This window comes from Pseudomonas sp. B329, from assembly GCF_023127835.1.
In the GTDB taxonomy this organism is placed as follows: Bacteria; Pseudomonadota; Gammaproteobacteria; order Pseudomonadales; family Pseudomonadaceae; genus Aquipseudomonas; species Aquipseudomonas synxantha_A.
Genome location: NZ_SPKP01000059.1, coordinates 63,007 through 118,922, shown reverse-complemented (window position 1 = coordinate 118,922; position 55,916 = coordinate 63,007). Strand labels below are relative to the sequence as shown.

General features: G+C 59.8%; 56 protein-coding genes (2 of these 56 only partly in view). 20 read left to right on the top strand and 36 right to left on the bottom strand.

The genetic code is table 11. The features are described 5' to 3' along the window. The 11 genes from E4P00_RS26590 to sdhC all read right to left on the bottom strand — a co-directional run. On the bottom strand, positions 1–692 hold the 5' portion of the coding sequence (locus tag E4P00_RS26590) for a DUF599 family protein (protein WP_005786585.1). 49 nt of this gene lie to the left of the window's left edge; 692 of the gene's 741 nt are visible here — the first part of the coding sequence; it begins with the start codon at positions 690–692; the stop codon falls past the left edge of the window. Positions 693–948: 256 nt separating this feature from the next. After that, positions 949–2,262 carry a branched-chain amino acid transport system II carrier protein gene (brnQ, locus tag E4P00_RS26585; RefSeq protein WP_005786584.1) on the bottom strand — a complete coding sequence of 438 codons (1,314 nt, stop codon included), beginning with the start codon at positions 2,260–2,262 and terminating at the stop codon, positions 949–951. Between the two features lie 422 nt (positions 2,263–2,684). Beyond that, positions 2,685–3,566: a succinate--CoA ligase subunit alpha gene (gene sucD / locus E4P00_RS26580; protein WP_003172813.1), complete on the bottom strand. Its 882-nt coding sequence runs from the start codon at positions 3,564–3,566 to the stop codon at positions 2,685–2,687. After that, positions 3,566–4,732, bottom strand: coding sequence for an ADP-forming succinate--CoA ligase subunit beta (gene sucC / locus E4P00_RS26575; RefSeq protein ID WP_003190011.1), 1,167 nt, complete (start codon positions 4,730–4,732; stop codon positions 3,566–3,568). The genes sucD and sucC overlap by 1 nt, the downstream gene beginning before the upstream one ends. A gap of 204 nt (positions 4,733–4,936) precedes the next feature. Beyond that, positions 4,937–6,373, bottom strand: a complete 1,437-nt coding sequence (gene lpdA, locus E4P00_RS26570; RefSeq protein WP_005786578.1) for a dihydrolipoyl dehydrogenase — start codon at positions 6,371–6,373, stop codon at positions 4,937–4,939. A gap of 99 nt (positions 6,374–6,472) precedes the next feature. Next, complete coding sequence (gene odhB / locus E4P00_RS26565; RefSeq protein WP_032877091.1) at positions 6,473–7,702, bottom strand: 2-oxoglutarate dehydrogenase complex dihydrolipoyllysine-residue succinyltransferase; 1,230 nt, start codon at positions 7,700–7,702, stop codon at positions 6,473–6,475. Positions 7,703–7,746: 44 nt separating this feature from the next. Continuing rightward, complete coding sequence (locus tag E4P00_RS26560; RefSeq protein WP_005786575.1) at positions 7,747–10,578, bottom strand: 2-oxoglutarate dehydrogenase E1 component; 2,832 nt, start codon at positions 10,576–10,578, stop codon at positions 7,747–7,749. A gap of 261 nt (positions 10,579–10,839) precedes the next feature. Further along, entirely contained in the window at positions 10,840–11,544 is a 705-nt protein-coding gene (locus tag E4P00_RS26555; protein WP_005786573.1) for a succinate dehydrogenase iron-sulfur subunit, read from the bottom strand. 11 nt (positions 11,545–11,555) lie between these two features. Further along, the gene (sdhA, locus tag E4P00_RS26550; RefSeq protein ID WP_005786572.1) at positions 11,556–13,328 is read right to left on the bottom strand and encodes a succinate dehydrogenase flavoprotein subunit; all 1,773 of its coding nucleotides are present in this window, start codon (positions 13,326–13,328) and stop codon (positions 11,556–11,558) included. Between the two features lie 3 nt (positions 13,329–13,331). Then, positions 13,332–13,700 (bottom strand): succinate dehydrogenase, hydrophobic membrane anchor protein, encoded by a 369-nt coding sequence (sdhD, locus tag E4P00_RS26545; protein WP_003172805.1) that lies wholly within the window; start codon positions 13,698–13,700, stop codon positions 13,332–13,334. Then, positions 13,694–14,068, bottom strand: a complete 375-nt coding sequence (gene sdhC / locus E4P00_RS26540) for a succinate dehydrogenase, cytochrome b556 subunit (RefSeq protein WP_003190005.1) — start codon at positions 14,066–14,068, stop codon at positions 13,694–13,696. The genes sdhD and sdhC overlap by 7 nt, the downstream gene beginning before the upstream one ends. A 365-nt stretch (positions 14,069–14,433) precedes the next feature. Between sdhC and gltA the strand changes: the two genes are divergently transcribed. Next, positions 14,434–15,723 carry a citrate synthase gene (gene gltA / locus E4P00_RS26535; RefSeq protein ID WP_005786568.1) on the top strand — a complete coding sequence of 430 codons (1,290 nt, stop codon included), beginning with the start codon at positions 14,434–14,436 and terminating at the stop codon, positions 15,721–15,723. Positions 15,724–15,960: 237 nt separating this feature from the next. On the opposite strand, the gene E4P00_RS26530 is transcribed toward gltA, so the two are convergent. From E4P00_RS26530 to E4P00_RS26520, 3 genes are all read right to left on the bottom strand, one after another. Continuing rightward, the gene (locus tag E4P00_RS26530; protein ID WP_005786566.1) at positions 15,961–17,619 is read right to left on the bottom strand and encodes a cation acetate symporter; all 1,659 of its coding nucleotides are present in this window, start codon (positions 17,617–17,619) and stop codon (positions 15,961–15,963) included. Beyond that, a complete protein-coding gene (locus tag E4P00_RS26525; RefSeq protein ID WP_005786564.1) occupies positions 17,616–17,927 on the bottom strand; it encodes a DUF485 domain-containing protein in 312 nt (103 codons plus the stop codon). Before E4P00_RS26525 ends, E4P00_RS26530 begins: the two co-directional genes overlap by 4 nt. Before the next feature lie 258 nt (positions 17,928–18,185). After that, the gene (locus tag E4P00_RS26520) at positions 18,186–19,037 is read right to left on the bottom strand and encodes a glycine betaine ABC transporter substrate-binding protein (protein ID WP_032877092.1); all 852 of its coding nucleotides are present in this window, start codon (positions 19,035–19,037) and stop codon (positions 18,186–18,188) included. Between the two features lie 333 nt (positions 19,038–19,370). Between E4P00_RS26520 and E4P00_RS26515 the strand changes: the two genes are divergently transcribed. Continuing rightward, the gene (locus E4P00_RS26515; RefSeq protein WP_248133346.1) at positions 19,371–20,924 is read left to right on the top strand and encodes a glycosyl hydrolase family 17 protein; all 1,554 of its coding nucleotides are present in this window, start codon (positions 19,371–19,373) and stop codon (positions 20,922–20,924) included. Positions 20,925–21,030: 106 nt separating this feature from the next. Here E4P00_RS26515 and E4P00_RS26510 read toward each other — a convergent pair whose 3' ends face one another. Beyond that, positions 21,031–21,399 carry a hypothetical protein gene (locus tag E4P00_RS26510; protein ID WP_148852278.1) on the bottom strand — a complete coding sequence of 123 codons (369 nt, stop codon included), beginning with the start codon at positions 21,397–21,399 and terminating at the stop codon, positions 21,031–21,033. Between the two features lie 234 nt (positions 21,400–21,633). Between E4P00_RS26510 and E4P00_RS26505 the strand changes: the two genes are divergently transcribed. Beyond that, positions 21,634–22,932 carry a serine/threonine protein kinase gene (locus E4P00_RS26505; RefSeq protein WP_122733748.1) on the top strand — a complete coding sequence of 433 codons (1,299 nt, stop codon included), beginning with the start codon at positions 21,634–21,636 and terminating at the stop codon, positions 22,930–22,932. Next, on the top strand, positions 22,925–23,713 hold the full coding sequence (locus E4P00_RS26500) for a VacJ family lipoprotein (RefSeq protein WP_103735077.1): 789 nt from the start codon (positions 22,925–22,927) through the stop codon (positions 23,711–23,713). The genes E4P00_RS26505 and E4P00_RS26500 overlap by 8 nt, the downstream gene beginning before the upstream one ends. A 55-nt stretch (positions 23,714–23,768) precedes the next feature. Here E4P00_RS26500 and E4P00_RS26495 read toward each other — a convergent pair whose 3' ends face one another. Beyond that, entirely contained in the window at positions 23,769–24,683 is a 915-nt protein-coding gene (locus tag E4P00_RS26495; RefSeq protein WP_078820720.1) for a DUF808 domain-containing protein, read from the bottom strand. A gap of 134 nt (positions 24,684–24,817) precedes the next feature. Here E4P00_RS26495 and E4P00_RS26490 point away from each other — a divergent pair, with 134 nt between their 5' ends. Both E4P00_RS26490 and E4P00_RS26485 read left to right on the top strand, forming a co-directional pair. Then, positions 24,818–25,423, top strand: coding sequence for a TetR/AcrR family transcriptional regulator (locus E4P00_RS26490; RefSeq protein ID WP_148852281.1), 606 nt, complete (start codon positions 24,818–24,820; stop codon positions 25,421–25,423). Between the two features lie 203 nt (positions 25,424–25,626). Then, entirely contained in the window at positions 25,627–26,085 is a 459-nt protein-coding gene (locus E4P00_RS26485; protein WP_032877097.1) for a transposase, read from the top strand. 131 nt (positions 26,086–26,216) lie between these two features. On the opposite strand, the gene E4P00_RS26480 is transcribed toward E4P00_RS26485, so the two are convergent. Beyond that, a complete protein-coding gene (locus tag E4P00_RS26480) occupies positions 26,217–26,657 on the bottom strand; it encodes a heme-binding protein (RefSeq protein ID WP_032877098.1) in 441 nt (146 codons plus the stop codon). A 255-nt stretch (positions 26,658–26,912) separates the two neighbouring features. Here E4P00_RS26480 and gcl point away from each other — a divergent pair, with 255 nt between their 5' ends. The 9 genes from gcl (at position 26,913) to E4P00_RS26435 (ending at position 37,750) form a co-directional block, all read left to right on the top strand. Next, a complete protein-coding gene (gene gcl / locus E4P00_RS26475; RefSeq protein ID WP_032877099.1) occupies positions 26,913–28,688 on the top strand; it encodes a glyoxylate carboligase in 1,776 nt (591 codons plus the stop codon). Positions 28,689–28,698: 10 nt separating this feature from the next. Then, on the top strand, positions 28,699–29,481 hold the full coding sequence (hyi, locus tag E4P00_RS26470; protein ID WP_032877100.1) for a hydroxypyruvate isomerase: 783 nt from the start codon (positions 28,699–28,701) through the stop codon (positions 29,479–29,481). A 128-nt stretch (positions 29,482–29,609) separates the two neighbouring features. Then, complete coding sequence (locus tag E4P00_RS26465; protein WP_078820719.1) at positions 29,610–30,500, top strand: 2-hydroxy-3-oxopropionate reductase; 891 nt, start codon at positions 29,610–29,612, stop codon at positions 30,498–30,500. A gap of 179 nt (positions 30,501–30,679) precedes the next feature. Then, positions 30,680–31,960, top strand: coding sequence for a glycerate kinase (locus E4P00_RS26460; protein ID WP_078820718.1), 1,281 nt, complete (start codon positions 30,680–30,682; stop codon positions 31,958–31,960). After that, complete coding sequence (gene pyk, locus E4P00_RS26455) at positions 31,950–33,365, top strand: pyruvate kinase (RefSeq protein ID WP_032877103.1); 1,416 nt, start codon at positions 31,950–31,952, stop codon at positions 33,363–33,365. The genes E4P00_RS26460 and pyk overlap by 11 nt, the downstream gene beginning before the upstream one ends. A gap of 119 nt (positions 33,366–33,484) precedes the next feature. Next, a complete protein-coding gene (locus E4P00_RS26450; protein ID WP_248133345.1) occupies positions 33,485–34,360 on the top strand; it encodes an urea transporter in 876 nt (291 codons plus the stop codon). Between the two features lie 31 nt (positions 34,361–34,391). Continuing rightward, positions 34,392–35,216, top strand: coding sequence for an ion transporter (locus tag E4P00_RS26445; protein WP_005786531.1), 825 nt, complete (start codon positions 34,392–34,394; stop codon positions 35,214–35,216). 94 nt (positions 35,217–35,310) lie between these two features. Next, a complete protein-coding gene (locus E4P00_RS26440) occupies positions 35,311–36,312 on the top strand; it encodes a sulfate ABC transporter substrate-binding protein (RefSeq protein ID WP_248133344.1) in 1,002 nt (333 codons plus the stop codon). Between the two features lie 241 nt (positions 36,313–36,553). After that, positions 36,554–37,750, top strand: a complete 1,197-nt coding sequence (locus E4P00_RS26435) for an MFS transporter (RefSeq protein WP_081883284.1) — start codon at positions 36,554–36,556, stop codon at positions 37,748–37,750. Here the strand turns inward: E4P00_RS26435 and E4P00_RS26430 are convergent. The 14 genes from E4P00_RS26430 to ccmA form a co-directional block, all read right to left on the bottom strand. Continuing rightward, positions 37,747–38,151, bottom strand: a complete 405-nt coding sequence (locus tag E4P00_RS26430; protein WP_032877106.1) for a type II toxin-antitoxin system HicB family antitoxin — start codon at positions 38,149–38,151, stop codon at positions 37,747–37,749. The genes E4P00_RS26435 and E4P00_RS26430 overlap by 4 nt on opposite strands. Before the next feature lie 11 nt (positions 38,152–38,162). Continuing rightward, a complete protein-coding gene (locus E4P00_RS26425; protein WP_248133343.1) occupies positions 38,163–38,351 on the bottom strand; it encodes a type II toxin-antitoxin system HicA family toxin in 189 nt (62 codons plus the stop codon). Between the two features lie 107 nt (positions 38,352–38,458). Next, positions 38,459–39,979 (bottom strand): M10 family metallopeptidase C-terminal domain-containing protein, encoded by a 1,521-nt coding sequence (locus E4P00_RS26420; protein ID WP_078820715.1) that lies wholly within the window; start codon positions 39,977–39,979, stop codon positions 38,459–38,461. 361 nt (positions 39,980–40,340) lie between these two features. After that, positions 40,341–40,928 (bottom strand): phosphonate metabolism protein/1,5-bisphosphokinase (PRPP-forming) PhnN, encoded by a 588-nt coding sequence (gene phnN / locus E4P00_RS26415; RefSeq protein WP_078820714.1) that lies wholly within the window; start codon positions 40,926–40,928, stop codon positions 40,341–40,343. 246 nt (positions 40,929–41,174) lie between these two features. Further along, positions 41,175–41,570, bottom strand: a complete 396-nt coding sequence (locus tag E4P00_RS26410) for a hypothetical protein (protein ID WP_216090956.1) — start codon at positions 41,568–41,570, stop codon at positions 41,175–41,177. A gap of 10 nt (positions 41,571–41,580) precedes the next feature. Beyond that, entirely contained in the window at positions 41,581–42,771 is a 1,191-nt protein-coding gene (ccmI, locus tag E4P00_RS26405; protein ID WP_032877110.1) for a c-type cytochrome biogenesis protein CcmI, read from the bottom strand. Further along, the gene (locus E4P00_RS26400) at positions 42,764–43,237 is read right to left on the bottom strand and encodes a cytochrome c-type biogenesis protein (RefSeq protein ID WP_005786512.1); all 474 of its coding nucleotides are present in this window, start codon (positions 43,235–43,237) and stop codon (positions 42,764–42,766) included. The genes ccmI and E4P00_RS26400 overlap by 8 nt, the downstream gene beginning before the upstream one ends. Next, positions 43,234–43,770 carry a DsbE family thiol:disulfide interchange protein gene (locus E4P00_RS26395; RefSeq protein WP_005786510.1) on the bottom strand — a complete coding sequence of 179 codons (537 nt, stop codon included), beginning with the start codon at positions 43,768–43,770 and terminating at the stop codon, positions 43,234–43,236. The genes E4P00_RS26400 and E4P00_RS26395 overlap by 4 nt, the downstream gene beginning before the upstream one ends. Beyond that, a complete protein-coding gene (locus E4P00_RS26390; protein ID WP_248133342.1) occupies positions 43,767–45,755 on the bottom strand; it encodes a heme lyase CcmF/NrfE family subunit in 1,989 nt (662 codons plus the stop codon). The genes E4P00_RS26395 and E4P00_RS26390 overlap by 4 nt, the downstream gene beginning before the upstream one ends. 3 nt (positions 45,756–45,758) lie before the next feature. Next, positions 45,759–46,217: a cytochrome c maturation protein CcmE gene (gene ccmE, locus E4P00_RS26385; RefSeq protein WP_005786506.1), complete on the bottom strand. Its 459-nt coding sequence runs from the start codon at positions 46,215–46,217 to the stop codon at positions 45,759–45,761. After that, complete coding sequence (ccmD, locus tag E4P00_RS26380) at positions 46,214–46,390, bottom strand: heme exporter protein CcmD (protein WP_005786504.1); 177 nt, start codon at positions 46,388–46,390, stop codon at positions 46,214–46,216. The genes ccmE and ccmD overlap by 4 nt, the downstream gene beginning before the upstream one ends. After that, on the bottom strand, positions 46,387–47,142 hold the full coding sequence (locus E4P00_RS26375; protein WP_248133341.1) for a heme ABC transporter permease: 756 nt from the start codon (positions 47,140–47,142) through the stop codon (positions 46,387–46,389). The genes ccmD and E4P00_RS26375 overlap by 4 nt, the downstream gene beginning before the upstream one ends. 88 nt (positions 47,143–47,230) lie before the next feature. Beyond that, positions 47,231–47,899, bottom strand: coding sequence for a heme exporter protein CcmB (gene ccmB / locus E4P00_RS26370; protein WP_005786500.1), 669 nt, complete (start codon positions 47,897–47,899; stop codon positions 47,231–47,233). Then, positions 47,896–48,531: a cytochrome c biogenesis heme-transporting ATPase CcmA gene (gene ccmA / locus E4P00_RS26365; protein WP_005786498.1), complete on the bottom strand. Its 636-nt coding sequence runs from the start codon at positions 48,529–48,531 to the stop codon at positions 47,896–47,898. Before ccmA ends, ccmB begins: the two co-directional genes overlap by 4 nt. A 200-nt stretch (positions 48,532–48,731) precedes the next feature. On the opposite strand from ccmA, the gene E4P00_RS26360 reads away from it, so the two are divergent. Together E4P00_RS26360 and E4P00_RS26355 are read left to right on the top strand one after the other, a co-directional pair. Then, positions 48,732–50,309 carry a flagellar hook-length control protein FliK gene (locus tag E4P00_RS26360; protein WP_248133340.1) on the top strand — a complete coding sequence of 526 codons (1,578 nt, stop codon included), beginning with the start codon at positions 48,732–48,734 and terminating at the stop codon, positions 50,307–50,309. Beyond that, entirely contained in the window at positions 50,306–50,635 is a 330-nt protein-coding gene (locus E4P00_RS26355) for an EscU/YscU/HrcU family type III secretion system export apparatus switch protein (RefSeq protein ID WP_032877115.1), read from the top strand. The genes E4P00_RS26360 and E4P00_RS26355 overlap by 4 nt, the downstream gene beginning before the upstream one ends. A 130-nt stretch (positions 50,636–50,765) precedes the next feature. Here E4P00_RS26355 and glp read toward each other — a convergent pair whose 3' ends face one another. Then, on the bottom strand, positions 50,766–51,992 hold the full coding sequence (glp, locus tag E4P00_RS26350; RefSeq protein WP_078820710.1) for a gephyrin-like molybdotransferase Glp: 1,227 nt from the start codon (positions 51,990–51,992) through the stop codon (positions 50,766–50,768). Beyond that, on the bottom strand, positions 51,976–52,515 hold the full coding sequence (gene moaB, locus E4P00_RS26345; protein WP_078820709.1) for a molybdenum cofactor biosynthesis protein B: 540 nt from the start codon (positions 52,513–52,515) through the stop codon (positions 51,976–51,978). Before moaB ends, glp begins: the two co-directional genes overlap by 17 nt. Positions 52,516–52,591: 76 nt before the next feature. Between moaB and mobA the strand changes: the two genes are divergently transcribed. Both mobA and E4P00_RS26335 read left to right on the top strand, forming a co-directional pair. Continuing rightward, a complete protein-coding gene (gene mobA, locus E4P00_RS26340; protein WP_248133339.1) occupies positions 52,592–53,194 on the top strand; it encodes a molybdenum cofactor guanylyltransferase MobA in 603 nt (200 codons plus the stop codon). Between the two features lie 79 nt (positions 53,195–53,273). Next, positions 53,274–53,495, top strand: coding sequence for a YgdI/YgdR family lipoprotein (locus tag E4P00_RS26335; protein ID WP_005786486.1), 222 nt, complete (start codon positions 53,274–53,276; stop codon positions 53,493–53,495). A gap of 55 nt (positions 53,496–53,550) precedes the next feature. Here E4P00_RS26335 and E4P00_RS26330 read toward each other — a convergent pair whose 3' ends face one another. The 3 genes from E4P00_RS26330 to E4P00_RS26320 form a co-directional block, all read right to left on the bottom strand. Then, positions 53,551–54,441, bottom strand: coding sequence for a pseudouridine synthase (locus E4P00_RS26330; protein WP_078820732.1), 891 nt, complete (start codon positions 54,439–54,441; stop codon positions 53,551–53,553). Between the two features lie 69 nt (positions 54,442–54,510). Continuing rightward, entirely contained in the window at positions 54,511–54,846 is a 336-nt protein-coding gene (locus E4P00_RS26325; RefSeq protein WP_003189932.1) for a hypothetical protein, read from the bottom strand. Positions 54,847–54,920: 74 nt separating this feature from the next. Continuing rightward, complete coding sequence (locus E4P00_RS26320; RefSeq protein WP_078820707.1) at positions 54,921–55,157, bottom strand: glutaredoxin family protein; 237 nt, start codon at positions 55,155–55,157, stop codon at positions 54,921–54,923. A 153-nt stretch (positions 55,158–55,310) separates the two neighbouring features. Between E4P00_RS26320 and E4P00_RS26315 the strand changes: the two genes are divergently transcribed. Beyond that, on the top strand, positions 55,311–55,916 hold the start of the coding sequence (locus E4P00_RS26315; protein WP_143508419.1) for a monovalent cation:proton antiporter-2 (CPA2) family protein. It continues 1,131 nt past the right edge of the window; only the first 606 of its 1,737 coding nucleotides appear in the window; the start codon lies at positions 55,311–55,313; its stop codon lies beyond the right edge, outside the window.

Genomic DNA, 55,916 nt, shown 5'->3' with positions numbered 1-55,916 from the left:
GTATACACCATCACCTGCAAGACGTCGGAGTGAAACTCGCGGCGATAAAGCACCAATACCACCCCGCTGCTCATCAACATGAACAACCAAGGGCTGACAAACCAGGCCAGCATGGTCATGCCGAAGTAATAAGCGCGCAGCCCAAAGTTGAACTGGTTGGCCGCCATCGAAATCACCCGCGCCGCCCGCAAGGCAAATGCATTGCGCTCCTGCTCCGACACGTGCCGCTCACCAATCATCGGCGCCGAGCCCACTAGCACCGCAGCGAAGTTGTACTGACGCATGCACCAGCTGAAAGTAAAAAACGCATAGACAAATACCAGGGCCAGGCACAGCAACTTGATCTCCGACATGCCTTGGGAGGCCTGCTGCACCATAGGAATGTCTGCCAGCAACGACACCGCCCGCTCGGAAGCACCGAGCACGGTCAGAATACCCGCAAGGATGATCAAGGTGCTGGAGGCAAAGAACGAGGCATTACGCTCCAGGTTGCCGATCACGCTGGCATCGGCGATGCGGTTATCGCGCAACAACATGCGACGCATCCAGTCTTCGCGGTACAGGTGCAATACGCTGGCCAGGCAGGCCGTATCCCGGGCTTTCCAGGTGGCATAACGGGTATAGCCACCCCAGCACAGGATGAACCAGAGGGCGGCAAGCAGATGGACTTGATTGGTTTCGACGAACGACATGCGGGTCCTTGTACACAGGATGATAGGGCCGACACGGTCCAAATGTGGGAGCTGGCTTGCCTGCGATAGCGTCTTTGCAGTCACCACCGCGCCAACCGATGTACCGCCATCGCAGGCAAGCCAGCTCCCACACCGACCGGTGATTTCAACTTGAGATTTTTGACGCCATCCCCAAAAAAAAGACACTGCCATCGACTCAAAAAAAATGCCCCGTATCGTTTGATACGGGGCATTTCAGTGCAGCACAAACCGCGGGTTATGCGACGGCTTCGCTACGCTTGCCCAGCATACGATCGATCACCACGGCCACCACCAGCGTCATCACTGATGGCACCAACCACGCCAAGCCTTGCTCGCTCAGCGGCAAGTTTGCCAATTGTGTAGGCATCCAACCCGCCAGGCCCGCGCCCTTGAGTGCGTCGATACAACCAAAGATGAATGACACCAACATCACCGGGCCGACGATACGGCCCTGTTCCTGCCAGAAGCCTTTGCAGAAACTCAGGGCTACCAGCACGATGCACGGCGGGTAGATCGCTGTAAGCACCGGAATCGAGAACGCGATCAGTTTGGTCAGGCCCAGGTTGGACACGAACAGCGAGAACAACGCCAGAATCACCACCAGTGTCTTGTAGGACAGCGGCAGGATTTTGCTGAAGTACTCGGCGCAGGCGCAGGTCAGGCCGACGGCAGTGACCAGGCACGCCAGGGAGATCAGCACGGCGAGGAAGCCGCTGCCCAGGGAGCCGAATGTGTGTTGCACATAAGCGTGCAGTACGGCTGCGCCGTTGCTGGCACCGGCAGCCACGGCATGGCTGCCCGAACCCAGGCGGAACAGGCTGATGTACACCAGCGCCAGGCCCACGCCGGCAATCAGGCCGGCGATAATGGCGTAACGGGTGATCAGTTGGGGCGACTCGACACCCCGTGAACGGATCGCGTTGACGATCACGATGCCGAACACCAGCGCACCCAGCGTATCCATGGTCAGGTAACCATTGATAAAGCCCTGGGAGAACGGTGCGGCCACGTATTCCGGCGTAGCGACGCCCACTTCACCGGCCGGCAACGCAAACGCGGCAATGCCGAGGATGGCCAGGGCGATGATCTTCAGCGGCGCGAGGAAGCGGCCCACGGTGTCCAGCAGTCGACCTGGGTACAGGGACACAAAGAACACCACCAGGAAATACACCGAGCTGTAGAGGAACAGCGCCAACGGGCTTTCACCGGTCAGTGGCGCCAGGCCCACTTCGAATGACACGGTCGCAGTACGCGGGGTAGCGAACAGCGGCCCCACCGCCAGGTACGCCGCCGCCGCCAGCAGGCCACCGGCGATCTTGCCGATCGGGCTACTCAGCGCATCCATGCCACCACCGACCTTGGCCAGGGCAATCACGGTGACCACCGGCAAACCGACCGCGGTGATCAAAAAGCCAAGCGCGGCCATCCAGACATGTGGCCCGGACTGCAAACCCACGATAGGCGGGAAGATGATGTTGCCAGCGCCCACGAACAGGGCAAAGGTCATAAAGCCCAGCGCCAGGATATCCTGGCTTTTCAACACTTTCATTTGAGGAAATACCACACTACTGAATCGGAATTTAGAGAGGGCTTCCCTATGGATGAGGGAAATGCTGCCGGCCCTTATGGGGACCGACCGGTCTAGCGCGCAGCTTCCTTTTGGGATGCGGACGCATAAAGAGGCGGCTAGAGTACAGAATCAGGCTGACAAACGCACTGTTGCGGGGCGAACTGTCCGATAAGCGACATTTGAATGTCGCGTTTTCATACTTAATTGGGCAATGCTGGCCCCTGTGGGAGCTGGCTTGCCTGCGATGGCATCGACTCGATGTGTCTGATGCACCGAGGTGCCTGCATCGCAGGCAAGCCAGCTCCCACACGGGACCAAGTACATCCTCACTCTATTTCAGAATGCACAAAGGCCACCCGAAGGTGGCCTTTGTGTGGTGAAGCGTCAGCTAAGCGCGAGGCTTACTTGACAGCCCAACCGGTCAGCTCGGCCAGGGCCTTGCCGATGTCTGCCAGCGAACGCACGGTTTTCACACCTGCGTCTTGCAGTGCAGCGAACTTCTCGTCTGCAGTGCCTTTGCCGCCAGAGATGATTGCGCCAGCATGGCCCATGCGCTTGCCCGCAGGGGCAGTCACACCAGCGATGTAGGAAACAACCGGCTTGGTCACGTGTGCCTTGATGTAGGCAGCCGCTTCTTCTTCAGCCGAACCGCCGATCTCACCGATCATCACGATCGCTTCGGTCTTCGGGTCTTCCTGGAACAGCTTCAGGATATCGATGAAGTTCGAGCCTGGGATCGGGTCACCGCCGATGCCGACGCAAGTCGACTGACCGAAACCGGCGTCAGTGGTCTGCTTAACAGCTTCGTAGGTCAGGGTGCCGGAACGGGAAACGATACCGACCTTGCCTGGCAAGTGAATGTGACCTGGCATGATGCCGATCTTGCATTCGCCTGGGGTGATCACACCTGGGCAGTTAGGGCCGATCAGGACTACGCCCAGCTCGTCGCACTTAACTTTGGCGTCCAGCATGTCCAGGGTAGGAATGCCTTCGGTGATGCACACGATCAGCTTGATGCCGCCGAATGCCGCTTCCAGGATCGAGTCCTTGCAGAAAGGAGCTGGAACATAGATCACACTGGCGGTAGCGCCAGTGGCAGCTACAGCGTCTTTCACGGTGTTGAACACTGGCAGGCCCAGGTGCTCGGTACCGCCTTTGCCCGGAGTTACGCCGCCAACCATCTTGGTGCCGTATTCGATGGCTTGCTGGGTGTGGAAACTACCTTGCGAACCGGTAATACCCTGGCAGATAACTTTGGTGTCTTTATTGATCAGGACGCTCATTATTTGCCCTCCGCAGCTTTGACAACTTGTTGAGCAGCGTCGGTCAGGCTGGTAGCCGCGATGATGTTCAAACCGCTTTCTGCCAGTACTTTAGCGCCCAGTTCAGCGTTGTTACCTTCAAGGCGAACAACAACCGGGATTTTAACGCCAACTTCTTTCACTGCACCGATGATGCCTTCGGCAATCATGTCGCAACGAACGATGCCGCCGAAGATGTTGACCAGTACTGCAGCGACGTTGGAGTCGGACAGGATGATCTTGAACGCTTCGGTAACGCGTTCCTTGGTAGCGCCACCACCTACGTCGAGGAAGTTGGCTGGTTTGCCGCCATGCAGGTTGACGATGTCCATGGTACCCATGGCCAGGCCAGCACCGTTGACCATGCAACCGATGTTGCCTTCCAGCGCTACGTAGTTCAGTTCGAACTTGGCAGCGTGCGCTTCGCGCGGATCGTCTTGCGACGGATCGTGGAAAGTCTTCAGCTTAGGCTGACGGTACATGGCGTTGGCGTCGATGTTGATCTTGGCATCAAGGCAATGCAGGTCGCCGTCAGCCTTGATCACCAGCGGGTTCACTTCCAGCAGGGCCAGATCGTGATCCTGGAACAGTTTGGCCAGACCTACGAAGATCTTGGCGAACTGGGCAACTTGCTTGCCTTCCAGACCCAGCTGGAACGCCAGTTCACGACCCTGGAACGGCTGTGCGCCAACCAGTGGATCGATAGTGGCCTTCAGAATTTTTTCTGGGGTTTCGTGAGCGATTTTCTCGATGTCCACGCCACCTTCGGTGGAAGCCATGAACACGATGCGACGGCTCGAACGGTCAACGACAGCGCCCAGGTACAGCTCTTTAGCGATATCAGTGCACGATTCAACCAGGATCTTGGTGACTGGCTGGCCATTGGCATCAGTCTGGTAAGTCACCAGACGCTTGCCCAGCCACTGCTGTGCGAAGGCCTTGGCGTCTTCTTTGCTGCGAACCAGCTTAACGCCGCCCGCTTTACCGCGACCACCGGCGTGGACCTGGGCTTTGACAACCCACTCGCTGCCACCGATTTTGTCGCAAGCTTCTGCTGCTGCTTCCGGGGTGTCTACTGCGTAGCCCTTGGAAACTGGCAGGCCGTATTCAGCGAACAGCTGCTTACCCTGATACTCGTGAAGATTCATGCTTTTTACCGTCTTCGTTAGGTACTGCGCATTCGGCGCTGCGCTCATTATGAGTGCCGCGCCACCTGTGACTGCTGCTTGCGCAACTTGCGGGGCTTATGGCCCGTAAAGCTGCGCAAGGCTGCGTCCAGCGGATATTCCGCGGTGAGTCTTGCGCGCAAGGCTCACGACGGGCAACTCCGCCGTGGTTTCTTATTATCTCGCTTAGCGCTTCTTCTTGTTGGCGATGTGGATGGCACCGCCATTCACTGCCAACGCTGCTTCGTGCAACGCTTCGGACAGGGTCGGATGGGAGAAGACCATCATACCCAGGTCCTCGGCACTGGTGCCGAATTCCATACCGATCGCGCCTTGCTGAACCAGTTCTGCAGCGCTTGGGCCAATCACGTGGACGCCCAATACGCGGTCAGTCTTGGCATCAGCGATGACTTTGACAAAACCACCGGTGTCGTTGGCTGCCATGGCACGGCCGGAAGCGGCAAACGGGAAGGTGCCGACGTTAACTTCAACGCCTTCAGCTTTCAACTGCTGTTCGTTCTTGCCGACCCATGCGATTTCCGGGTGGGTGTAGATAACCGACGGGATCAGGTCGTAGTTCATCTGGGTCTTGTGACCCTTGATGCGCTCGACGACCATGATGCCTTCCTCGGAAGCCTTGTGGGCCAGCATCATGCCACGAACCACGTCGCCGATCGCATATACGCCCGGTACGGTGGTTGCGCAGTGATCGTCAACGTGGATGAAGCCACGCTCGTCGATGTTCACGCCGCTGTCGGAAGCCAGCAGGTCGTTGGTCACTGGACGGCGACCAACGGCAACGATCAGCTTGTCGAAGGTGATGGTCTGCTCGCCGTCTTTATCGGTGTAGGTCACCACGACTTCTTCGCCGTTGACCTTGGAGCCGGTGACACGGGCGCCGAGCTTGATGTCCAGACCTTGTTTGGTCAGGGTTTTCAGCGCCTCTTTGGAGACTGCAGTGTCGGCCGCCAGCAGGAACGTGTCCAGGGCTTCCAGCACGGTGACTTCAGCGCCCAGACGGGACCATACCGAACCCAGTTCCAGACCGATTACGCCAGCGCCGATCACGCCCAGGCGCTTAGGCACAGCCTGGAATTCCAGGGCGCCAGTCGAATCAACGATCACGTTGTTGTCAACTGGAGCAGGCGGAATGTCGATTGGACGCGAGCCAGGTGCCAGGATCACGTTTTCGGCTTCGATGACTTCAACCGAACCGTCTGGCTTGGTGACTTCGACTTTCTTGCCGGCCAGCAGCTTGCCGTGACCCTGAATGGAAGTCACACCGTTGGCCTTGAACAAGGTGGCAACGCCGGAAGTCAGGCCTTTGACGATGTTGGCTTTACGGCCGACCATTGCTGGCACGTCCATGGTCACGCCAGCATGGTTGATGCCGTGGATCGCGAAGCCGTCTTGGGCTTCGTGGAATTTCCAGGAGCTGTCCAGCAGCGCCTTGGAAGGAATGCAACCAACGTTCAGGCAGGTACCGCCCAGCGCCAGCTTGCCTTCCTTGTCGGTGTACTTTTCGATGCAAGCAGTCGAGAGGCCCAGTTGCGCAGCCTTGATGGCGGCAACATAGCCGCCAGGGCCTGCACCAATCACTACAACGTCAAATTTCTGTGTCATGAAAATAGATCCTCTATTTGCGACAAGCTTCTAGCCACAAGCTGCAAGCCAAGCTGCTTTTTCCTACAGCTTGTAGCTCGCAACTTGCAGCTGCTTCTATCAGATGTCCAGGAGCAGGCGAGCCGGGTCTTCCAGCAGGTTCTTGATGGTCACCAGGAACGTCACGGCTTCTTTACCATCGATCAGGCGGTGATCGTAAGACAATGCCAGGTACATCATTGGGCGGATCACGACCTGGCCGTTGATGGCCATCGGACGCTGGATGATGTTGTGCATGCCCAGGATCGCGGCTTGCGGTGGGTTGACGATCGGCGTCGACATCATCGAACCGAAGGTACCACCGTTAGTGATGGTGAAGGTACCGCCGGTCATCTCGTCGATGGTCAGCTTGCCGTCACGGGCTTTCTTGCCGAAGCCGGCGATGCCGCCTTCGATTTCGGCCAGGCTCATCAGCTCGGCGTTACGCAGCACTGGAACCACCAGGCCACGGTCGCTGGACACGGCAACGCCGATATCTGCATAGCCGTGGTAAACGATGTCGCCGCCGTCGATGGAAGCGTTGACTGCCGGGAAGCGCTTGAGTGCTTCGGTGGCCGCTTTCACGAAGAACGACATGAAGCCCAGGCGCACGCCGTTGTGGGACTTCTCGAACAGGTCCTTGTACTTGGAGCGCAGGGCCATGACTTCGGTCATGTCGACTTCGTTGAACGTGGTCAGCATCGCCATGTTCGACTGCGCTTCAACCAGGCGCTTGGCCACGGTGGCACGCACGCGAGTCATCGGTACGCGCTTCTCGGTACGGTCGCCGGCAGCGAACACCGGGGCAGCAGCCGCTGGAGCAGCAGCCTTGGCAGGCGCGGCAGCCGGAGCGTTCTTCTTGGCTTCAACCGCAGCAACCACGTCTTCCTTGGTCACGCGGCCGTCTTTGCCGGTGCCCTTGATGGAAGCCAGGTTGATGCCGTTCTCTTCAGCCAGTTGACGCGCAGCTGGTGCAGCGATTGGATCTTCGCCACCGGCTGCCGGTGCAGCGGCAGGCGCCGAAGCAGCCGGTGCAGCAGCAGCGGCGGCAGGAGCAGGAGCTGCAGCAGCGCTGCCCTCTTCGATCGAACCCAGTACCTGGTTCGACAGAACGGTAGCGCCCTCTTCAGCCACGATCGCGCCCAGCACGCCGTCAGCTTCGGCCAACACTTCCAGTACGACTTTGTCAGTCTCGATGTCGACGATCAGGTCGTCACGCTTGACGGCCTCGCCTGGTTTCTTGTGCCAGGTGGCAACGGTGCCATCGGCAACCGATTCCGGGAATGACGGGGCTTTGATTTCGATAGCCATTATCTGTAGGTCCTTAAAATTCGGTTTCAGTCAGCGCGAAGGCGTTAAACAGTGAAAGCATCTTGCAGCAGTTTTTCCTGCTGCTCGGCGTGCATCGACGCATAGCCACACGCAGGTGCAGCAGAAGCATCACGACCGGCGTACTCAAGGACCAAGGCCTTGTTGTGGTTGCCGATGCTGCGACGCAGATGATGCTGGCTGCTGTACCAGGCGCCCTGGTTCATCGGTTCTTCCTGACACCACACCACGTTCGTGAGGTTGGTGTAAGGCGCGATGATCTCCATGAGGTCATCTTCCGGGAACGGGTAAAGCTGCTCGATACGCACGATGGCGATGTCTTCGCGGCCTTCGGCACGGCGTTTTTCCAACAGATCGTAGTAGACCTTGCCGCTGCACAGGATCAGGCGAGTTACCTTGGCGGCGTCCAGTGTATCGATCTCTGGAATCACGGTCTGGAACGAACCTTGGGCCAGATCTTCCAGGGTCGAAACGGCCAGTTTGTGACGCAACAGCGATTTCGGAGTCAGCACGACCAGCGGCTTGCGCAGCGGGCGGATCACCTGGCGACGCAGCAAGTGGTAGATCTGCGCCGGGGTGGTCGGCACGCACACCTGGATGTTGTGCTCGGCGCACAATTGCAGGTAACGCTCCAGACGGGCCGAAGAGTGCTCCGGACCCTGGCCTTCATAACCGTGTGGCAGCAGCATGGTCAGACCGCACAGACGGCCCCACTTGTGCTCCCCGCTGGTGATGAACTGGTCGATAACCACCTGGGCACCGTTGGCGAAGTCGCCGAACTGGGCTTCCCAGATCACCAGCGCATTAGGCGTGGTGGTGGAGTAGCCGTATTCGAACGCCAGTACGGCTTCTTCAGACAGGAACGAATCGTACAGGTCGAAACGTGGCTGGCCTTCGTACAGGTTCTGCAACGGGATGTAGGTGCCCGCATCTTTCTGGTTGTGCAATACAGCATGGCGGTGCGAGAACGTACCGCGGCCGATGTCCTGGCCGGTCATGCGGATCGGGTGACCTTCGAACGCCAGGGTCGCGTACGCCATGGTTTCGGCGTAACCCCAGTTGATCGGCAGGCCGCCGGCTTGCATCTTCTGACGATCTTCGTAGATCTTCGCCACCTGGCGCTGTACGACGAAGCCTTCGGGAATTTCCAGCAGCTTGGCGGACAGTTCCTGCAACGTCTTCAAATCGAAGGATGTATCGTGACGTGCAGTCCAGGTGTGGCCCAGGTACGGACGCCAGTCAACGAACAACTCTTTGTTCGGCTCCTTGACCAGGCTTTTCACTACATGCAGGCCATTGTCCAGCGCGTTGCGGTATTCATCGACTTTCGCCTGAACACGCGCATCGTCAACCACGCCGGCCTTGGTCAGGCTTTCGGCGTACAGCTCACGGGTGGTGCGCTGCTTGGTGATCTGCTGGTACATCAACGGCTGGGTGCCGCTTGGCTCGTCCGCTTCGTTGTGACCGCGACGGCGGTAGCAAACCAGGTCGATCACCACGTCACGCTTGAACTGCATGCGGTAGTCGACTGCCAGTTGGGTCACGAACAGCACGGCTTCCGGATCATCGCCATTCACATGGAGGATCGGCGCCTGGATCATCTTGGCAACATCGGTGGCGTACTCGGTGGAACGCGCGTCCAACGGGTTGCTGATGGTGAAGCCGACCTGGTTGTTGATGACGATGTGAACGGTACCGCCGGTCTTGAAGCCGCGAGTCTGCGACATCTGGAACGTTTCCAGGACCACGCCTTGACCGGCGAATGCCGCGTCACCGTGGATGGAAATCGGCAGAACCTTCTCACCGGTGGCATCGTTACGACGATCCTGGCGCGCACGTACCGAACCCTCGACCACTGGCGAAACGATTTCCAGGTGGGATGGGTTGAACGCCATGGCCAGGTGAACTTCACCACCGGTGGTCATCACGTTGGACGAGAAGCCCTGGTGGTATTTGACGTCACCGGAACCCAGCTCGACCTTCTTCTTGCCTTCGAACTCGTCGAACAGCTCGCGCGGGTTCTTGCCGAAGGTGTTGACCAACACGTTCAGGCGACCACGGTGAGCCATGCCGATCACGATTTCCTTGGTGCCGTAGGAACCGGAACGCTGGATCAGCTCGTCGAGCATCGGAATCAGGCTTTCGCCGCCTTCCAGGCCGAAACGCTTGGTGCCCGGGTATTTGGTACCCAGGTATTTCTCGAGGCCCTCGGCCGCGGTCACGCGCTCCAGCAAGTGGCTGCGGACATCGGCGGACAAGACCGGACGGCCACGCACGCCTTCCAGGCGGTGCTGGAACCACTGGCGCTGCTCGGAATCGGTGATGTGCGTGAATTCAGCGCCGATGGTGCGGCAATATGTCTGCTGCAACGCTTCGTGAATTTCGCGTAGGCTCGCTTCCTCTTTGCCGATGAACAGGTCGCCGGCACGGAAGGTCGTATCAAGATCGGCATTGGTCAAGCCGTAATGATTGATCGACAGGTCTGCAGGTGCAGGACGCTGCCACAGCCCCAGCGGGTCAAGCTGGGCTGCCTGGTGGCCACGCATACGGTAGGCCTGGATCAGTCGCAGTACTTCAACTTGCTTCTTCTCGTGCTCACTGCTCACGCTGCCGGCGGAAACCGGTTGGGCGCGGCGCTGGTTCTTTGCCAGCAGCACGAACTGATCGCGAATTGTTGCATGCGATACATCGGTGGCAGCGTTGCCGTCTGAAGACAACGTCTGAAATTTGGTGCGCCATTCTTCTGGCACAGCGTTAGGGTCGTGCAGGTAGAGCTCATAAAGCTCTTCCACATAGGCAGCGTTACCACCTGAAAGATAGCCGCTGTTCCACATGCGCTGCATCACGCTTTCTTGCATGCTTGGTCACCCTCGATTTGGGGACACCACCGGCGAAAACACCGAGTTTGCTTGCAAAAGGCCAAGTGCAGCGACCAAAACAAGCCACTTAGGATCACGCTGATAGTTCGGGTACCAACCCGAATGCCCCTGCTTGTCTCATTTCTTCAAAATAAGAGCCGCGGCTTTGTAAGTCGCTGCTCAAGTTAAAACTACGGCGCCGGTTGAAGCCTGCGCCGCAGCATTTACGGGCACAACGGTCCTGCTTTACTACAACGTCAGTTACACGCCGCTGTGCAGCAGCATGTTACGGATGTGACCAATGGCCTTAGTCGGGTTCAGGCCTTTGGGGCATACGTTGACGCAGTTCATGATCCCGCGGCAGCGGAATACGCTGAACGGGTCATCCAGCGAAGCCAGACGCTCGGACGTCTTGGTGTCACGGCTGTCTGCCAGGAAGCGGTACGCTTGCAGCAGTGCAGCAGGACCCAGGAATTTGTCCGGGTTCCACCAGAAAGACGGGCACGACGTCGAGCAGCAAGCACACAGGATGCACTCGTACAGACCGTCAAGCTTCTCGCGCTCTTCCGGGGATTGCAGACGCTCGATGGCCGGAGCCGGCGTGTCATTCTGCAAGAACGGCTTAACTTTCTCGTATTGCTTGTAGAAGATGCTCATATCGACGACCAGGTCACGGATAACCGGCAAACCTGGCAGAGGACGAACGATCAGCTTGTTGCCTTTGACAACAGCAGACAGCGGCGTGATGCACGCCAGGCCATTCTTGCCGTTGATGTTCATGCCGTCGGAGCCGCAAACACCCTCACGGCAAGAGCGACGATAGGAGAAACCTTCGTCCTGCTCTTTGATCAGTGCCAGTACATCCAGCACCATCAGGTCTTTACCACCGGTATCGACCTGGAACTCCTGCATGAACGGCGCAGCGTCCTGATCAGGGTTGTAGCGATAAACACTGACTTTCAACATGGCAGCCACCCTTAGTAAGTCCGAATCTTCGGTTCAAACGTCGGCACCGTCTTCGGCGAGAAGTTCACGGCACGCTTGGTTACGCGCTTGTCACCCGGGAAGTACAGGGTGTGGCACAACCAGTTTTCGTCATCGCGATCTTCAAAGTCTTCACGAGCGTGAGCACCACGGGATTCTTTACGAACCTCGGCGGCGATCGCCGTCGCTTCAGCCACTTCCAGCAGGTTTTGCAGCTCAAGGGCTTCGATACGAGCGGTGTTGAACGCCTGGCTCTTATCGTTGATCTTGACGTTGGCGATACGCTTGCGCAGGTCAGCCAACTGGGCGATACCTTTCTGCATGTATTCGCCGGTACGGAACACACCGAAGTAGTTCTGCATGCAGTTTTGCAGCTCGCGACGCAGGGTTGCCACGTCTTCGCCATCTGTGCGCTCGTTCAGAGCGTTCAGGCGCGCCAGGGCCGCTTCGATGTTGGCGTCGGTGGCGTCATCGTATTCGATGCCGTCGGTCAGCGCCTTTTCCAGATGCAGGCCGGCCGCGCGACCGAACACTACCAGGTCGAGCAACGAGTTGCCGCCCAGGCGGTTGGCACCGTGAACCGATACACAAGCCACTTCACCTACCGCGAACAGACCATGGATGATCTCGTCCACGCCTTCGGCATTCTGGGTGATCGCCTGGCCGTGAATGTTGGTCGGTACGCCGCCCATCATATAGTGGCAGGTCGGAACAACCGGAACCGGAGCAACCACTGGATCAACGTGAGCAAAGGTCTTGGACAGTTCGCAGATACCTGGCAGGCGGCTGTGCAGCACTTCTTCACCGAGGTGATCGAGTTTGAGCAGTACGTGGTCACCATTCGGGCCACAACCGTTACCGGCGATGATCTCTTTAACCATCGAACGGGCCACGACGTCACGACCAGCCAGGTCTTTGGCGTTCGGAGCATAACGCTCCATGAAACGCTCGCCGTGCTTGTTGATCAGGTAACCACCTTCACCACGGCAACCTTCGGTTACCAGTACACCGGCGCCGGCGATACCGGTGGGGTGGAACTGCCACATTTCGATGTCTTGCACCGGTACACCAGCACGCAGTGCCATGCCGACGCCGTCACCGGTGTTGATCAGGGCATTGGTGGTCGAGGCGTAGATACGGCCTGCACCGCCAGTCGCCAGCACGGTAGCCTTGGCGCGGATGTAGGTGGTTTCACCGGTTTCGATGCAGATGGCGATCACGCCGACGAACTCGCCCTTGCCGTTCTTCACCAGATCAACAGCGTAGTACTCGTTCAGGAACGTGGTACCGGCTTTCAGGTTGCCCTGATAAAGGGTGTGCAACAGCGCGTGACCGGTACGGTCGGACGCAGCGCAAGTACGGGCAGCCTGCCCGCCTTTACCATAATCCTTCGACTGGCCGCCGAATGGACGCTGGTAGATACGACCTTGCTCGGTACGCGAGAACGGCAGACCCATGTGGTCCAGCTCGAACACTGCGGCCGGGCCTTCCTGACACATGTACTCGATAGCGTCCTGGTCACCGATGTAGTCGGAACCCTTGACGGTATCGTACATGTGCCAGCGCCAGTCATCGTTCGGGTCGGCGGAGGCGATGGCGCAGGTGATGCCACCCTGGGCCGATACGGTGTGGGAGCGCGTCGGGAACACCTTGGTGATCACGGCAGTCTTGTGACCACCCTGGGCCAGCTGCAGAGCAGCGCGCATGCCCGCACCGCCGCCACCAATAATGATGGCGTCGAATGAAATAGTTGGAATGTTAGCCATGAATCAGATACCCCAAAGAATCTGCACACCCCAGACGAAGTAAGCGAACATCGCGACGCCGCATACTGCCTGGAAGAGGAAACGTACTGCAGTCGCGGACTTGCCAAGCGCCATAGGCGTCAGGTAGTCGGTCGCGATGGTCCACATGCCAACCCAGGCGTGTGCGCCCAGGGCTACAAGGGCCAGCAGACTGAAGATTCGCATCGCATTGTGGGAAAACAGGCCGTGCCACTGCTCATAGCCGATGCCCGGGTTTGCGACGAGGTATCCGATCAGAAAAATGAAATAAGCCGCGAGAACGACCGCAGACACACGCTGTGCCATCCAGTCATAGAGGCCCGAACGCGACAGATTCGTTACGCTGGTTACCATATCCAAACTCCTGCCAGAACGATCAGCACCACGGAAATGGCGATGATGATTTTCGAGCCCAGGCGGCCGCCTTCCAGCGTCTCACCGATGCCCATGTCCATGATCAAGTGGCGCACACCGGCTACCAGGTGATACAGAAGAGAGGACAGGAGGCCCCATGCTACGAACTTGGCCAGCGGGCTGGTCAAGCATGCCTTCACCTCGGCGTAACCTTCCTCGGAACCCAGGGATTTGCTCAATGCATAAAGCATGATGCCCAAGCCCAGGAACAGGATGATGCCGGAAACACGGTGCAGGAACGACGTAACGCCGGTGATGGGGAGTTTGATGGTCCTTAGGTCTAGGTTTACAGGTCGTTGGCTATTCACGGCTTTTTTTCACACTGAAGAGCCCCTAACAATCAGGGCAAAGTTGTTGGGGAGTGCGACTGGTCAGGTAAGCACCACCCAGGGAGTGCGACCCCCAATGAAAGCAAGCCCAAAAGCCCTTGGCGGTCGGTGGCCGAGTATAGACAGTTAGGTTACTAATGACAACGCGCACACCTCACCCTAATAGCTGATTGCGCTGGCGGGATAAAAGGCGTAAATGGCAGGCAATTTCGACGAAAAAGTACGGTTAAAGCCTTCTGGCGCAAGACTTTAGGCAAATTGACATCTGGATTTATATCAATATAGTGGTGCGGGCCCTGCGTGGGGGGTCTGTCTGATGATTTGAAGCATAAATAGGAGGCCACATGGCTGACAAAAAAGCGCAGTTGATCATCGAGGGCGCAGCCCCCGTCGAGCTGCCCATTTTAACCGGCACCGTTGGTCCCGATGTTATCGACGTACGGGGCCTGACGGCCACGGGCCGTTTTACTTTCGACCCAGGCTTCATGTCGACCGCTTCCTGCGAGTCGAAGATCACCTATATCGATGGTGACAATGGCATTCTGCTTCATCGCGGCTACCCGATCGAACAACTGGCTGAAAAGTCGGACTACCTGGAAACCTGCTACCTGCTGCTAAATGGCGAATTGCCAACAGCCGAGCAAAAGGCCCAGTTCGTCAGCACCGTGAAGAACCACACCATGGTTCACGAGCAGTTGAAGACCTTCTTCAACGGCTTTCGTCGCGACGCCCACCCGATGGCCGTCATGTGCGGCGTGGTCGGTGCCCTGTCGGCCTTCTATCATGACTCCCTGGACATCAATAACGCCGAGCATCGCGAAATTTCCGCGATCCGCCTGGTTGCCAAGATGCCGACCCTGGCCGCAATGGTTTACAAGTACTCCATGGGCCAGCCCATGATGTACCCGCGCAACGATCTGACGTACGCGGAAAACTTCCTGCACATGATGTTCAACACCCCGTGCGAGATCAAACCGATCAGCCCGGTGCTGGCCAAGGCAATGGACCGGATCTTCATCCTCCACGCCGACCATGAACAAAACGCCTCCACTTCTACCGTCCGCCTGGCCGGCTCTTCGGGTGCCAACCCGTTTGCCTGTATCGCCGCCGGTATCGCCGCACTGTGGGGCCCTGCCCACGGCGGTGCGAACGAAGCCGTATTGACCATGCTCGATGAAATCGGCGATGTATCCAACATCGACACGTTCATCGCCAAGGCCAAGGACAAGAACGATCCATTCAAGCTGATGGGCTTCGGTCACCGGGTCTACAAGAACCGCGACCCTCGCGCGACCGTCATGAAGCAGACCTGCGACGAAGTGCTGAAGGAACTGGGCATCAAGAACGATCCGCAACTCGAACTGGCCATGCGCCTGGAAGAGATCGCCCTGACCGACCCGTACTTCATCGAGCGCTCGCTGTACCCGAACGTCGACTTCTACTCGGGGATCATCCTCAAGGCGATCGGCATTCCAACCAGCATGTTCACCGTGATCTTCGCCCTGGCGCGGACCGTGGGCTGGATTTCCCACTGGAAAGAAATGCTCTCCAGCCCGTACAAGATTGGCCGCCCACGCCAGCTGTACACCGGCTACGAGTCGCGTGACATTACCAAGCTGGAAGATCGCAAGTAAGCACTTAGCGGTTTGCTTGTAATGAGAACGGCCTCCCTTAGCGGAGGCCGTTTTTGTTTGTGTGGCCTGATCTACCGCCATCGCAGGCAAGCCAGCTCCCACAGTCGATCGGGTTCACACAGTCAACCTGTGGGAGCCGGGCTTGCCCGCGATGAGGCCAGCCCAGGCAACACAAAAGACCCAGGCAAAAAAATACCCCGGCCTTGCGACCGAGGTATCTCTTATGCATCTGACGACTTAGTGATTAACCGCCCCACTCGCCCCCAGGCCAGTCTGCGAACGCACAAACTGCGGGAAATACAGCGCACGCTCCTTCTCTGCCGCCGCCGATTTGTCGGTGATGGAGAAGAACCAGATGCCGATGAACGCAATGATCATCGAGAACAGCGCCGGATACTCGTACGGGAAGATGGCTTTTTCATGGTGCAGGATCGACACCCAGATGGTCGGGCCGAGGATCATCAGGCCCACGGCACTGATCAAGCCCAGCCAGCCGCCGATCATGGCGCCACGGGTGGTGAGGTTTTTCCAGTACATGGAAAGCAGCAACACCGGGAAGTTACAGCTGGCGGCAATCGAGAACGCCAGGCCGACCATGAACGCAATGTTCTGGCTTTCGAACAGGATACCCAAGCCAATCGCCAGCACCGCCAGGGCGATAGTGGTGATCTTCGATACGCGAATTTCATCCTTCTCGTTGGCCTTGCCTTTCTTGATCACGCTGGCATACAGGTCATGGGACACCGCTGAAGCGCCGGCCAGGGTCAAGCCGGCAACCACCGCAAGGATGGTGGCGAAGGCCACAGCCGAGATGAAGCCCAGGAAGATACTGCCGCCCACCGCGTTAGCCAGGTGCACCGCCGCCATGTTGTTACCGCCAAGCAAGGCGCCTGCTGCATCCTTGAACGCCGGATTGGTGCTGACCAGCAGAATCGCGCCAAAGCCGATGATGAACGTCAGGATGTAGAAGTAACCAATGAAGCCGGTCGCATACAGCACGCTTTTACGTGCTTCCTTGGCATCGCTCACCGTGAAGAAGCGCATCAGGATGTGCGGCAGGCCGGCGGTACCGAACATCAGGGCCAGGCCAAGGGAGAATGCCGAGATCGGGTCTTTCACCAGCCCACCCGGGCTCATGATCGCTTCACCTTTAGGGTGAACCTTGATCGCCTCGGCAAACAGCGTGTTGAAGTCGAAGTTGACGTGCTTCATCACCATCAGCGCCATGAACGAAGCACCGGAGAGCAGCAGCACTGCCTTGATGATCTGCACCCAGGTGGTCGCCAACATGCCGCCGAACAACACGTACAGGCACATCAGGATGCCGACCAGAATCACCGCCACATGGTAATCCAGACCAAACAGCAGCTGGATCAACTTGCCCGCGCCAACCATCTGCGCGATCAGGTAGAACGCCACCACCACCAGCGAGCCACAGGCCGACAGGCTGCGGATCTGAGTTTGCCCCAGGCGATAGGACGCCACGTCGGCAAAGGTGTACTTGCCCAGGTTACGCAGGCGCTCGGCGATCAGGAACAGAATGATCGGCCAGCCCACCAGAAAGCCGATCGAGTAGATCAGGCCATCGTAGCCGGAAGTGAACACCAGCGCGGAAATCCCCAGGAAGGACGCGGCCGACATGTAGTCACCGGCAATCGCCAAGCCATTCTGGAAACCGGTGATCTTGCCGCCTGCCGCATAGTAGTCAGCCGCCGACTTGTTGCGCTTGGACGCCCAATACGTGATGCACAGGGTGGCGCCGACAAACGCGACGAACATCACGATGGCCGAGACGTTCAGCGGTTGCTTGTGCACTTCACCGGTCAATGCGTCCGCCGCCCAGACGGCCGGAGCAAACAGCGAAGCGCCGAATATAGCCAATAGACGCCGGATCATTGCGCAGCCTCCTTGAGAATCGCATTGTTCAGGTCGTCAAATTCGCCGTTGGCCCGGCGTACGTAGATGCCAGTGAGAATGAAGGCAGACACAATCAGCCCGACGCCCAGGGGAATGCCCCAGGTAATCGAGGAACCGGGGCTGATCTTGGCCCCCAGTATTTGTGGCCCGTAGGCAATCAACAGGATGAAAGCGGAGTAAAGCCCTAGCATGATCGCCGAGAGAATCCAGGCGAACCTTTCCCTTTTCCTGACCAGCTCCTTGAAACGCGGGCTGTTTTGAATCGAGAGGTAAATGCTGTCGTTCATTGTTTTTATCCTCGCAGCACAGCTTTTTTATTATTTTGGAACATATCCACTGTATGCGGCTGCGGAAGAGGTTCCAGACGACCTTAGTAGTAGATCGAGTGTAGCGAGGGATGGCCAAAGCGCAGGAAGATTTGAGGCGGTGCGAAACCAATGTGGGAGGGGGCTTGCTCCCGATAGCGGTGTGCCAGTCAAAAAATCTGTGGCTGACCTACCGCTATCGGGAGCAAGCCCCCTCCCACAGGGGTGCATCAGTGGCTTTTATTTAGCGGTCCACTCGGCGACGCGCTCAGGGTGCTTGGCCACCCAATCCTTGGCCGCTGCGTCTGGCTTGGCGCCTTCCTGGATAGCGAGCATGACTTCACCGATTTCATCCTTGGAGGCCCACTGGAATTTTTTCAGGAAAGCTGCCACTTCCGGCGCTTTCTTTTCCAGGCCCTTGCTGCCGATGCTGTTGACGGTTTCAGCAGCACCATAAATCCCTTTTGGGTCGTCCAGGAAACGCAGTTTCCACTTGGCGAACATCCAATGGGGCACCCAACCGGTTACCGCAATGGATTCCTGCTTGTCTTCGGCACGTGTCAGTTCAGCGATCATCGCCGCGCCCGAGCTGGCTTGCAGTTTGTAGTCCAGGCCGTATTGCTTGATGGCGTCGTCGGTCTTGAGCATCACGCCTGAACCGGCGTCGATGCCGACGATCTTGTTTTTGAAGGTGGTGTCGGTCTTGAGGTCTTCGATGGATTTGGCCTTGACGTACTCCGGTACGATCAAGCCAATTTTTGCATCCTTGAAGTTGGGGCCGTAGTCGACCACCTTGTCCTTGTTCTTGGTCCAGTATTCACCATGGGTCACCGGCAGCCAGGCAGACAGCATGGCATCGAGCTTGCCGGTGGCGACGCCCTGCCACATGATCCCCGTGGCGACCGCTTGCAGTTTCACGTCATAACCGAGCTTTTGCTTGATCACTTCCGCCGCCACATGGGTCGTGGCAACGCTGTCTGACCAACCGTCCACGTAACCGATGCTCAGGGTTTTGCTGTCGGCACTGACCAGTGTGGAGCCCATCGCAACTACCAGCGTGGCAGCTGCGCCCAAGAGTCGTCGCATCTTCATATGTACTTCCCCGAAAGTGCTGCGCCCGACGGATGCCGAGCGACATCAACCTGTTGTTATGCGGTGCACCGCGCCCCCTTCACGCGCATCGATCCGGTTGCTGAGGCATCAGTGGAGTACTGACAGTTTTATCATCAACCTGCGTAGGCCTTTGCCCTGCTCTGTGGGCGACCTTGGTTGAGCAAGAAACGACATCACATCGCCAGCAGGACGTTTTGTAGGAGTTATCTTCAGAATCCCGCCCGAAGTTTGCATGTCAAAATTATGCAGCCGCACTGGCACGCGCCAAATCCGGGTAAGATGCGCGCCTTTGCTCCCCCAGATAAGCCGACCATGCCCGCGACTGCCCGCTTTCCTGCCCTGCCCTATTTTCTTGCCTTGATCCTTGGTGTGCTTGCCCTCGCCGGCTACTGGTATGGCCTCGGCCGGCCGGTAGTGCTGCCGGATGTAGCGAGCGCCAGCCACAAGTTGCAGTGTGCGTCCTACACGCCCTTCGACAAGGACCAGTCGCCGTTTGACCAGCCATTCAAGCTGCGTCCCGAACGCATGGATGCCGACCTGGCCTTGCTGGCCACACGCTTTGAATGCATCCGCACCTACTCCATGACCGGCCTGGAAGCCTTGCCGGACATGGCGCGCAAGCATGGTTTGAAGGTCATGGCCGGCGCCTGGGTCAGCAGTGATCCGGTGGCGACCCAGAAAGAAATCAACGAACTGATCGCGGCGGCCAACACCAATCCCGATATCGTCACTTCGGTGATCGTCGGCAACGAGGCGCTGCTGCGCAAGGAAGTCACGGCCAAGCAACTGGTGGCGCTTATCCATCAAGTCAAAAGCCAGATCAAGCAACCGGTCACCTATGCCGATGTGTGGGAGTTCTGGCTGCAACACCCGGAAATCGAGCCGGCGGTGGACTTCCTGACCATTCACCTGCTGCCGTACTGGGAAGATGAGCCGTCCGGCATCGACCAGGCGCTCAAGCATGTAGGCGACGTACGCCAAACCTTCGGCCACAAGTTCGCGCCCAAGGACATCGTGATCGGCGAGACCGGTTGGCCCAGCGAAGGCCGTCAGCGCGAGACTGCTGTGCCGAGCCGGGTGAATGAAGCCAGGTTCATGCGCGGCTTTGTCGCCATGGCCGAAGCCAATGGCTGGCGCTACAACCTGATCGAAGCGTTTGACCAGCCATGGAAACGTGCAAGTGAAGGCGCAGTGGGCGGTTATTGGGGGCTGTTCGATGCAGACCGCCAGGACAAGCGCATCCTCGCAGGTCCGGTGACCAATGTGCCGTACTGGCCGCTGTGGCTGGGCGTAGGCGCCGTGATTCTGCTCGGCACCCTGGCGCTCGGTGGCCGCGTTCGCAGCAAGCGCTCCGCGGTGCTCCTGCCACTGTTCGGTGCGGTGGCTGCCTGCTCCATCGGCACCTGGGCCGAACTGACCCGCGTCACTGCGCGTTTCAACGATGAATGGGTATGGGCAGGCTTGCTGGTGGTCTTGAACCTGTTGGTGCTGGCCCACGCCGCCCTGGCCCTCGGAGCCCGTGAGGGGTGGCGCGAGCGTGCATTCAACTGGCTGGAGCAACGCGCTGGCTGGCTGGTGGCGATTGCCGGGTTTGCGGGGGCGGTGATGATGCTGGCGCTGGTGTTTGACCCGCGTTACCGCAGCTTCCCGAGCGCGGCGCTGGTGCTGCCAGCCCTGGTGTACCTGGTGCGCCCGGTGACCGGGCCGCGTCGGGAGATTGCGCTGCTGGCCTTCATTATCGGTGCCGGCATTGCGCCGCAGTTGTACCGCGAAGGGCTGTTGAATCAGCAGGCCTGGGGTTGGGCTGTGGTCAGCGTGCTGATGGTTGCGGCTTTGTGGCGTTGCTTGCGAGTGCGCAAGGCTTAAGATCGCTATCGCAGGCAAGCCAGCTCCCACATTTGACCGTGCTCACAGATAGAAATGTGTGAACCCAATCAACTGTGGGAGCTGGCTTGCCTGCGATGAGGCCACATCAGGCGCAGCCAGGCTTCCTGACCAACCGCAATCCCGCAATCACCACCGCAAACACCGCAAACGTCGTGTTGTACAACGCCAGTGCCGGCAACCCGAACACCAACCCCACTACTGCCAACGCCCATCCCGCACGCCCCGGTACAAAAAAGCCCAACACCGAGGTGATCAACGCCGCCCAGCCCAGCACCTTGAAGTGAATCATCAACCCAAGGTTCGCACGCACCTGGCACTCCCAGCGGCTGGCCTCCTCTGCGCAGAGGCCGACCCACTGCCCATCCTCCATAAAGCCATAACGTGCGGCATAACTGGCAGCCAGCCATAACGGCAGAGCAACAAGCAGCAAAATCAACGGCAAGCGGCGGGACATGGGGCACTCCGATAGGCAAAAACGGCGCTCAGCTTAATCCCACCGCGGCCGTTAGCAAGGTGTTCGCGCAGATATCTGTTCAACAATGCATGGCAAAGTGTATCGTCTGGCTACTATTACCCCGATTCCGACGTTTTTTCCGACTTTTCGTGCCGCTGCCTGGCACTTCGGTGGCAACGCGGTGGTCATAGCCTGCGAATTTCATTCAGCACGTTTCCTCTTAGGGATTAAGTCATGCTCCGTTCCTTGCGCTGTGCTGCCTTGCTGGGCAGCCTATTTTTGAGTGCGTCAGCACTGGCCGTCGATATCGACCAGGCCAGCTATGGCTACCCTTTGACCAACCCGTTCGAAGCGACCATCGCCACCACGCCTCCCGACCTTCGGCCAACCTTGCCGACCGATGATGAGATCAACCAATCCGATTACACCCTGAATATGCGCCCCGAGCGTGAGTTCAGCTTGCCGGACAATTTCTGGCCGGTGAAGAAACTCACCTACCGCATTGCCAAGCAAGATCGCGCTGCGCCGTTGATCTTCCTGATCGCCGGCACCGGTGCGCGGTTCGACAGCAGCATCAACGAATACCTGAAGAAGCTGTATTACCAGGCCGGCTACCACGTGGTGCAGTTGTCATCGCCCACCAGCTTCGACTTCATCAGCGCTGCCTCGCGCTTCGCCACCCCGGGTATCACCCAGGAAGACGCCGAAGACATGTACCGCGTGATGCAAGCCGTGCGCGCGCAGAACGCCTCGCTGCCGGTCACCGACTTCTACCTCACCGGCTATAGCCTGGGGGCGCTGGATGCGGCGTTCGTCAGCAAGCTCGATGAGACGCGCCGCACCTTCAATTTCAAGAAAGTGCTGCTGCTCAACCCGCCGGTCAACCTCTACACCTCGATCACCAACCTCGACAAGCTGGTACAGACCGAGGTCAAGGGCATCAACAACACCACCACTTTCTATGAACTGGTGTTGAGCAAACTGACCCGCTACTTCCAGCAAAAAGGCTACATCGACCTCAACGATGCGCTGCTCTATGACTTCCAGCAGTCCAAGCAGCACCTGAGCAACGAACAGATGGCCATGTTGATCGGCACCTCGTTCCGCTTCTCGGCTGCCGACATTGCATTTACCTCGGACCTGATCAACCGCCGTGGCCTGATCATTCCGCCTAAATACCCGATCACCGAAGGCACCAGCCTCACGCCGTTCCTCAAGCGTGCCCTGCAATGCGACTTCGACTGCTACCTCACCGAGCAAGTGATCCCGATGTGGCGCGCCCGCTCCGACGGCGGCAGCCTGCTGCAACTGATCGATCAGGTCAGCCTGTACGCCCTCAAGGACTACCTGCGCGACAGCCCGAAAATCGCCGTAATGCATAACGCCGATGACGTGATCCTCGGCCCTGGCGATCTGGGTTTCCTGCGTAAAACCTTCGGCGATCGCTTGACCGTCTACCCGCTGGGCGGCCACTGCGGCAACCTCAATTACCGCGTCAACGCCGACGCCATGCTGGAGTTCTTCCGTGGCTAAATATCTTCTGCTGCTCGCCGCAATGTTGTGCGCAGGCGTGGCCAATGCCGACAACAGTAAGGCTCAAGAGCCCATCAAGGTCGATGCCGACGGCTTCAAGGAGCCGCTGACCAAGCTCAAGTTCAACCCGGGCCTGGACCAGCGTGAATTCGAGCGTTCCACGCTTACCGCGCTCAACGTCTACGACCCGCTGGAGTCGTGGAACCGCCGCGTTTACCACTTCAACTACCGCTTCGACCAATGGGTGTTCCTGCCGGTGGTCAATGGCTACCGCTACGTCACGCCGAGCTTCCTGCGCACCGGTGTGAGCAACTTCTTCAACAACCTGGGCGATGTGCCCAATCTGTTGAACAGCCTGTTGCAACTCAAGGGCCATCGCTCCCTGGAAACCACCGGGCGCCTGCTGGTCAACACCACCATCGGCGTCGCCGGCCTGTGGGACCCGGCAACGGCCATGGGCCTGCCACGCCAGAGTGAAGACTTCGGCCAGACCCTGGGCTTCTACGGCGTACCGGGCGGTGCCTATGTGGTGTTGCCGATCTTTGGCCCGTCGAACCTGCGTGATACCACCGGCTTGCTGGTGGACTACACGGCAGAATCGCAGATCAACTTCCTCAACGTGTCCGAAGTCAGCTCCAACCACCCGGAAGTCTGGGCCCTGCGCGCAGTGGACAAGCGCTACCAGACCAGCTTTCGCTATGGTCAGATGAACTCGCCGTTCGAGTATGAAAAGGTGCGGTATATCTACACGGAATCGCGCAAGTTGCAGATTGCCGAGTAATTCGCCCCCATGAAAAAGGCCATTCGATTGAATGGCCTTTTTTGTACGTGCTACGTCATGCCCTGAGTGCTTTCCAGCCCTTGCCCACGATGCTGACCGCCGCCAGCACCACAGCCCCGGCAATAATCCCCGCCACCGCATTCAGCAACGTCGGCATCAACCATGCCAGCGCCCCGGTGCTTTGGCTTACCGTTTCGATCCAGTGATGCACCACGGGCACGCCATGGGTGAGGATGCCGCCACCGACCATGAACATCGCCGCCGTGCCAATCACTGACAGGCTCTTCATCATGTAGGGGGCCGCACTCAGAATCGCGCCGCCAATACTGCGCGCCACCTGACCCGGCTTCTGCGTCAGCCACAGCCCCAGGTCGTCGAGCTTGACGATACCGGCCACCAATCCATATACGCCGATGGTCATGACAATGGCGATACCCGACAGCACGATCACTTGCTGCGTCAGTTGCGCATCGGCGACGATGCCGAGGGTGATGGCAATGATCTCGGCCGACAGAATGAAGTCGGTACGGATCGCGCCCTTTATCTTGTCTTTCTCGAACGCCACCAGATCGGTTGCCGGGTCGGCCACCGCTTCAGCCAACTGCGCGTGTTCGGCTTGATCTTCAGCCTTGCTGTGCAGGAATTTGTGGGCGAGTTTTTCGAAGCCCTCGAAACACAGGTAGGCGCCGCCGAGCATCAACAGTGGTATCACCGCCCACGGAGCGAAGGCGCTGATCAACAGGGCCGTCGGCACCAGGATCAACTTGTTGATAAACGAGCCCTTGGCCACCGCCCACACCACCGGGATTTCCCGCTCGGCGCGCACGCCGGAGACCTGCTGGGCGTTCAGTGCAAGGTCATCGCCCAGCACGCCCGATGTCTTCTTGGCGGCCATTTTTGTCATCAGCGCGACGTCATCGAGTACCGCCGCGATATCGTCGATCAATACCAATAAGCTGCTTCCTGCCATGAACCGGACTTCCGTTAGAGAGAGATGACGCGAGCATAGCCCGGCGCACGGCCTTGCGGCCAGATTGTTGAGGCCTGCTGATGGCCGGTGCTACCATGCGCAACCGCCTGTCATGGCAAGGAAACGTCTGGTTTATGAGCAGCATTCGCGAGCGCAACAAAGAAAAAATCCTGCGGGCGGCGAGCGAGGAGTTTGCCGACAAGGGCTTCGCCGCGACCAAAACCAGCGACATCGCCGCCAAGGCCGGGCTGCCCAAGCCCAACGTCTATTACTACTTCAAGTCCAAGGACAACCTCTACCGCGAGGTGCTCGAAAGCATTATCGAGCCGATCCTGGCCGCTTCCACGCCGTTCAACCCCGAAGGGGAGCCCAAGGAAGTATTGAGCAACTACATCCGCTCCAAAATTCGCATCTCCCGCGACCTGCCGTTCGCCTCCAAGGTGTTCGCCAGCGAAATCATGCACGGCGCCCCACACCTGAGCGCCGAGCAGGTTGAACAGCTCAATGCCCAGGCCAAGCACAATATCGATTGCATCCAGAACTGGGTGGATCGTGGGTTGATTGCGACTATCGACCCTAATCACCTGATGTTCAGCATCTGGGCGGCGACCCAGACCTATGCGGACTTTGACTGGCAGATCTCAGCCGTTACCGGCAAGGCCAAGTTGGATGAAGCCGATTATGAGGCGGCGGCGCAGACGATTATCCGGCTGGTGCTCAAGGGGTGTGAGCCGGATTGATAGACCGCGGCGAGGCTATCGCAGGCAAGCCAGCTCCCACACGGATTTGCGCCGAACACAAAATGTAAAGTGGTCACAATCCCCTGTGGGAGCGGGCTTGCCCGCGATAGCGCCCATCCAGACACATCCTGCTAAAAGCCTGCCGATCAGCCTTCGCCCCTCAGTCTGGCCTCTCAGAACACCATCTGAAGAGAGGCCAAGGAATGCCCGATCTCCCTGCTTCAAATCGCCTGCGCATCGGACGCTATAACGAATCCAACCGCATTTACCTGCTCACCACCAACACCCTTGAACGCGAGCCCATCTTCAGCGACTTCAAACTCGGCCGCCTGGTCGTACAACAATTCAGGATCGCTCAATATAAAGGGCTCGCAACATCATTGGCCTGGGTAGTGATGCCTGATCATTTCCATTGGCTTGTTTCTCTGGAGAAAGGTTCGCTTGCCGACTTGATGCGCCAAGTTAAATCCAAGAGCACCCGAGTGGTGAATGCGGTGGCGGGCCGCCAAGGTCGCCTCTGGCAGCCGGGCTTTCATGATCATGCCGTGCGTCGAGAGGAAAGCCTTGAGGGGATTGCACGTTACATCGTAGCCAATCCACTCAGGGCCGGGTTGGTAAAGAAATTTGGCGACTATCCGCTATGGGATGCCATTTGGGTTTGACTGTAGACCGAGTCGACTGCATCGCAGGCAAGCCAACTCCCACACTGAGTGGGCTCACACAGTTAGATCTGTGAACACCGTCAATGTGGGAGCTGGCTTGCCTGCGATAGCTTACTCACAGTCAGAACGACTCAAGCCGACACCCCCGCATCCGCCATCAACCCCACCCCCTCAATCGCCGTGATCGCACACTGCTCGTCAATATCCGACGTATCCCCGGTGATTCCAATCGCCCCCAACACCACCCCCGACTGATCCCGTATCAACACCCCGCCCGGCGCCGGCACCACACTGCCCTGCCCCAGGCTGTTCAACGCTGCGATAAACGCCGGCCGCTGCTGCGCATCCAGTGCCAGTAAACGTGAGCCCTTGCCCAAGGCAATCGCCCCCCAGGCCTTGCCGATGGCGATTTGCGGGCGCAGCAGGCTGGCGCCGTCTTCGCGCTGCAAGGTAATCAAGTGCCCCCCGCTATCGAGTACCGCGATGGTCAGCGGCGCTGCAGAAATCGTGCGGCCTGCGGCGATAGCATGGCCGGCCAACTGGGTGGCGAGTTTCAAGGTTAAAGCGCTCATGGTGCCGTCCTTCTTTTGTTATTGGAAAGCGGTGGAGTTCTGTTTGATCAGATGCTCGATCGAATAAATAGAACACAATGACATTTGTTTTTGTATACAATATTTTCAAACAAAGGCTCCATACGTCGAAAAAAGCCGTTCCGACGAACGCAAAGGCCGTTTCATAAAATGCATTGACCTGCGCCGTCCGCCGTGAATACACTTTGGACAGACACCACTTGTATACAATTACAAAACGCAAGAGGCACCAAAACCATGAGCAAAATGAGAGCAATCGAAGCCGCTGTCCTGGTGATGCGCCGTGAAGGTGTGGATACCGCCTTCGGTATCCCGGGCGCCGCGATCAACCCGCTGTATTCAGCCTTGCAGAAGGTGGGTGGCATCGATCACGTCCTTGCTCGCCACGTTGAAGGCGCCTCGCACATGGCCGAGGGCTATACCCGCACCAAGGCCGGCAATATCGGCGTGTGCATCGGCACTTCGGGCCCGGCGGGCACTGACATGGTCACCGGCCTGTACAGCGCCTCGGCCGACTCGATTCCGATCCTGTGCATCACCGGGCAAGCGCCACGTGCACGGATGCACAAGGAAGACTTCCAGGCCGTCGATATCACCAGCATCGTCAAGCCCGTGACCAAGTGGGCCACCACCGTGCTCGAACCCGGCCAGGTGCCCTACGCGTTCCAGAAGGCTTTCTATGAAATGCGTTCCGGGCGCCCAGGCCCGGTACTGATCGACTTGCCGTTCGACGTACAAATGGCCGAGATCGAATTCGACATCGACGCCTACCAGCCACTGCCCCTGGCCAAGCCCTTGGCCACCCGTATCCAGGTCGAGAAAGCCCTGGCGATGCTGGACCAGGCTGAACGCCCATTGCTGGTGAGCGGTGGTGGCGTGATCAACGCCGACGCCAGCGAGTTGCTGGTGGAGTTCGCTGAGTTGACCGGCATCCCGGTGATTCCGACCCTGATGGGCTGGGGCACCATTCCCGATGACCACCCGCTGATGGTAGGCATGGTCGGCCTGCAGACGTCCCACCGTTATGGCAACGCGACGATGCTCAAGTCGGACGTGGTGCTGGGTATCGGCAACCGCTGGGCCAACCGTCACACCGGCTCGGTGGAGGTGTACACCGAAGGGCGCAGATTCATTCACGTTGACATCGAGCCGACGCAGATTGGCCGCGTGTTCACCCCGGACCTGGGTATCGTCTCCGACGCCGGTTCCGCGCTGACGATGTTCATTGAAGTCGCCCGCGAATGGAAAGCCGCCGGCAAGCTCAAGGATCGCAGCGCCTGGTTGCATGACTGCCAGCAACGCAAAGCCACGCTGCACCGCAAGACGCACTTCGACAACGTGCCGGTCAAGCCGCAACGCGTGTACGAAGAGATGAACCAGGTGTTCGGCAAAGACACCTGCTACGTCAGCACCATCGGCCTGTCGCAGATTGCCGGCGCGCAATTTTTACATGTGTACAAGCCACGCCACTGGATCAACTGCGGCCAGGCGGGCCCGCTGGGCTGGACCATTCCGGCGGCACTCGGCGTGGTCAAGGCCGACCCGAGCCGCAAGGTGGTGGCGCTGTCAGGCGACTACGACTTCCAGTTCATGATCGAAGAACTGGCGGTGGGCGCGCAGTTCAAGCTGCCGTACATCCACGTGGTGGTGAACAACTCTTACCTGGGGCTGATCCGCCAGGCCCAGCGCGGCTTTGAAATGGACTACTGCGTGCAGCTGTCTTTCGACAACCTCAACGCCCCGGAACTCAACGGTTATGGCGTCGACCATGTGGCCGTCGCCGAGGGCCTGGGCTGCAAGGCGCTGCGTGTGTTCGAGCCGGGCCAGATCCAACCGGCCCTGCGCAAGGCTCAGGAAATGATCGAAGAATTCAAAGTGCCGGTGATCGTTGAGATTATTCTGGAGCGAGTGACCAATATTTCCATGGGCACCGAGATCAACGCCGTCAACGAATTCGAAGACCTGGCCCTGGTCGGCAACGATGCGCCGACTGCCATTTCCCTGCTCGATTAAGGAGAACCCTATGCCGCGCTTTGCCGCCAACCTGTCCATGCTGTTTACCGAACAGGACTTCCTTGCTCGCTTCAAGGCAGCCGCCGATGCCGGCTTCGAAGGTGTGGAATACCTGTTCCCGTACGAATTCAGCTCTGCCGATATCAAGGCACAGCTCGATGCCAACGGCCTGACCCAGGTGCTGTTCAACCTGCCGGCCGGTGATTGGGCCAAGGGCGAGCGCGGCCTGGCCTGCCACCCGGACCGGGTCGAGGAATTCCGCGCCGGGGTCAAACTGGCCATCGCCTATGCCCAGGTATTGGGCAACACCCAGGTCAACTGCCTGGCAGGTATCCGGCCACAAGGCGTCGATGACGAGACCGTGGAAAAAACCTTCGTCGCCAACCTCAAGTACGCCGCCGAGAAGCTGCAGGCGGCGGGTATCAAGCTGGTGATGGAGATGATCAACACCCGCGACATTCCGGGCTTCTACCTCAACAACACGGCGCAGGCTCTGTCGATTCGCGAGCAAGTGGGCAGCGCCAACCTGTTCCTGCAATACGACATCTACCACATGCAAATCATGGAAGGCGACCTGGCGCGGACCATGCAAACGCACCTGGGTGAGATCAACCATATCCAGCTGGCAGACAACCCGGGGCGCAACGAGCCAGGTACCGGTGAGATCAACTACCGCTTCCTGTTCGAGCATCTGGACCGCATTGGTTACGCAGGTTGGGTCGGCTGTGAGTACAAGCCGTTGACCACGACCGAGGCGGGTTTGGGTTGGCTCAAGACCCATAACGCCATCTGACAACTGACACAACATAAAACAATGTGGGAGCTGGCTTGCCTGCGATGCAAACACCTCGGTGTATCAGTCAGGTCCGGTTGATGCCATCGCAGGCAAGCCAGCTCCCACATTAAAAGAGGATTTTGATCATGGCTAAAATCGGATTTATCGGCACCGGCATCATGGGCCAACCCATGGCCGCCAACTTGCAGAAAGCCGGTCACCAACTGTTTCTCTCCGAGCACCACGGCAAAGCGCCCGCCGAGCTGCTTGCTGCCGGCGCCATCGCCTTGGCCAACCCGCAGCAGGTCGCCCAGGAATCGGAATTCATCATCGTCATGGTGCCCGACACCCCACAGGTCGAAGACGTGCTGTTGCGCGCCGATGGCGTGGCCGCCGGTCTGTCACCCAATAAAGTAGTGATCGACATGAGCTCGATCTCCCCCACCGCCACCAAGGCGTTCGCGGCGAAGATCAACGACACCGGCGCGCAGTACCTGGATGCACCGGTGTCTGGCGGTGAAGTCGGCGCCAAGGCCGGTACCTTGAGCATCATGGTCGGTGGTGAACCGCAGACGTTCGAACGCGCATTGCCGCTGTTCCAGGCCATGGGCAAGAACATCACCCTGGTGGGCGGTAACGGCGATGGCCAGACCGCCAAGGTCGCCAACCAGATCATCGTCGCGCTGAACATCCAGGCGGTGGCCGAAGCCTTGCTGTTTGCCTCGAAAAACGGTGCCGACCCGGCCAAGGTGCGTGAAGCGTTGATGGGTGGCTTTGCGTCGTCGAAGATTCTGGAAGTACATGGCGAACGCATGATCAAGGGCACCTTCGATCCGGGCTTCCGCATCAACCTGCATCAGAAAGACCTGAACCTGGCATTGGCCGGCGCCAAGGAACTTGGGATCAACCTGCCGAACACCGCCGGCACCCAGCAAGTGTTCAGCACCTGCACGGCGATTGGCGGCGGTAACTGGGACCACTCGGCACTGATCAAGGGCCTGGAGCACATGGCCAATTTCTCCATCCGCGACAAGTAACCTACCTTGGAATGCAATCCAGTGTAGGAGGGGGTTTGCTCCCGATAGCAATCGGTCATTCAACCACTATGTCGACTGATACACCGCTATCGGGAGCAAGCCCCCTCCCACATTTTGACCGCATTTCAAATCTGAAATGGCTGCACTCCTAACAACAAGAATCCCCCGGGAGCCCGCTTATGTCGGTCGATCCGCAACACCTGCTTCGCGAGCTGTTTGCCACAGCCATCGACGCCGCCCACCCCCGGCAAGTCCTTGAACCCTACCTGCCTGTTGACCGCAGTGGCCGAGTGATCGTGATCGGCGCCGGCAAGGCCGCGGCCGCCATGGCGCTGGTCGTCGAAGACTGCTGGCAGGGAGAGGTATCGGGCCTGGTGGTCACCCGCTACGGGCACGGTGCGCCGTGCAAAAAAATCGAGGTGGTCGAAGCGGCCCACCCGGTGCCGGATGCTGCCGGCCTGGCTGTGGCCCAGCGCGTACTGGCGCTGATCAGCAACCTGGGCGAAGAAGACCGTGTGATTTTCCTGCTGTCCGGCGGCGGTTCGGCGCTGCTGGCCTTGCCCGCCGAAGGCATCAGCCTGGCCGACAAGCAAAGCATCAATAAAGCCCTGCTCAAATCCGGTGCCACCATTGGCGAGATGAATTGCGTGCGCAAGCACCTCTCGGCGATCAAGGGCGGGCGACTGGCCAAGGCCGCTTGGCCGGCTACCGTGTACACCTACGCAATTTCCGATGTGCCGGGCGACCAGGCCACGGTGATCGCCTCGGGCCCAACCGTCGGTGACCCGAGCACTTCGCAACAAGCCCTGGCAATCCTCAAGCGCTATGGCATCGACGCTCCCGCCTCGGTGCGCAGTTGGTTGCAAAACCCCGCCTCGGAAACCGTCAAGCCTGGCGACCCGATACTTGCCCGCAGCCACTTCCAATTGATCGCCCGCCCCCAGCAATCCCTGGAAGCCGTGGCCGTGAAGGTCCGCCGGGCAGGGTTCAGCCCACTGATCCTCGGTGACCTGGAAGGTGAAGCGCGGGAGGTGGCCAAGGTGCATGCCGGCATCGCCCGGCAGATTGTGCAGCACGGCCAGCCCCTGGCAGCGCCGTGCGTGATCCTTTCGGGCGGCGAAACTACCGTCACCGTGCGCGGCAACGGCCGTGGCGGACGCAATGCCGAATTCCTGCTCAGCCTCACCGATAGCCTTAAGGGCATGCCCGGCGTTTACGCCCTGGCCGGCGACACCGACGGTATCGACGGCTCGGAAGATAATGCCGGCGCGATCATGACCCCCTGCAGCTACCGCCGTGCCGAAGCCCTCGGCCTGAGCGCCAGCGACGAGTTGGATAACAATAATGGCTACGGCTATTTCGCCGCCCTGGGCGACTTGATCGTCACCGAGCCGACCCGCACCAACGTCAACGATTTCCGCGCCATCCTGATCCTTGAGACTGCCAACCATGACGCCTGACAAGAAGGTCAAAATCCTCGCCACCCTGGGCCCGGCCACCGACGGTATCGATGACATTCGCGAGCTGGTGCAAGCCGGGGTGAATATCTTCCGCCTCAACTTCAGCCACGGTGAGCACGCCGACCATGCGCAGCGTTACCAGTGGATTCGCCAAGTGGAGCGCCAGCTGAATTACCCGCTGGGCATCCTCATGGACCTGCAAGGGCCGAAGCTGCGGGTCGGACGTTTTGCCGAAGGCAAGGTACAGTTGATTCGCGGCCAGGCCCTGCGCCTGGACCTCGACCCGACACCCGGCGACCAACGCCGCATCAACCTGCCCCACCCAGAGATCATCGCGGCCCTTGAACCGGGCATGGACTTGCTGCTCGACGACGGCAAGCTGCGCCTGCGGGTGATCACCAAACACGCCGATGCCATCGACACCACCGTGCTCAACGGCGGCGAGCTGTCCGACCGTAAAGGCGTAAACGTCCCACAAGCGCTATTGGAACTCAGCCCGCTCACCGCCAAGGACCGCCGCGACCTGAGCTTTGGCCTGGAGCTGGGCGTGGACTGGGTGGCGCTGTCCTTTGTGCAGCGCCCGGAAGATATCCGCGAGGCCCGCGAGCTGATTGGCGACAAGGCCTTCCTGATGGCCAAGATCGAGAAGCCCTCAGCCGTGCAGCGCCTGCAGGAAATCGCCGAGTTGAGCGATGCGATCATGGTGGCCAGAGGCGACCTGGGCGTGGAAGTGCCGGCCGAAAGCGTGCCGCAGATCCAGAAAGACATCATCAGCACCTGCCGCCAACTGGGCAAGCCGGTAGTGGTCGCCACGCAGATGCTCGAATCCATGCGCTTCTCCCCGGCGCCGACGCGTGCCGAAGTCACCGATGTCGCCAACGCCGTGGCTGAAGGCGCGGACGCGGTGATGCTGTCGGCCGAAACCGCGTCGGGCGAGTACCCGCTGGAAGCGGTACAGATGATGAGCAAGATCATCCGTCAGGTGGAAAATGGCCCGGATTACCAGGCGCAACTGGACGTCAGCCGGCCCAAGGCGGATGCCACGGTGTCGGACGCCATCAGCTGCGCGATCCGGCGCATCAGCAGCATCCTGCCGGTGGCGGTGCTGGTGAACTACAGCGAGTCGGGCAGTTCCAGCTTGCGCGCCGCAAGGGAGCGCCCGGTGGCGCCGATCCTCAACCTCACGCCGAACCTGTCCACGGCGCGACGCTTGAGCGTGGCGTGGGGCGTGCATTCGGTGGTCAATGATCGTTTGCGCCAGGTCGACGAGGTGTGTTCCACCGCGCTGGAAATTGCCCAGGCCCAGGGTATGGCGCAGCGTGGGGATACCTTGGTGATTACCGCAGGGGTGCCGTTCGGGCAGCCGGGGTCGACCAACTCGCTGCGTATCGAGACATTGCTCTAGCGCCTGTAGGGGCCTCATCGCAGGCAAGCCAGCTCCCACATTTGGATGTGTGAACACCGTCAAATGTGGGAGCTGGCTTGCCTGCGATGGGGACAACTCGGTCTCATTGAATACCTATCATGCACAACCACACCTGCCCCGACTGGGCCGAAGCCCTGCTCAACGGCTTCAGCCAGATTTTCCTGCAGCGCCACCCGCTGTGCGGCCTGCTGTGCCTGCTGGCGATCCTGATCGGCGCCCCGGACTTGCTGGGCGGTGCGTTGCTGGGCGGTGTCGCGGGGTTGCTCACCGCCCAGCGCCGTGGGTATCCCAAAGCTGAGCGTCAGGCCGGGCTGTATAGCTACAACGGCGTACTGCTGGGCTTGTTGATCAGCCAGCACTTTGCCTGGTCGGCGCTGGTGCCGCCGCTGATCCTGGCGGGCGGCGGCTTGAGCGCTATCCTCACCCGGCAATGGTTGAAACACGCCAGCCGGCCCCACAATTTGCCCGCCTACACTGCCCCCTTTGTTGGCCTCGGCTGGCTGCTGCTCGGCCATGTACCTCAAACTACGCTTGCGCCGGCCCAGGCCGACATGTTCGCGGTACTCACGGCGCCCTTTTCCGGTCTTGGGCAAATCATGCTGCTGGAGCAGCCCCTGGCGGGTCTTTTAATCGCCCTGGGTTTGCTGCTGGCTGACCGCCGTGCCGCCGCATGGGCCATGATCGGCGCCAGCCTCGGTGTGCTGGCCGGCCTGTGGTTGAATGAGCCTTCCGGTGCCCTGCTCGGTCTGCACAGCTATAACCCGGCATTGGCGGCCCTGGCCCTGAGCCCGTTACGTCACCAGCCCTGGTTACCGCTGCTGGGCATCGGCCTGGCCATCCTGCTCACGCCGGGCTTCACCGCCCTGCACCTGCCCGCACTGACTGCACCGTTTATCCTCGCCTGCTGGCTGGTGCGCGCCGGTCACCGGTTGCTTCACAAACCCCGCATGGACAGCCCGTTCGAATCCCCCTAGGCTTGCTCGATATTCGCTTCAGGCAGGATTTATGGACAGCAACAACGACTGGCGCCAGCGGCTCTACATCATGGTGTTTCAAAGCGATACCGTCGCCGGGCGGCGCTTTGACGGCATCCTGCTGCTGATCATCCTCGCCAGCCTGGTGATCGTGATGCTCGACAGCATCGACCAGATCCACCAGAACTACGCGGACGTACTGGCCTATATCGAATGGGGCTTCACGCTGATCTTCGCCATCGAGTACGGCCTGCGCCTGTATTGTTCGCCCAAGCCGCTGCGCTATGCCTTCAGCTTTTATGGCCTGGTGGACCTGCTGGCCATCGTCCCCGGCATCCTTGCCCTGTACTACAGCGATGCGCAGTACCTGCTGATCATCCGCATCATCCGGATGCTGCGAATCTTCCGCGTGCTCAAGCTCAGCCCGTACCTCAAGCAAGCCAATTATTTGATGGCGGCGCTGCGCGGCAGCAAGCAGAAGATCGTGGTGTTCCTGGTCAGCGTGTGCACGCTGGTGACGGTGTTCGGTACCTTGATGTACGTGATCGAAGGCCCGGAACACGGGTTTACCAGCATTCCCAAGGGCATCTACTGGGCCATCGTGACCCTGACCACCGTGGGCTTCGGCGATATCGTGCCCAAGACACCGCTGGGCCAGGTGATTTCATCGCTGGTCATGATCACCGGTTATTCGATCATTGCCGTACCCACGGGCATTTTTACCGCCGAGCTGGCCAGTGCCATGCGTGGTGAACAGCTGCGTACCGAGTGCCCGGCGTGCAAGAAAGACAGCCACGAACCCAACGCCGCGTTTTGCTCGCGCTGTGGCAGCAATCTTTTCCATAAACTGGAATAAGCAAAGTTCGTTTTAATCTTTAAAGGTCTATGCAGGCCCGGCTATAGTCGCTGGCAAATTGCCTCCCCTCTTCTCGAACAACAAGGAATGAGCAGTGAAAAAAATCCTCAGCGCCTCTCTTCTGGCCGCCGGCCTGGCCCTGGCGGGCTCTGCCCAGGCAGCGACCACCCTGCTCAACGTCTCCTACGACGTGATGCGCGACTTCTACAAGGACTACAACGCCGCATTTCAGAAGCATTGGGAAGCCGAGCACCCGAACGACAAGTTGACGCTGCAGATGTCCTTCGGCGGCTCCAGCAAACAGGCGCGCTCGGTCATCGACGGCCTGCCGGCTGATGTGATCACCATGAACATGGCCACCGACATCAATGCCCTGGCCGACAATGGCAAGCTGGTGCCGGACAACTGGGTCACGCGCCTGCCGAACAACAGTGCACCCTTTACCTCTGCGACCGTATTCATCGTGCGCAAAGGCAACCCCAAAACCCTGAAAGATTGGCCGGACCTGCTCAAGGACGGCGTGCAGGTGATCGTGCCCAACCCGAAAACCTCGGGTAACGGCCGCTACACCTACCTGTCGGCCTGGGGTTATGTGCTCAAGAACGGCGGCGACGAAGAGAAGGCCAAGGCCTTCGTCGGCAAACTGTTCAAACAAGCGCCCGTGCTGGACACCGGTGGGCGTGCCGCGACCACCACGTTCATGACCAACCAGATCGGCGACGTGCTGGTGACCTTTGAGAACGAAGCAGAAATGATCGCCCGTGAGTTTGGCCGCGATCAGTTCGAAGTGATCTATCCAAGCGTTTCCGCCGAAGCCGAGCCGCCCGTTTCGGTGGTCGACAAAGTGGTCGAAAAGAAAGGCACCCGTACTGCCGCTGAAGACTACCTGAAGTACCTGTGGTCGCCAGAGGGTCAGGAAATTGCGGCCAACAACTACCTGCGCCCACGGGATCCGAAGGTGTTGGCCAAATACACCGACCGCTTCCCGAAGGTGGACTTCCTGTCGGTGGAGAAAACCTTTGGTGACTGGCGCACGGTGCAGAAGACCCACTTCAACGATGGTGGGGTGTTTGACCAGATCTACTCCGGCCAGTGAATGATCTTGGCTGAATAGACTCGATCAAAATTGTGGGAGGGGGCTTGCTCCCGATAGCGGTGTGTCAGCCAATGCCTGTGCTGACTGACACACTGCTATCGGGAGCAAGCCCCCTCCCACATTGGGTTTTGCATTGAGTCATTATTTCGCGGCATGACAGTTATCACGCCAAGCGGCCTACTCACTGCCGGCCCTTGCCTTTACTCTCTCACCCCATCGTCCTTCGCCTTACGAGCACGCCATGAACGCTACCTCTCACGCCACAGGCACCATGACCCGGAGCATGGTCATGCTGTTCGCGTTTTGCTGCGGCGCCATCGTCGCCAACATCTACTACGCGCAGCCAATCATCGAACTGATTGCCCCGGACATCGGCCTGACGCCGGCGATGGCCAGCCTGATCGTGTCGCTGACGCAAATCGGTTATGCCTTGGGCCTGTTCTTCCTGGTGCCGTTGGGTGATTTGCTGGAAAACCGCAGGCTGATGATCTTCACCACCGTGGTGGCTATCGCTAGCCTGTTGGGCGCAGCGTTCACCGAACAGCCCAACCTGTTCTTGCTGGTGTCGCTACTGATCGGTTTCAGTTCGGTATCGGTGCAGATCCTCATCCCGCTCGCCGCGCACCTGGCCCCTGCCGAGTCCCGTGGTCGTGTGGTCGGCAGCATCATGGGCGGCTTGCTGCTGGGCATTCTGCTGGCGCGGCCGGTGTCCAGCGTGGTGGCCGACCACTTCGGCTGGCGTGCGATGTTTATGGCCGCCGCCGCCTTGATGGCGTTTATCAGCGTGGTGCTGATGCTGACCATTCCAAAGCGTCAACCCGATCACAGCGCCAGCTACGCCCAATTGCTGCGCTCCCTGGGCACCTTGCTGCGTAAGCAGCCGGTATTGCGCCAGCGTGCGTTTTACCAGGCGTGCATGTTTGCCACCTTCAGCCTGTTCTGGACCGCTGCTCCACTGGAGCTGGCGCGCAACCATGGCCTGAGCCAAAGTGAAATCGCGCTGTTCGCCCTGGTGGGTGCCCTGGGCGCCATCGCCGCGCCCATCGCCGGTCGCCTGGCCGATGCCGGCCACACCCACCGCGCCTCGCTGCTGGCAATGCTGTTTGGCGCGTTGAGTTTCCTGCCCGCGTTCGTGCATCCGGTGTACAGCGTGATCGGCCTGGCAGTGACCGGCGTGGTTCTGGACTTCTGCGTGCAGATGAACATGGTCCTCGGCCAGCGCGCTGTATACGCCCTCGATGCCCACAGCCGCAGCCGCCTGAACGCGCTGTACATGACCAGCATCTTCATCGGCGGTGCGTTCGGTTCGGCAATTGCCAGCAGCGTGTATGAACACGGCGGCTGGCTGAGCGTGATGCTGGTGGGCAGCGCTTTCCCACTGGTGGCGTTGTTGCGTTTCCTTTCTGCATCGCGCCAGGTGAAGGTGGCAACCGCCTAAGAGCGCACCAACTTCTCCAGCGCCGCGTCCGCCAGAAAGGAGGACCGGCTTTTGACCTTGTGCTCGCGCACATAACGGTCAATGCGCTGAATGACATAGCCGGGCAAGGTCACATTGACCTTCTCGGTCTTGCCAAGATAAGGCGAGATGTCCAGTTCCAACATGCCCCAGCCCATGCCCAGATAGTCTTCATGAGCGTGATGAGTGGCGACCGAGGTTGGCATCGGAATCACCCCACCCTCTGCGGCGATTTCCTGCAAAAGGATATGCGCCACTTCCACGGCGGCATTGTAGGCTTCTTCGAAACTGTCCCCGGCAGTGACCGCGCCTGGGATATCAGGGATCTGGATACCGGTGGCGGTGAAATCATCGCCCCATTCGATACAGATTGGGTATTGCATGAATGCTCTCCTTAAAACTGAAACAACCCGGCGCGCTTCCTGATGCTTTTGACAGTGCCCAGGGGCAGGTCTTTCTTGGGGTGGGGTACCGGGATGGTGTATGGGTTATAGCGATGGATAAAAATATGATGACTGCCCGTGACCCGATCCAGCACCCAACCCGCTTCCTGCAACTCCTTGATCAATAGCCTGCTCTGCACCGCTGCCTCCTTGGCTTGGCCTGAATAAAAGTAACCCTAGAGTTACCATTAATCAAGCACAAAAAGCATCGCCCGGACTGGCGGCTGTTTTACCGAATGTTGAAAACTCACGAAAAAATCGAAAACAGCCTGCTTATAAAACCCGTGAACGATGAAAAAACGTTCTGGATAAAGCTCCCCCCTGGCCTGGGACCCGGTTCGTGCGGCTGGTCTGTGTCTGGAGTCGGTTCTGGAATAGGCGTCGGGAGAGGTTCTGGAACAGGCGCGACAATGGTTTCAGGGGTGGGGAAAGGAATCACCGTTGGGGCCTGCCCGCTCCACACCACATCCGTCTGTTTGATCTGGCCTTGGCTGGTCACCAACAGATCAGCTGTGCCAGTGCCAGTCGTATCCACCGCCAGGGTGAAACGCCCCGTCGCCGAGTCATGCCCGAGCACCGCATCCCCCGCCCGGCCTTTGAATCGGTCGGAGAAATTCAGCGACTTGAGCTGCGCAGTCTGAAGCACTCCGGTCAGGTCAATCTTGTCGATCCCGCTTTGGAAGTCCTGGATGATGTCCGGGTTCTGCGGCGTTGAATCGACGACACGGTGATAGACGAACGTGTCCGCCCCAGCACCACCGTGAAGCTTATCCGCCCCCCGGCCGCCCGTAAGACGATTGCCAGCTTCGTTGCCTATCAATGTATCGTCGCCGGAACCACCAATGGCATTCTCCACGCTCACGCCCTTGGCAATCGACACATTCCCCCGCAAGCCACCTACATCCGAGAACGTTTCGGCCTTGAGGCTGATGGTTTGGTTCTGGGTGAACCCGGAGAAGTCGAGCGTGTCGTTACCACCGCCGTCCCAAACGGTGAAAATCGGTTTGTCACTCCCGCGCTTGAGGCTATAGAACTCCCGAGCGGAGTTGGAGTTGAAGCCGTAGGTGGTATCGGTATTGCGGGTTTTGCTATTCGCCCCGTAAAGCCGCTGGGCCGCGGCGATATCATCCATCATCGGCGCTACCGGGCTGTGCCTGGCAAAATTATGCCCAGGCTGATAAGTCTCCGCCCAATAACTCATGACACTGCGTGCCTTGGTGTCCTGGGCATATTCGGCAGAGCGGGAGTAATTGAAGCCCCCGCCGTTGTATTCACCCGGATGACTTAGCCCGAGGGTGTGCCCCAGTTCATGGATCAACAAACCCAGGAAGTGGCTGCCCATTGTCGGGTTTTGCCCACCGCTGGTGCCGATGTTGGCCTGGACTCTGGAGTAATGCCTGTTAGGCAGCCCCGCCCAGCCTGACGAACCCGACGTGCCCCTGATACTGATGGTGCCATCGGTGTTCGAGCCGTTTTCGACAAACTCGATATTGGCGACATCCGCCCAGTATTGCAGTGCTTGTCTGGCTCGCTCTTTCTGCGCGGCATTGAAACCGCCGGCGAAGTTAAAGCCGACGACAACCTTGCCATCTTTATTGAGATCATGAAACTTGGATCCACTGCGCGTAATATGTTTCGCTGCCTGATCCGTGGTGAAGGTTTTTTTATTGTTTGCCCAGAGAACAACTGCGTTCTCAGCGGCTGATAACCGGGACTGCGACATCGCCGGAGCGCGCGTACGGGCAGAATGCCTAACAGGGATTTGCATGGTGTATTGATACTCTGAACAGTGAGGAGTTAACCGTCCATATATGAATTACCGACACTGACTTATCCGTTGCCAGCCCGATAAAAATCCCATATCAAAAACACCTTAACTACCGTTATTTTTTTGCGAAAGCATTTATTAAACACAACAGCAAAAAGTCCGTACAAGTATTAATCGGATCGACACACCCCTACATACCAATCGCCACAAAGGCGTTAAGCCACAGAAGAAACAGTTTTCAACAAATCAACTTAATTCAATCAAGAGTTTTACTTAACAACATCAAGAAACCCACTCAAACATACCGAAGAAAACACGCTTGAGGTGAAGGCTTTTATCTGATCTGAAACATGATCAATGCCTACACACCTTGATTGCCCGCAGCTACCGAGTGCGCCTGATCCAGGCAGCACAGCAAGCGTTCGACGGTATGCTCCAAGGGCCCGGAATTATCCAACACAAACAAACCTGCGCCGTTTCCGGCAATCAGCTCAGCGGTAAATCGCGCGTTGCGCGCCAATCGCTCTTCGATGTCCGCCAATGACTCACGCCCGCGTGCGATCAAACGTTGGCGCAATACGGCTTGATCGACCGTCAGCAGCAACACCAACAATGTCGGGTAACGCTCACGGGTCTGCGCCAGGTGGGCGCGAGAGCCATTGACCAGCACATCGTCCCCTGCGGCCAGCCACTCGTCGATTTCCCTGGGGATGCCATACGACAAGCCATTGGCCTGCCAGCTCAAGGCAAACGCGCCCTCGGCGTCCATCCGCGCAAACTCCTGCGGGCTCACCCCTTGCGCCGCTTCGCCGACTGCCTCCGCCGAGCGTGTGATCACCCGGCGCACCATGCGGCAACCACGCGCCTGCAAGCGCAGACGTGCGGCATCCAGCAGGCTGTCCTTGCCCGAACCCGATGGCCCGATGAGATAGATCAACCTGCCCGTCATCAAAACACCCTCTTGGCTTGTCTCCAGGCTTGTTGCGCCCCCGGCAACGCTTCGCAGCAACCGACCTGCGCCAGGTAGCGGCCACTGGAAAGTATATCCAGCAATTTTTCGCCAGCCAGGCCGGCTGGCGGCCACATTACCCGAGTGCGCGCTGCCGCGCACCTGTGGGAGGGGGCAAGCCCTGATGCAAGTCAGTTAAGACAGAACTGGCAACTGTGGCGAGGGAGCTTGCTCCCTCGCCACAGGTCATTGCGCGTACTGCTTGCTCAACCCCGGCGGCACGCCTTGCACATTGGTTTCTTCCCAAGGCCCGTTGGGGCTGATGGAACGGCTCCAGCCGTTGCTCCAGCGGTAGTAGGTACGCTGGCGGTAGAAGGTGTCGGGCTGGTCGTCGAGCACGTACACCTGCATCTTGCCGTCCCAGTGGCTGGCAGCCCCCGGTGGTGGAGCAAAGGTGGGGGACTTGCTTGGCAGTGGCTTTGGCGGCGGGGTCAGCGGGCCGGAAGGCTTGGTGCTCGGCTGAGTCGACGGGCCCGATGGCGGGATGGTCGGGCCGGTGGGTGCCGCAGGTGGGCGGTGGACCGCACAGGCGCTCAGGCCGAGTACCAGGCTGAGCAGGGTGATGCGTGCAAATGCGGTCATGGGCGTTTCCTCAGAATGACTTGTCCGGAGTATCGATGGTCAATTGCTGCAGCGCAGTGGTGCTGCTGGCCAGCGGTTGGCTGCGGCCGATCCATTCGCCAGTGGTCGGTTGGCCGGCCCGGGATATGCGCGCAACCAGTTGGACTTCGGGGAAGTTGGACAGTTTCAACTGCGGCATCATCGCGTCGGCATCGCCCAGTTCGACGGTGATGGGCAGTTCGGCAACGGTGACGCGCTTGGCCGCCAAGGGTGCCGGTGGGCCGCTGACTGCACGGGCGAAGATGAACACAGTGTCGGTCGGCAAGGCTTTGGCTTTCGCTTCGGCGGACAGGTCTACACGCACGGTCATTACCGCCTTGCGCGCGACCGTACCGCCGCTCTCTTTAAGCTTCTCGCCAGCCCGGTCAATACCGCCTTGCAGCGCTACACGGGAGTTGTCCTGCGGTGGCAGTTGCGCCAGCAGACGGTTCCAGTAATCGATCGCTTCCTGATAACGCTGGCCTTCAAAAGCCGCGATCCCCAACAGGCCAAGGCTGGTGACTTCCTTGGGATCGAGCTTTAACGCCTCGTCGGTCAGCGCCTGCACCTTGGGCGACCACTGTTTATTGTCGGCAAAGTATTGTGCCTGGGCCCACTGGCCAAGCAATTCCGGCTGGCGCCCGGCCAAGGCTACGGTGCGTTCAAAGACTTTGGCGGCATCGGCGGAACGGTCCTGAGCCATGTAGGCGCGCCCCAGGAAATACAGGCCCTCGGCCGAATCCGGCTGGGCTGCCGCGGCACGCTCCAGGCGCTGAGTCATGTCGGCCATGGACACCGGAGGCTGTGAGAATTCGCGGGTCAGTTCGACCTTGTCGCTCGCCCCATAATGCAGGTACAGCGCAACGCCAAGCACCGGCACCAGAAACGCCGCCAAAAACGGCAGCGGTTTGCCCAGGCGCGATTCACGGGGCTTTTCCACGCCCTCGGTATCGGCCAGCAACTCGCGAGCCGCCTCGGCGCGGCCCGTATCCAGTTGCACGGCGTTCAATACACCTTCGTCCTGCTGCACTTGCAGCTCGGCGACGCGTTCCTGATACAGCGCCACGTTCAGCGCGGTACGATCCTCTTCACGCTGGGCGCGACGGTCACGCAGTACAGGAATCAACAGGAAACTCAGGGCAATCAGAAGCAGCAAGCCGGCTGCGAGCCAGAAATCAATCATCAGTCTTGGTGTCCAGCAATTGGTCGAGGCGTTTACGCTCTTCAGGGGACAGCGCATCGGAACCATCGGTAGGCGCGGCGCGGCGACGGCGCACGATCACCGCCATCACCACAACGCCGGCCAGCAACAGCCCGGCGGGGCCGAACCAGAGCAGCGCGGTTTTGCCGGTAAGGGCCGGTTTGTAGCGCACGAAATCACCGTAGCGGTCGACCATAAAGTCGATGATCTGCTGGTTATCCTTGCCCTCTCCCAACATGCGGAAGATTTCTTTGCGCAGGTCAGCGGCGATGGGCGCGTTGGAGTCGGCGATGTCCTGGTTCTGGCACTTGGGGCAGCGCAGTTCCTTGGTCAGGTCGCGGAAACGCTCACGCTCGGCGTCATTGGCAAATTCATAGGTGTCGATGGCGGCATGGGCCACACCGGCCAGGCCCAGGGCTAAAACAGCAGCGGTCAACCAACGCTTCATGGCTTGGCCTCATCGACCAGGGCCTGGTACTTGGCGGCCAGTTGCTCACGCCAGACTACCTCGTCGATCACGCCGACGAACTTGTCACGGATCACGCCCTTGGCGTCGATGAAGAAGGTTTCCGGCGCGCCATAGACGCCCAGGTTCAAACCCAGGTTGCCGTCTTCATCACGGATATCGAGCTGGTAAGGGTTATGAAACTCGGCCAGCCATTTCAAGGCCGCCGCATTGTCGTCCTTGTAGTTGATGCCGTAGATCACCACGCCCTTCTCGGCCAGTTTGTTCAGCACCGGGTGTTCGACGCGGCAGGAGATGCACCAGGTGGCCCACACGTTGACCAGCGCCGGCTTGCCCTGCAGGTCGGCCTGGGTCAGGGTCTTGTCACCCTGCACCGTCGGCAGGTTGAACGCAGGAAACGGCTTGCCGATCATCGCCGAGGGTAACTCGGCCGGGTCCAGATACAGCCCGCGATACAGGAACACTGCCATCAGCAGAAACAATGCCAGCGGCACCACCATCAACCAACGTTTCATACTGCCGCTCCTGAAAGGCCCAATGCTTCACGCACACGGCTGCTGACCTTGACCCGATAACGCCGATCCAGCGCGGCGAGCAAACCGCCAAAGCCTGTGAGCAACCCGCCGAACCAGATCCAGCGCACGAAGGGTTTGACATGCACCCGCACAGCCCAGGCGCCGTCGCCCAAGGGTTCACCCAGCGCCACATACAGGTCACGGGTGAAACCGGCGTCGATACCGGCTTCGGTCATCATTGAACTTTGCACTGTGTACAGGCGCTTTTCAGGGTGCAATACGGCGATTTCCTTGCCATTGCGCACTACGCGCACGGTGCCTTTATCCGAGGTGAAGTTCGGCCCTTCGAAGTGCCTGGCACCTTCGAAGATGAACTGGTAACCGGCCAGGTCCATGGACTCACCCGGCGCCAGGCGCAGGTCGCGCTCGGCGCTGTTCTGGCTGGAGAGCACTACGCCCAAAGCGCACACGGCGATGCCAATGTGAGCGATCTGCATGCCCCAGTAACTGCGGGTCAGGGTGGGCAAGCCTTTGATCAGGCCTTTGTGGCGCGTCTTGTCGAAGATGTCCCGCACGCCGGCCAGCAACACCCAGGCCGCCAGCAGGAACGTGGCGAGTACCGCCCAATTGAAGTCGCCGTAGGCGAACCCGGCGATCACTGCCAGGGCCACGCTGCCCAACAGCACCGGCATCAACATGCCTGCCAGCCATTTCACCGGGGTGTCTTTCCAGCGCACCAGCACACCGACCGCCATCACTACCATCAACAGGCCCATCAACGGGATGAACAACGCATTGAAGTACGGCGGGCCCACGGACAGCTTGGCGCCGCTCAAGGCATCCAGCACCAGCGGGTAGAGGGTGCCGAGCAGGATCATTGACGCGGCTACCACCAGTACCAGGTTATTGCCCAGCAGCAGGGTTTCGCGCGACCACAGGTTGAAACCGACCTGGCTCTTGACCACCGGCGCGCGCAGGGCGAACAGGGTCAGGGAACCGCCCACCACAAACAGCAGGAAGATCAGGATGAACACGCCGCGTTCGGGGTCGGAGGCAAACGCATGCACTGACGTCAGCACCCCCGAACGCACAAGGAAAGTGCCGAGCAGGCTGAGGGAAAACGCGGCGATGGCGAGCAATACCGTCCAGCTTTTGAATACGCCACGCTTTTCGGTCACTGCCAGGGAGTGAATCAGCGCCGTACCCACCAACCAGGGCATGAAGGACGCGTTTTCCACCGGGTCCCAGAACCACCAGCCGCCCCAGCCAAGTTCGTAGTAGGCCCACCACGAGCCCAAGGTGATACCGATACCGAGGAAGGCCCAGGCGACGATGGTCCAGGGACGCGACCAGCGCGCCCACGCCGCATCCAACCGCCCGCCAAGCAAGGCCGCGATGGCAAACGCAAAAGCTACGGAGAAGCCCACGTAACCCATGTAGAGCATCGGCGGGTGCACGATCAGGCCGATGTCCTGCAACAGCGGGTTGAGGTCATGCCCGTCTGCGGGGATCTGCGGCAGGATGCGGCTGAATGGATTGGAGGTCATGATCAGAAACAGCATGAAGCCGATGCTGATCATGCCCATCACCGCCAGGACTCGCGCCAGCATCACTTGCGGCAGTTGGCGCGAGAATACCGACACGGCAAAGGTCCAGCCGCCGAGGATCAGCGCCCACAGCAGCAACGAACCTTCGTGGGCGCCCCACACGGCGCTGAACTTGTAGTACCAGGGCAAGGCGCTGTTGGAGTTGTTCGCGACATAGGCGACGGAAAAGTCGTCGGTCATGAAGGCATAGGTCAGGCAACCGAAGGCGAACAGCAGGAAAGCAAACTGACCCCAGGCGGCCGGCTGCGCCAGGCTCATCCACAAACGATCGCCGCGCCAGGCACCGAGCAACGGCACCACGGCCTGGACCACGGCAAAGCACAGGGCGAGGATCATCGCCAGTTGGCCCAGTTCAGGAATAAACAATGCGGACGTCATCACTTAGCCCTCCTTGGCTGGGGTCGCGGGCGCGGACTGGCCACTGTCTTTCAGGGCCTTTGTGACCTCGGGCGGCATGTACTTTTCATCGTGCTTGGCCAGCACTTCGTCCGCCACTACCACACCATCGGCGTTGAGTTTGCCCAGAGCGACGATGCCCTGGCCTTCGCGGAACAGGTCCGGGAGGATGCCGCGGTAAGTGATGGTCACGGCCTTGTTGAAATCGGTGACCACGAAGGTCACGTCCAGAGAATCGCCGGAACGCTTCAACGAGCCCTGCTCCACCATGCCGCCGGCGCGGATGCGCGTGTCCAGCGGGGCTTCGCCGTTGGCGATCTGGGTGGGGGTGTAGAACAGGTTGATGTTCTGCTGCAGGGCGCTCAAGGCCAGGCCCACGGCAATGCCGACGCCGACCAGGATGGCAAGGATGATCAACAGACGCTTTCTACGCAGCGGATTCACTTTTCGGTCTCCCGGCGCAGACGTCGCGCCTCTTGTTGCAGGTAACGCTTGCGGGCCAGAATCGGCGCGGCGACGTTGAGGGCCAGCACCGCCAGGCAGATGCCGTAGGCGCTCCAGACATACAGGCCATGGTGGCCCATGGCGAGAAAATCACTGAAAGAAGCAAAGCTCATCCCCGCGCTCCCAGGCTGGTTTGCACGTGCGCTTTTACCCAGCTGGTGCGAGCTTCGCGCTTGAGCACTTCAAGGCGCATGCGCAGCAACAGCACGGCGCCGAAGAAGCAGTAGAACCCCAGCACCATCAGCAGCAGTGGCGCCCACATTTCCACGGGCATCGCCGGTTTTTCGGTGAGGGTGAAGGTGGCGCCCTGGTGCAGGGTGTTCCACCACTCTACCGAGTATTTGATGATCGGGATGTTGATCACGCCGACAATCGCCAGCACCGCGCAGGCCTTGGCAGCGCTATCGCGGTTGCTGATGGCGTTGCCCAGGGCAATCAGGCCGAAGTACAGGAACAGCAGGATCAGCATTGAGGTCAGGCGTGCATCCCACACCCACCAGGAACCCCAGGTCGGCTTGCCCCAGATCGCGCCGGTGACCAGCGCCACGGCGGTCATCCACGCACCTATAGGTGCAGCGCATTGCAGGGCCACATCGGCCAGTTTCATCTTCCACACCAGGCCGACGATGCCGCAAACCGCCAGCATCACGTAGCAGGACTGGGCCAGCATCGCAGCAGGGACGTGGATATAGATGATGCGAAAGCTATTGCCTTGCTGGTAGTCCGGCGGCGCGAAGGCCAGGCCCCAGACCAGGCCGGTGCCGATCAGCAATACGGCGGCGACGCTCAACCACGGCAGCAGCTTGCCACTGATGCCATAAAACCATTTGGGCGAGCCGAGCTTGTGAAACCAGGTCCAGTTCATTGCATTTTCCATCACGGGTGCTTTTCGTCGTGGCGAAAAGCTTAGGGTCTTTACTGACTCAACGTCATTAACGCCGAGTCAGACCTCATTATTCACCGACGCTGATTTTCAGGCCGGCGGCTATAGCAAAGGGTGTCAGGGTTACCGCCAGGGCGGTCAGGCTACCAAGCCACAAGAGGTAACCGGTCGCCGGCATCCCCATGAGCGCGGCTTGCAAAGCGCCGCTGCCCAGGATCAACACCGGGATATACAAAGGCAGAATCAACAGGGCCAGCAGCAGGCCACCCCTTTTCAAGCCCACAGTCAAGGCAGAGCCCACCGCCCCCAACAGGCTGAGCACCGGCGTACCGAGCAACAAGGACACCAGCAACACGGGCAGGCATTCGACGGGCAAGCCCAGCATCATCGCCAGCAGCGGCGAGAGCAAGACTAGCGCCAGGCCGGAAAAAGCCCAGTGTGCCAGTACCTTGGCCAGTACCAGAAGTGGCAGGGGGTGCGACGAAAGGACCCACTGTTCCAGGGATCCGTCTTCGAAATCACTGCGAAACAGCCCGTCCAGCGAGAGCAGGACCGATAAAAGCGCCGCGACCCACACCAGTCCCGGGGACAAGGTTTGCAACAGTTTAGTCTCCGGGCCGACCGCCAACGGAAACAGCGCGATCACAATCGCAAAGAACACCAGCGGGTTGGCCAGCTCGGCCGGGCGACGGCACAACAGCCGCGCTTCACGGGCCACCAACAGAGCAAACACACTCATGCCGACCACCGTCCAAGATCCAGCTCCCGGTAACCACCCGGCTTGCGCGCCAGGGTATGGTGGGTGGTGAGCACCACCAGGCCGCCCTGCTCGCAGTGCCGGGCCAGGTGCTCTTCGAGTTGGGCTACGCCCTGTTTGTCGAGAGCGGTGAAGGGTTCGTCGAGAATCCACAGCGGCGGGCCGGGCAGGTACAAACGCGCCAGGGCCACACGGCGCTGCTGGCCGGCTGACAGCGTGTGACAGGGCACATCTTCAAAGCCCTTGAGGCCAACGGCGGCCAGGGCCTGCCAGATGCCATCGCGGGTAGCAGGGTGATGCAGGGCGCTGAGCCAGCTGAGGTTTTCTTCGGCGCTGAGCACGTCCTTGATACCGGCGGCGTGGCCGATCCAGACCAGGTTGCGTGCCAGCTCGGCACGTTGTTCGTGCAGGGGCTTACCGTTGAGCCGAACAACACCCGCCGTGGGCTGCATCAAACCGGCCAGCAGACGCAGCAAACTGGTCTTGCCGCTGCCATTGGGGCCGCTGATTTGCACCATGTCGCCAGCCGCCAGCCGCAGGTCGAGTTGCTCGAACAACAGGCGCAGGTCGCGTTCACAGGCAAGCGCTACGGCTTCAAGAAGAGGGCTGGTCAAGAGATCGCGGGCCTTTACGGTTCAAGTCGGCGGTGCAGCGGCCGTTATAGAGAGATGCACAATAACGACTTTGGCGACCGATTTTAGAGAGCTGGATCAAATAGTTGTGAGGTTTTTACCGCTCTCTTTGCAGACGGGCGGCATTATACATGCGATGCCCTACTCTAAAGAGGGCAATTTCCCCAGAGACGATGCGCACGATGACCGGTGAGATCAATCTTCCTCCACTGCCTCCAGCCTCAGCACCCAAGGCTGCCCCGCTGCCTGCGGCTGGCGAGTTGCTCAAGCTCCTGGAGCCACAGGCCGGGTTGATTGGCGCCGGAAAAACCGTAAACGCTGAAGTCATCGCGCTGAAACAAGGCAGTGAAGCCTTTCAGCTGTTGCTCAAGCTGACCCTTGAAGGTGGTCGCCAGACCCTGGTTCAAGCCAGCAGCGCCCAGCCCTTGCCTCTGGGCAGCAATGTGGCAGTGAGCCAAACGCCTGCGGGCAACCTGGCCATCAGCTTGCAGCAAGCCATGAGCGCCAACGTGACCGCCCTCACCCGCCTCGACACCACACAAATGCCGGTGGGCACACTGCTGCAAGCCAAGGTGCTGACCACTCAGGTGCTGCCTCAAGGCTCAGCGCAAGCGGCGATCTATCGCTCGCTGGTGAGTGTGCTCAATAATGCCCTGGCCGGTACCACGCTGACGCTGGAAAGCCCTCAACCCTTGCGGGTCGGCAGCTTGCTCAGTGCCGTGGTGCAGAACGCGCAAACCCTGAATTTTGTGCCGCTGAGCGGGCTGAAAGACCAACTGGCCGTGACGCAGCAACTGGCAACCCAGCAAAGTCGCCAAGGCTCGCTGGATGCGGTGTTCACTGCCCTGCAGAACCTGCCCCGTGGCGACAACACCTCGGCCGAGCTGCGGGCCGCTGCCGAGCGTTTACTGGCAGCCTTGCCCGATCTGGCGCAAGTCAGCAATCCCAAGGTACTGGCACAAGTGGTGCAAAACAGCGGCGCCTTCCTGGAAGCCAAATTGCTCGCTGGGCAGAACCCACAAATCCCACCGCTGGATATGAAAGGCGCGCTGTTGCGCCTGGTCGCGGACCTGCTGCCCGCCCTGCCCGCCAACACCAACCTGAATGCGATCCTCGCTGCCAATACCCTGGCCCAGGTGCTGCCGCACTTTGTGCGCAGCCCGTTGAACACTCTCGGCCAGGTCGGCGCTCGGCAGATACCCGCCGGTTTCCCCTTGCCGGAGCGGCTGATGGCGAAACTGGAAGGTGAAGGCGACCTGGAAAACCTGCTGCGCCTGGCCGCCGGGGCGATCTCGCGCTTGCAGAGCCACCAACTGTCGAGCCTGGAACAGACCGGCACCACCGCCGATGGCCGCCTGCAAACCACGTGGCAGTTGGAAATCCCCATGCGCACCCTGCAAGACATAGTGCCGTTGCAGGTCAAGTTTCAGCGCGAGGAGCCTGCGCCTGACAAGGATCAGCCCGAGCGCAAGGATAAAAAAGATCCGAAGCAGATGCTTTGGCGCGTCGAACTGGCCTTCGACATGGAGCCGCTGGGGCCGCTGCAAGTTCAGGCGCAGTTGTCCCAAGGCAAACTGTCCAGCCAGTTGTGGGCCAGTCGCCCTTTCACCGCCAGCCTGATCGAAAGTCACCTGGGCAGCCTGCGCGAGCGCCTGGTGTCATCCGGACTTAACGTCGGCGACCTGGATTGCCACCTGGGCACCCCGCCACGCGGTGCAAAAACCGGATTGGAACAACGCTGGGTGGATGAAACCGCATGAAGAACGCCGCCCCACCCCGCCAGGCCATCGCCCTCAAGTACGACGGCCAACAAGCCCCCACCCTGACCGCCAAGGGCGATGACGCCCTGGCCGAAGCGATTCTCAAGCTGGCACGGGAGAATGAAGTACCGATCTATGAAAATGCCGAGCTGGTGAAGCTGCTGGCGCGTATGGAACTGGGGGACAGTATTCCAGAAGAGCTCTATCGCACGATTGCCGAGATCATTGCGTTTGCATGGACGTTGAAGGGCAAGTTCCCGGTGGGCTACGACCCGGATGCGGGGCCGATGGAGCGGGATGTCACTGAGCGTGGCGACGATTACTGAGTAGCCACAGGCATACCAAGATCCACTGTGGGAGGGGGCTTGCTCCCGATAGCGTCATTACAGCCAACCTATCTGGGGCTGATACACCGCTATCGGGAGCAAGCCCCCTCCCACATTTTTTGATCTGTATTCAGTTCAGGACTTCACTCAGAGGAATGAAATTGACCCGGTCGCCAATGGCCAATGTGGTCCCCTCCATCACCTCCACAAACCCCTCCGCCCACGCCGCACTGCGCAGCACCCCGGAGCTCTGGTTGCGATAGATAATCGCCTTGCCCTGCTCGATACGCCCGCGCAGGTATTCGCGGCGGTTGCCAGGCTTGGGCCAGTCGAATCCTGCCGGCACCTCGAAACGCAGCGGCTGCACCTGCGCCACGCCTTGGCGGCGCAGCAGGTACGGGCGCGCCAATAGCGCAAAGGTCACCAGGGTCGAGGCCGGGTTACCTGGCAGGCCGATCACCGGCACGCCACGAAAATGCCCGAAGGTCAGCGGTTTGCCTGGCTTGATCGCCAGCTTCCACAACGCCAACTCGCCCTCTTCACGCAAGGCAATGCCGAGGAAGTCCGCTTCGCCCACCGACACACCGCCGGTAGACAAGATCAGGTCGACGCTACCCAGGCCGGCCAAACACGTACGGGTCTGTTCCAGATCATCCGGCAGAATCCCCGCATCGATCACTTCGCAGCCCATGCGCGCCAGCCAGCTGCACAGCACGCGACGGTTGCTGTTGTAGATCTGCCCCGGGCCCAACGGCAAGCCTGGCTCGATCAATTCGTCGCCGGTCGACAGCACGGCCACGCGCGGGCGACGCACCACATCGAGCCGATCCCGCCCCAGAGACGCAGCCAGGCCCAACTCGATGGGCCCCAGGCGCGTTCCGGCGCTGAGTACGCACTCACCCACCGTAGTCTCCTGGCCCTGTGGTCGGATGTTGTCGCCCACCCGTAACGGCTCGGTGAAACTCACGCGCTGATCGGCATGAACCACCGCGTTTTCCTGCATTTGCACGCAGTCTGCGCCTTCAGGTACCGGCGCGCCGGTAAAGATCCGTGCGCAGGTGCCGGCCGCCAGCGGCTCGGGCGCAGTGCCGGCGAAAATGCGTTGGCTCACCACCAGCGGTTCCCCGGTCCAGTCCGCCAGGCGCACGGCGTAGCCGTCCATGGCACTGTTGGGCCACGGCGGCAGGTCGAGCGTCGAGATCAGGTCCTGAGCCAGTACGCGGCCATCGCACTGCGCCAGGGGCAGCACATGCTGGTCACGGATCGGCGCCGATTCCGCCATGGCGAGCAGCCGCTGCAAGGCAGCTTCCACCGGCATCAGTGCGCCGGTCTTGCCCGGCTTATCCACGGGAATCACAGGGTTGGGCCTGCTTCAGGTGCGGGACGAAATTGCATGGGCGGTGACGATTATCCAGTTGCTCGGCGAGGATGCCATCCCAACCGGTGCGCACGGCATTGGTGGAGCCCGGCAGGCAGCACACCAGGGTGCCATTGGCCAGGCCGGCCAGGGCGCGCGATTGCACGGTGGAGGTGCCGATATCGGCCACGGAGATCTGGCGGAACAGTTCGCCGAAGCCATCGACCTGCTTGTCGAGCAGGCAGCTCACGGCTTCAGGGGTGCTGTCACGGCCGGTGAAGCCGGTGCCCCCGGTGATCAGCACCACTTGCACCACGTCTTCGGCGATCCAGTGGGCAACCTGGGCGCGAATCTTGTAGAGGTCGTCCTTGAGCAGCACGCGCTCGGCCAGATGGTGGCCGGCGGCGGTCAGGCGATCGACGAAGACCTGGCCGGAGGTGTCGGTGTCCAGGGTGCGGGTGTCGCTGACGGTCAATACAGCAATATTCAGGGGTACAAAGGGCGCATCGGCCTTGGCTTTCATGGCTCGGTCCAGTTGTCGAAAAAACAGCCCGATGTTATATCACAGGCCCCTCTTTACCTGCCGCAGTGGAACCGCCATGTCTCTTGAATCTTCACCCCTGCCTTGTTCGATTCTGTTGTTGGCCGGTGGTCGTGGCCAACGCATGGGCGGCCAGGACAAGGGGCTGCTTCAATGGCGGGGCGAGCCCTTGATTGCCCACCTGCAACGGCTGGCCAGGCCGCTCACGGATGACCTGATCATCTCGTGCAATCGCAACCTTGAACACTACGCGCCCTATGCCGACCAACTGGTCAGTGATGACAGCCCGGACTTTCCCGGCCCGTTGGCGGGTATCCGAGCAGGACTCTTCGCTGCACGCCATGAACATCTGCTGATCTTGCCGTGCGATGTGCCGCAGATTGATGAGCGACTGCTGGCCGACTTGCGTCAGATTGCCCAACGCAATCCGCAGGTTCCCGTCATGGTGCGTCATGGCGAGTTCTGGGAACCCTTGCTGTGCATTATCCCAACAGGCCTGAAAGATCAGGTGGAACGGGCCTGGCAAGCGGGTGAACGCAGCCCGCGCAAGGTCCTGCTGCAACTGGGTGGCGTCGGCCTGGAATGCCCGGCCGATGACCCGCGCCTGGCCAATCTTAATACGCCCGAGCTGTTGCACCCACGGGCTGGCGTGTCAGAATGAGCCTTTCACAAGGAACTTTGCCGACGTCCCATACGTCACAAGGTCAGCAATTTAAAAGTATTTTCTCGGAGACAAACTCATGACTCAACGGACCATCGCCGCTCTCATGCTTGCACTGGGCCTCGCCACCCTCGCCGGTTGCGCCTCGCCAACAGTGATCACCCTGAATGACGGTCGCGAAATCCAGGCCGTCGACACCCCGAAATTTGACGAAGATTCGGGTTTCTACGAATTCCAACAGCTTGACGGCAAGCGCACCCGCATCAATAAAGACCAGGTTCGCACCGTTAAAGATCTGTAAGCCTTAACGCTTGCCAACAAGGCCCGCCTCGCGCGGGCCTTGTCGTTTGCGGCGTTTACCAATCGAGGGTGATACGGCTGTGGAAACTGCGTTCTTCACCATTTAGCGGGTCGATGAAACGCACGCCCTGGGCCAGCAGCTTCAGGGGGTGGGCGTAGTCGTCCTCGGCGTCCTTGACCACCTCGGGATAGAACGGGTCATTGCAGATACTCGCCCCGAGGGCAGTCATGTGTACGCGCAGCTGGTGTTTCTTGCCGGTCACCGGGAACAGACCGTAACGCCACAAACCACCCTTTTTCTCGCGCACTTCAACGGCCGTCTCGGTGTTGCTGGCGCCCGGCCCTTCCTGCATCCGAAAGAAGGGTTCGCCATCCACCAGGCGGCTTTTATGCACCAGGGGAAAGCTCAGATTCGGCAGGGCCGGGGCGATGGCTTCGTAGAATTTGTCGATACGCCGCGTGGGAAACAGTTGCTGGTACGCCGAGCGGCTTTGCGGGTTGGCCGAGAACAGCACCAGCCCCGCCGTGTGCCGATCAATGCGGTGCAACGGCACCAGGGCGGGGTTGTCCAGGCGACGGATCAGGCGACGCAACAGGGTTTGCTCAACGTACTCGCCGGCGGGAGTCACCGGCAGGAAATGCGGCTTGTCCGCCACCACCAGATGTTCATCGGCGTACAGGATAGTTTCCTGTACCGGAATCACTTTTTCGTTGGGTACTTCGCGAAAGTAATAGATGCACAGGCCTTCCTTGTAGGCCAGGCCCAGGCTGATCGGGCTGCCATTGATATCCAGCACTCGTTCCCGGGCAATGCGGTCCAGCCACTGCTCACGGCCAATGGCCGGGAAGTGATCGCACAGGCAGTCGATCACCGTTGCCCAAGGCCCCGGTGGCAGATACAACGTGCTGGCTTGGTGCTGGGCGGCGGAAAAACCGGAAGTGGACATGCAAATGCTCGAACCTGGAAACAGGCGGGCATTATCCCGCATGGAGCGCGATTGCGCCTAGGGCCGTTCTCATGCCTTGGCCAGTTGGGCCCGCAGCACCGGCGAAGCGCTCGCCGCCTCGGTGAACTCCTTGAGCCAGCGCAGTACGTCCACTGCTTCCCAACGGCCCGGATCATAGAGCGCGTAGAGCAAGCCTTGATAACCCACCACATCCAACTGTTTGTGATAACCGGCACGCTGGAACAGCGCCTCGATTTCCGCAAAGCAGGTGTTGAAATGCACTTTGTTGAAGGGCGTCTTGCCTTCCGTGACCAGCCCATCGAGGCGCAGCTCGTTGACCGCGTCGCGCACCACATCGGCGGACATGCGATTGACGCTGCTTTTCAATTGTTCAACATTCACCACGGGCGTTCCCTCTATTCAATCGCTGTACGAATATACAGTAACGTAATATTCGCAAGCCCGCCATCGGATAAACGTCAGCGCAGAAAGGCAACGACCTGGCCGGTGTCGAACGGCCAGTCCAGTTCCGCCCCGGTGTCCTTGCGGCGAAGCACCGGAATCCGCAGGCCGTAGTCTTCTGTCAGGTCATCTGGCTCAGTGATATCCACCAACTCCACCAGCAGCCCGTGTTCGACGAGCGGCATGATTTCGGCTTCGGCAATTTCACACAGATGGCAACCCAGGGTGCCGAACAGCTGGCATTCAGGAGGCATGACGAAAGAACCCGGTCAGAAAAACAAGTGACCATTCTAAACCCGCTCGCGCCGTGAAATCCCATTGCCGACAAAACACCTGATCCAGGTCACCATGGCCTATAACTGATTCAGCGATTCTCGCGGCTTTTTGCCCGTCCACCTGCAATGGAGATGCCTGTGTTTGCCAACCTGCTGATCATCCTGGCCTCATCCCTGGTGGTGATTGCGCTGTTTCGCCGGCTGCAACTGCCGCCCGTGCTGGGCTACCTGTGCGTGGGCCTGGCGGTGGGGCCGACTGCTTTGGACTGGGTGAACGACAACGAGGACCTGCCGGACTTGGCCGAGATGGGCGTGGTGTTTCTGCTGTTCTCCCTGGGCCTGGAGTTTTCCCTGTCGAAAATGTTCGCCCTGCGCCGAGTGGTGTTCGGCCTGGGCAGTTTGCAGGTGTTGGGATGCGGCGCCCTGCTCGGCGCTGCGCTGATGGGCTTGGGCCTGGCGCCGGGCATCGCGCTGTTACTGGGTGCAGGGTTGGCGTTGTCGTCCACGGCCATCGTCAGCAAGGAACTGACCAGTCTTGGGGAGATCTTCAGCAGCCACGGCCAGAATGCGATAGGCGTGCTGCTGTTCCAGGATGTGGTGGCGGTATTGCTGCTGACACTGGTGCCGGTGTTTGCCGGCAGCAGTGACCAAGCCTGGTACTGGGCATTGCCGCTGACCCTGGGCAAAACCGTGGTGTTGTTCGTCGGCCTGTTATTCGCCAGCCGCTGGTTGCTGCCG

What these genes read in the sequence shown, in the direction of transcription:
- brnQ (WP_005786584.1), bottom strand. Translation starts at nt 2,262, where the DNA reads ATGAAAGTGTTGAAAAGCCAGGATATCCTGGCGCTGGGCTTTATGACC.
- sucD (WP_003172813.1), bottom strand. Translation starts at nt 3,566, where the DNA reads ATGAGCGTCCTGATCAATAAAGACACCAAAGTTATCTGCCAGGGTATT.
- sucC (WP_003190011.1), bottom strand. Translation starts at nt 4,732, where the DNA reads ATGAATCTTCACGAGTATCAGGGTAAGCAGCTGTTCGCTGAATACGGC.
- lpdA (WP_005786578.1), bottom strand. Translation starts at nt 6,373, where the DNA reads ATGACACAGAAATTTGACGTTGTAGTGATTGGTGCAGGCCCTGGCGGC.
- odhB (WP_032877091.1), bottom strand. Translation starts at nt 7,702, where the DNA reads ATGGCTATCGAAATCAAAGCCCCGTCATTCCCGGAATCGGTTGCCGAT.
- E4P00_RS26560 (WP_005786575.1), bottom strand. Translation starts at nt 10,578, where the DNA reads ATGCAAGAAAGCGTGATGCAGCGCATGTGGAACAGCGGCTATCTTTCA.
- E4P00_RS26555 (WP_005786573.1), bottom strand. Translation starts at nt 11,544, where the DNA reads ATGTTGAAAGTCAGTGTTTATCGCTACAACCCTGATCAGGACGCTGCG.
- sdhA (WP_005786572.1), bottom strand. Translation starts at nt 13,328, where the DNA reads ATGGCTAACATTCCAACTATTTCATTCGACGCCATCATTATTGGTGGC.
- sdhD (WP_003172805.1), bottom strand. Translation starts at nt 13,700, where the DNA reads ATGGTAACCAGCGTAACGAATCTGTCGCGTTCGGGCCTCTATGACTGG.
- gltA (WP_005786568.1), top strand. Translation starts at nt 14,434, where the DNA reads ATGGCTGACAAAAAAGCGCAGTTGATCATCGAGGGCGCAGCCCCCGTC.
- E4P00_RS26530 (WP_005786566.1), bottom strand. Translation starts at nt 17,619, where the DNA reads ATGATCCGGCGTCTATTGGCTATATTCGGCGCTTCGCTGTTTGCTCCG.
- E4P00_RS26525 (WP_005786564.1), bottom strand. Translation starts at nt 17,927, where the DNA reads ATGAACGACAGCATTTACCTCTCGATTCAAAACAGCCCGCGTTTCAAG.
- E4P00_RS26520 (WP_032877092.1), bottom strand. Translation starts at nt 19,037, where the DNA reads ATGAAGATGCGACGACTCTTGGGCGCAGCTGCCACGCTGGTAGTTGCG.
- E4P00_RS26515 (WP_248133346.1), top strand. Translation starts at nt 19,371, where the DNA reads ATGCCCGCGACTGCCCGCTTTCCTGCCCTGCCCTATTTTCTTGCCTTG.
- E4P00_RS26510 (WP_148852278.1), bottom strand. Translation starts at nt 21,399, where the DNA reads ATGTCCCGCCGCTTGCCGTTGATTTTGCTGCTTGTTGCTCTGCCGTTA.
- E4P00_RS26505 (WP_122733748.1), top strand. Translation starts at nt 21,634, where the DNA reads ATGCTCCGTTCCTTGCGCTGTGCTGCCTTGCTGGGCAGCCTATTTTTG.
- E4P00_RS26495 (WP_078820720.1), bottom strand. Translation starts at nt 24,683, where the DNA reads ATGGCAGGAAGCAGCTTATTGGTATTGATCGACGATATCGCGGCGGTA.
- E4P00_RS26490 (WP_148852281.1), top strand. Translation starts at nt 24,818, where the DNA reads ATGAGCAGCATTCGCGAGCGCAACAAAGAAAAAATCCTGCGGGCGGCG.
- E4P00_RS26485 (WP_032877097.1), top strand. Translation starts at nt 25,627, where the DNA reads ATGCCCGATCTCCCTGCTTCAAATCGCCTGCGCATCGGACGCTATAAC.
- E4P00_RS26480 (WP_032877098.1), bottom strand. Translation starts at nt 26,657, where the DNA reads ATGAGCGCTTTAACCTTGAAACTCGCCACCCAGTTGGCCGGCCATGCT.
- gcl (WP_032877099.1), top strand. Translation starts at nt 26,913, where the DNA reads ATGAGCAAAATGAGAGCAATCGAAGCCGCTGTCCTGGTGATGCGCCGT.
- hyi (WP_032877100.1), top strand. Translation starts at nt 28,699, where the DNA reads ATGCCGCGCTTTGCCGCCAACCTGTCCATGCTGTTTACCGAACAGGAC.
- E4P00_RS26465 (WP_078820719.1), top strand. Translation starts at nt 29,610, where the DNA reads ATGGCTAAAATCGGATTTATCGGCACCGGCATCATGGGCCAACCCATG.
- E4P00_RS26460 (WP_078820718.1), top strand. Translation starts at nt 30,680, where the DNA reads ATGTCGGTCGATCCGCAACACCTGCTTCGCGAGCTGTTTGCCACAGCC.
- pyk (WP_032877103.1), top strand. Translation starts at nt 31,950, where the DNA reads ATGACGCCTGACAAGAAGGTCAAAATCCTCGCCACCCTGGGCCCGGCC.
- E4P00_RS26450 (WP_248133345.1), top strand. Translation starts at nt 33,485, where the DNA reads ATGCACAACCACACCTGCCCCGACTGGGCCGAAGCCCTGCTCAACGGC.
- E4P00_RS26445 (WP_005786531.1), top strand. Translation starts at nt 34,392, where the DNA reads ATGGACAGCAACAACGACTGGCGCCAGCGGCTCTACATCATGGTGTTT.
- E4P00_RS26435 (WP_081883284.1), top strand. Translation starts at nt 36,554, where the DNA reads ATGAACGCTACCTCTCACGCCACAGGCACCATGACCCGGAGCATGGTC.
- E4P00_RS26430 (WP_032877106.1), bottom strand. Translation starts at nt 38,151, where the DNA reads ATGCAATACCCAATCTGTATCGAATGGGGCGATGATTTCACCGCCACC.
- E4P00_RS26420 (WP_078820715.1), bottom strand. Translation starts at nt 39,979, where the DNA reads ATGCAAATCCCTGTTAGGCATTCTGCCCGTACGCGCGCTCCGGCGATG.
- phnN (WP_078820714.1), bottom strand. Translation starts at nt 40,928, where the DNA reads ATGACGGGCAGGTTGATCTATCTCATCGGGCCATCGGGTTCGGGCAAG.
- E4P00_RS26410 (WP_216090956.1), bottom strand. Translation starts at nt 41,570, where the DNA reads ATGACCGCATTTGCACGCATCACCCTGCTCAGCCTGGTACTCGGCCTG.
- ccmI (WP_032877110.1), bottom strand. Translation starts at nt 42,771, where the DNA reads ATGATTGATTTCTGGCTCGCAGCCGGCTTGCTGCTTCTGATTGCCCTG.
- E4P00_RS26400 (WP_005786512.1), bottom strand. Translation starts at nt 43,237, where the DNA reads ATGAAGCGTTGGTTGACCGCTGCTGTTTTAGCCCTGGGCCTGGCCGGT.
- E4P00_RS26395 (WP_005786510.1), bottom strand. Translation starts at nt 43,770, where the DNA reads ATGAAACGTTGGTTGATGGTGGTGCCGCTGGCATTGTTTCTGCTGATG.
- E4P00_RS26390 (WP_248133342.1), bottom strand. Translation starts at nt 45,755, where the DNA reads ATGACGTCCGCATTGTTTATTCCTGAACTGGGCCAACTGGCGATGATC.
- ccmD (WP_005786504.1), bottom strand. Translation starts at nt 46,390, where the DNA reads ATGAGCTTTGCTTCTTTCAGTGATTTTCTCGCCATGGGCCACCATGGC.
- E4P00_RS26375 (WP_248133341.1), bottom strand. Translation starts at nt 47,142, where the DNA reads ATGAACTGGACCTGGTTTCACAAGCTCGGCTCGCCCAAATGGTTTTAT.
- ccmB (WP_005786500.1), bottom strand. Translation starts at nt 47,899, where the DNA reads ATGAGTGTGTTTGCTCTGTTGGTGGCCCGTGAAGCGCGGCTGTTGTGC.
- E4P00_RS26360 (WP_248133340.1), top strand. Translation starts at nt 48,732, where the DNA reads ATGACCGGTGAGATCAATCTTCCTCCACTGCCTCCAGCCTCAGCACCC.
- E4P00_RS26355 (WP_032877115.1), top strand. Translation starts at nt 50,306, where the DNA reads ATGAAGAACGCCGCCCCACCCCGCCAGGCCATCGCCCTCAAGTACGAC.
- moaB (WP_078820709.1), bottom strand. Translation starts at nt 52,515, where the DNA reads ATGAAAGCCAAGGCCGATGCGCCCTTTGTACCCCTGAATATTGCTGTA.
- mobA (WP_248133339.1), top strand. Translation starts at nt 52,592, where the DNA reads ATGTCTCTTGAATCTTCACCCCTGCCTTGTTCGATTCTGTTGTTGGCC.
- E4P00_RS26335 (WP_005786486.1), top strand. Translation starts at nt 53,274, where the DNA reads ATGACTCAACGGACCATCGCCGCTCTCATGCTTGCACTGGGCCTCGCC.
- E4P00_RS26330 (WP_078820732.1), bottom strand. Translation starts at nt 54,441, where the DNA reads ATGTCCACTTCCGGTTTTTCCGCCGCCCAGCACCAAGCCAGCACGTTG.
- E4P00_RS26320 (WP_078820707.1), bottom strand. Translation starts at nt 55,157, where the DNA reads ATGCCTCCTGAATGCCAGCTGTTCGGCACCCTGGGTTGCCATCTGTGT.